This window comes from Candidatus Eisenbacteria bacterium (assembly GCA_035577985.1).
In the GTDB taxonomy this organism is placed as follows: domain Bacteria; phylum Desulfobacterota; class Binatia; order DP-6; family DP-6; genus DATJZY01.
The window spans coordinates 1-57,671 of sequence record DATJZY010000014.1 but is presented as its reverse complement, the minus strand read 5'-3'; the positions used below and the strand labels follow the sequence as shown (position 1 = coordinate 57,671).

Here is a 57,671-nt window from a genome sequence, read left to right as displayed (position 1 = left end):
ACCCGGACGTTCGAACTACGCGCGACCAGCGTGCCACCCGCACCCCATACTCGCCCCCGCCCCAAGACGTAGTCTTGGGGCGGACTACTTGGGCGGCGCGAACTGGACGAAGTAGGGGTAGCGCGTCACCTCGACGTAGCCCATGCGCCGGTAGATCGGCTCGCCCATGACCGAGGCCTGCAGCGCGACGAAGCGGGCGCCCATGTCGAAGGCGACGTTGCCGACGGCGCGCGTGCACAGCTCGGCGAGCCCCTTGCCGCGCGCGGCGGGCGTGGTGCCGACCCAGTACACGCCGCCGATCCCGTGCGTGAGGATGACCATGGCGGCCGATGCCGGAACGCCGTCCACGCAGCCGAGGATCGACACGATGTGCGGTGCCCGCACGACGCCCAGCTGCCCGAGCAGCTTCTCGGCACAGCCCGGCGGCATGCCGTAGGTCGCGTAGGCCTCGCCGTTGACGCGCGCGAAGGCGAGCGCGTCGTCGGCCGTCTCCACGCGGCGCAGCGCGACGCCGGGCGGCGCTACGGCGTCGGCGAGCCGGCGCTCGAGCACCATGCCGGGGCTGTCGCCCATCTGCATCATGCCCGCGGCCTCGCAGGCGGCGCGCAGGTCGGCGTCGCGCTCGCCGTGGAGCAGGATCGTGAAGCCGCGCCGATGGGTCGCGAAGAACCGTCGCGCCCGTTCGAGCACCGCGGCCGGCGTCACCGATCGATCGGTGCGGGCGACGCCGTTGGCCAGCACGGGGAGCGCGTCGCCGCCGATCCAGTAGGTGAGGCCGGGCTCGTCGAGCACGATCCCGCCCGCGCGTCGCGACAGCTCGCGGTACGACTCGACGTGGTTCAGGTCCGAGAGCTCGACGTGGGTCCCGTCCGCCGTCACTTGACCTCGAACGTCGTCGTGCCCACGGGGATGCTGTCGACCAGGATCTCGACGGTCCACGTACCGGGCGCGAGACCCTGCAGGGTCGAGTAGTGGAACTCGGTCGCCGCCGGGCCCGTGGTCTTGGTGCTCTGGTTGGCGATCAGGATCACGGAGTTCGCGGGATCGTGCCAGCGCGCCTGGAAGTTCACGAACTCGGCGGTGCCCTCGGTGCGCACGGCGACGTGGACGGTGTCCATCGGTGCGAAGGTGGTCGTCTTGGTGGTGATGTTCTTGTCCGGTCCGATCGCCGAGCCGATGTCGATGCCGACGACCTTGACCGACGGCTCCTTCGGCGCGGGGATCGTCGTCCCGGTGTAGGTCGCCAGCTCCTGCGCTTCCTTGGACGGCGGCTTCTTTGCCGGCGGTCCGGGCAAGGGCTCCGATCCTCCGCACGCGGCGAGGTACCCTGCGACGGCGAGCGTGAGCAGCGTCCGGCGAAGAAGGTGCGGCATCGGGTGCGGGGTACATCACGATGGTGCGTTCGGCAACCGGCGGGCGCGGTTGTGCGCGGGCCGTGCTGCGCGGCCCCCCGGTTGCCGAACGCACCATCGTGCTGGACCGAAGGCGGAGGGTGAGGCACGCTGACGGTGTGTTCGCGTCCGTCGACCCGGTGAGCGGTGAGACGATCGAGACGTTCGCCGAGACCACGCGGCAGCAGGTCGGCGACGCGCTCGCGCGCGCCGGGCGTGCGCGCGCCGCGTGGGGCGAAATGTCCTTCGAAGCGCGCGGCGCGTGTCTTGCGGCGGCGGCGCGGGTGCTGCGCGAGCGGGCGGGGGCGTACGCCCGCACGATGGCGCGCGAGATGGGAAAGCCGGTCGCGCAGGGCGAGGCGGAGATCGAGAAGTGCGCGTGGGCCTGCGAGTACTTCGCCGCCGAGGCCGCGGGCATGCTCGCGGCGCAGCCACGGCCGAGCGATGCGCCGCGCAGCTACGTCCGCTTCGACCCGCTCGGCACGGTGCTCGCGGTGATGCCGTGGAACTATCCGTTCTGGCAGGTCTTTCGGTGCGCGGCGCCGACCCTCATGGCGGGCAACACGATGGTGCTGAAGCACGCCGCCAACGTCTCGCGCTGCGCGCTCGAGATGGGTGCGGCGCTGGAGGCGGCGGGACTGCCGGCGGGCGCGTTCGAGGTCGTCCTGCTGGAGCCGTCGCGACTGGACGACGTGATCGCGGACGATCGCATCCACGCCGTCACGCTCACGGGAAGCACCGGCGCCGGACGCGCCGTGGCGGCCGCCGCGGGTCGTGCGCTCAAGAAGAGCGTCCTCGAGCTGGGCGGCAGCGACGCCTTCCTCGTCCTCGACGACGCCGACCTCGACGCCGCCGCACGCGTGGCGGCCGAGGCGCGGCTCGTGAACGCGGGCCAGAGCTGCATCGCTGCCAAGCGGTTCATCGTGGTCGAGGCGGTGGCGGACGGGTTCGTCGCGCGCTTCGTGGAGCACATGCGCGGCGCGCGCGTCGGCAATCCGCTCGATCGCGCGACCACCGTGGGTCCGCTCGCGCGCAAGGACCTGCGCGACGAGCTCCACCGGCAGGTCGCCTCGTCACTCGCGCTCGGCGCGCGCGCGCTGCTGGGCGGCAGCATTCCGGATGGACCCGGCGCGTTCTACCCGCCGACCGTCCTCGCGGGCGTCGCGCCGGGCCAGCCGGCATTCGACGAGGAGACGTTCGGGCCCGTCGCCGCCGTCGTGCGGGTACGGGACGAGGCCGAGGCGGTGCGCCTCGCGAACCGGTCGCCGTACGGCCTCGCCGCGTCCGTCTGGACGCGCGACCCCCCGCGCGCCGATCGCCTCGCCGCGGCGCTCGAGGTGGGGAGCGTGTTCGTGAACGGACAGGTCCGCTCCGATCCGCGCCTGCCGTTCGGAGGCATCAAGGCGTCCGGGTATGGACGCGAGCTGTCGGAATACGGCATACGGGAGTTTGTCAACGTAAAGACCGTGGTCGTTCGTTGACGCTGGGAGGCGAGATGTCGCGAGGCTGGTGGGTGTGGGGGATGGGGTTCGGGCTCGTGCTCGCGACGTCGGTCGCGCGCGGGACGGTCATCGTCCCGATGTCCGACGAGGACCTGGTCGCGACCTCCGACCTCGTCGTGGTCGGCACGGTCGAGCGTGTCGCGTCCGTGCTCCTGGGTACGAACCGCGTGATGACGCGCGTCACGATCGCGGTCGAGCAAGCCGTGAAGGGCGATCCCGGCGGTCCCAGCGTGGTCGTGACGGACGCGGGCGGCGACGTCGCCGGCATCCGCAGCGTCGTGTTCGGAGCGCCGAGCTACGCGCAGGGCGAGCGCGCGCTCGTCTTCCTGCGGGCGCGTCGCGACGGCAGCCTCACCACGAACTCGCTCGCGCTCGGGAAGTACGCGATCCTCGCCGCGCGCGACGGCGTTCCCATCGCGCGGCGCGCCGGGCCCACGGTCGATGCGCGCCCGCTCGCGACGCTGGTCGCACGGGTGGGCGAGCTCGCGCGCGCCGGCACCGGTGCGCGCACGGACGGACGGAGCGGCATCGGCATCGAGCCGCCGACCTTCCTGTCGGAGGCCTTCACGCTCTCGACCGACGACGCCGGCATCGGGGCGCGCTGGTTCGAGGCGGACTGCGGGCTGCCGATCACGTTCGACCGCGCCGGCGCCGACCCGGCGTTCGACGACGGCGTGAGCGCGAGCGCGCTCGCGGCCGGCACGGCGGCGTGGACCGGCGCGCCGGACGCGTCGATCACGCTGCTGGCGGGCAGCGTCGTTCCCGCCGCGCCGTCGGGCGTCGGCGGCACGCTCGACGGCGACAACGTCGTCATGTTCGGCGACCCGTTCGGCGACGTGCCGAACCTCGCCAATTGCACCGGCGTGCTCGCCATCGGCGGCGTCTTCTCGGCGAGCTCCACGGAGATCTCCGAGCTCCAGCGCATCGTCAACGGTACGATCTTCGGGAAGGCGTTCGAGGGGGACGTGGTGTTGAATCCCGAGGTCGGCATGTGCCTCGCCGATGCGGTGGGGCTCGCCGAGGTGGTGGGCCACGAGCTCGGCCACGCGATCGGATTCGGCCACTCGTCCGAGAACCCCGCCGAGACGGATCCGGTGAAGCTCGACGCGCTCATGTACTTCTCGGCCCACGACGACGGGCGCGGCGCGCGCCTCGGGCAGGACGACATCGACGCCGCGGACTTCGCGTATCCCGCGAGCCTTCTCCCCGCGACGCCGGTCGCCGAAGCCGCGTGCGAGGTGGCGCTCGGTCTCCTCACGGTCGACTGCACGGGGTCGATCTCGACCGTCCCGTTCCGCAAGATGCGCAAGGCCGTGCAGGCGGCGCGCCAGGCCGCGGGCGCCGGAGCGCCCGGGAAGCAGAAGAAGCTTCTCCGCAAGACGCTGCGCCTCCTCGGCGCGACCGACAAGGCCGTGGGTCGCCTCGTCACCGGAACGTGCGCCCAGGGGATGCACGACCACATCGCGCGCTATCGCCAGCAGGTGGGCGCCCTTCTCGCGACCCTCTAGCGGCTTGCAGTTCCCGGGCGCGGGTCGTAGCTTCGCCCGTCATGGGCAAGACGGACGCCATTCGCGACAAGGTCGCCATCGTCGGCATGGGCTGCTGCAAGTTCGGCGAGAACTGGGACAAGGACCCGCAGGACATGATCGTCGAGGCGGCGTACGAGGCCTACCAGGACGCCGGCATCGACAACCCGCAGAAGCAGATCGAGGCCGTGTTCTGCGGCGCGCAATATCCCTCCAAGGGCTCGGCCGAGGTGGCCGACGCCTTGAAGCTCTTCGATCGGCCGGTCACGATGGTCGTCAACTACTGCGCGACGGGCACCGACGCATTCCGCTGCGCCGTCTTCTCGGTCGCGTGCGGCATGTACGACACCGTGCTCGTCGTCGGGTTCGACAAGCCGAAGGACCGCGGCGTCTCGGGCCCGAGCGTCGCCGTGACGGGCGTGCGCGGCCTGCCCGCGACGCCGGCCGGCTGGTTCTCCCTCTGCGCCGCGCAGTACTTCGAGACCTACGGCGCGTCGCGCGAGGACCTGGCGCGCATCGCCGTCAAGAACCACCACAACGGCACGCTCGCGCCCAAGTCCATGCTGAAGCGCGAGATCACGGTCGAGGACGTGCTGGCCGCGCGCGTCATCTCGTGGCCGTTCGGCCTCTACGACTGCGCCGCGCAGTCCGACGGCGCCGCCGCCGCCGTCATCACGCGGCGCGAGCTCGCCAAGGGCTACCGCGACGACTACATCCTCGTGCGGGCGATCGGCATCGCCCTCGCGCCGAATCCGCAGGAGGACCCGAGCTTCGACTTCCTGCGCTGGAAGGCGACGGAGATGGCCGCGCGGCAGGTCTATGCCCAAGCCGGCATCACGAACCCGCGCAAGGAGATCGACCTCGCGCAGGTCCACGACTGCTTCACGCTGACCGAGCTGCTCGCCTACGAGGACCTCGGCTTCTGCGAGAAGGGCTCGGCGAAGGAGCACGTGAAGAGCGGCGTCTTCGAGCTGGGCGGCGAGCTGCCGGTCAACACCGACGGCGGCCTCAAGACCTTCGGCCACCCGACCGGCGCCACCGGCGTCCGAATGATCTACGAGAACTACAAGCAGCTCCAGGGCAAGGCGGAGAAGCGCCAGGTGAAGCGCGCGAACGTGGCGCTGTCGCACAACATCGGCGGCGCGCCGCAGGCGTGCGGCATCTGCATCGTCGCGACGCCGTGACGCCGAGGCCGTGAGCCCGCCCGAGCGGCTCGCGGCCGATGCCGTCGTCGTCGGAAGCGGCGCCGGCGGCGGTCCCGCGGCCGCCGTGCTCGCGGAGTCCGGCCGGCGCGTGATCGTGGTCGAGGCCGGCCCGCGGCTCGAAGCCGGCGACTTCACCGGCGACGAGGGCGAGATGACGGCGCGCCTGTGGAAGGTGGCGTCGACCGCCGACACGACCATGAACCTCTATGCCGGCGCATGCGTCGGCGGCTCGACGGTCATCAACGACGCGCTCTGCTTCCGGCCGGCACCGGAGGTGCTCGCCGAGTGGCGCGACGCCCACGGCCTCGCCGGGCTCACCGACGCCGCGTGGGCGCCGTTCGTCGAGCGCGCGTGGACCGACGTTCACGCCGAGGCGACCGGGCCGGATCATCTGAACCGCAACGCCCGCCTGCTGGCCCTGGGCGCCAGACGGCTCGGCTGGTCGGCGTCGGCGACGCCGCGGAGCGTGCGCGACTGCGCGAACCTGGGCCTGTGCAACTACGGGTGCCCCAGCAACGCCAAGCAGTCGACGCTGGTCACGTACGTGCCGCGGGCCGAGCGCGCGGGTGCGCGCACGCTCGCCGGCACGCGCGCGCTGCGCGTTCGCATCGAGGCGGGCGTCGCACGCGGCGTCGACGCCGCCCGCGCGGACGGCACGCAGGTCGCGATCGACGCGCCGCTCGTCTGCGTCGCCGCGGGCGTGCTCGAAACGCCGGCGTTGCTCCTGCGCAGCGGCGTCGGCGGGCGCGCGGGGCAGGGGCTGCAGTTCCATTCCAGCGTCCACGTGACGGCGCGTTTCGCCGAGCCGGTGCACGGCTACTACGGGCCGACGATGGCGTGGGCCGTCGACGAGCTGTCCGACGTGCACGGGCACCGCGGGCCCGGTGCCATGATCGAGAGCGTCACGGTGCACCCGATCGTCGCGGCATCGGCGCTGCCCGGGTTCGGCGCAGCCCACGCCGAGACCATGGCGGCGCTGCCGAATCTCGCCCGTGCGCTCGTCGTGATCCACGATCGCACGCGCGGCACGATCGGCGCGGAGGGTGCCGTGCGATACGAGCTCGCGCCCGAGGACCTGGAGCGCCTGTGGGCGGGCATGGTCGGCGCCGCGAGCTGCTACCTCAACGCCGGCGCCGAGGAGGTGCTGCTGCCCATCAACGGGACGGAGCCGATCCGTCGCGAGGCGGACCTGGCGGCGATGAAGACGCGGCCGCTTCGGCCGAGCGATCTCGCCCTCCTGTACGCCGTGCACCTCTTCGGCGGGGCGGCGATGGCGGGGTCGCCCGCGCAGGGCGCGTGCGATGCGTCCGGCGCGGTGTTCGGCGTGCGCGGGCTCTACGTCGCCTGCGCCTCGAGCCTGCCGTCGGCGACCGGCGTCAATCCGCAGATCACGGTGATCGCGAACGCGCTCCGCATCGCCGAGGGGATCGTGCGAGGGCCGGCGTGAGCGCGCTCCCGGCCGAGCTCCGCATGGCTGCGGCGTCGCTCGATCGCCGGACGTTCCTTCGTCTCGCCGGCGTCGCGGCGGCGACCGGCATCGTGCCGACCGGATGTGGCGGGGTCCCCGACGGCCTCGCGCCGCCACCCGAGGTGACGCTCGCGGTGCTCTCGCCCCGCACCTACGCCGTGTTCACGGCGGCGGCGATGCGCATCGTCGGGCCGCGCGGCGCCGAGCTCATCGCCGCTCGACGCGTCGACGTCGGGCGGCTCGCCGACGCATGGCTGGTGGCCGCGCCGAGCGTCGCGGGCCCGCTCGCGCAGGCGCTGCTCGTGCTCGAGTTCGGCGTCTGGCCCCTGGTCGCGAAGGTGCGGCCGTTCACGTCGCTCCCCCCCGACGCGCAGGACGGCGTGCTCGCGGAGTGCATGACCTCTCGGCTCGAGCTGAAGCGCTCGGTGTTCCGCGGCATCCGGTCGCTGGCCCTGCTCACGTTCTACGGCTCGCCGGCGACGCGACCGCTGACGGCCTACCCCGGCCCCTTCGGCACGGGGAGCGTGACCATCGCCGACGCGATGCGCGACTAGGAAGCCGACCCGAGACTCCGTCTTGGGTCGGTATCCTAGACCTCGCGATCGATCACCATCGCGATCGCCTCGCCGCCGCCGAGGCAGAGGGTGGCGAGACCCCGGCGGAGATCACGCTGCTCCAGGGCGTGGAGCAGCGTCACCAGCACGCGGGCACCGCTGGCGCCGATCGGATGGCCGAGGGCGATCGCGCCGCCGTGCACGTTGACGCGCGCCTGGTCGAGGCCGAGCGCGCGCATACAGGCGATGGCGACGACCGCGAACGCCTCGTTGATCTCGTACAGATCGATGTCCGTCGTGGACAGGCCGGCGCGCTCCAGCACCTGCCGCACGGCGTCGACGGGTGCGATCGGGAACTCGGCCGGTGCGCGTCCGGCGCTCGCCGTCGCGACGATGCGGGCCCGCGGCGCGAGGCCGTGCCGTTTGCACGCCGCCTCGCTCGCGACCAGCGCCGCCGCGGCGCCGTCCGCAATGGTGGATGCGTTCGCGGCGGTGATCGTGCCGCCGGCCTCGAAGGCGGGCTTCAAGCTCCCGATGCGATCGAAGTCGACACGCGCCGGCTCCTCGTCGGTGTCGACTCGCGTGGACCCGCGCCGTCCCGGAATCTCGACCGCGACGATCTCGTCGCGAAAGCGGCCCTCGGCGATCGCGGCCTGCGCCCGGCGGTAGCTCTCGGTCGCGTACGCGTCCTGGGCGGCGCGCGACACGTCGTGGCTCTTGGCGCAGCGCTCGGCCGCGCTGCCCATGTGGAAGTCGTCGTACGGGTCCCACAGGCCGTCGTGGATCATCGCGTCGACGACGCGCCCGTGGCCGAGCCGATACCCCGCGCGCGCCTGCGGCAGGAGGTAGGGCGCGTTGCTCATGCTCTCCATGCCGCCGGCGACGACGACCTCGGCTTCGCCCAGCCGGATCGCCTGGGCGGCGAGGCCGATCGCCACCAGGCCCGAGCCGCACACCTTGTTCACGGTGAGCGCGCCGTGCGAGGTCGGAATGCCCGCGCCGATCCCCGCCTGCCGCGCCGGGGCCTGCCCGAGCCCGGCCCCGATGACGTTGCCCATGATCACCTGCTCGACCGCGTCCGCGGGGATGCGGCTCCGCTCGACCGCGGCGCGCACCGCCGCGGCGCCGAGCGCCGGTGCGGCGAGCGCGGAGAGCGTTCCGGCGAAGCTCCCGATCGGCGTGCGGGCGGTCGCGACGACGAACGCATGCGACATGGCCCGGATTAGGCCGCAGCGCCGCGGCGCTCGCAACTCGGGCGCCCGGGTGGCGTAGTGGACGCATGGGACGGCTCTTCGCGGGAATCGGGGCCACCGCCGGCGGCTGGGTCGGCTGGATCATCGGCGCCAAGGTCGGCTTCATGACCGCCTACATGGTGAGCATCCTCGGTACCGCCGCCGGCGTGTACTACGGCCGCCGCTTCGCCGACTCGATCCTCGACTGAGCGTCGCCCCGTCGTCGTGTTGGAGGGTGTCGCCGGCCGTGGCATGAGGGCACGACGCCGCCATGGCGAACGAGGTACGCACACCGGAGGTCGTGGGCAGCTACTCCGCGGAGCGGCTGTTCTCGAAGCTCGGTCGCTTCGCCCGCGTCGCGGGGCGCTTCGTCGTCGAGCGCGCGCTGCGGCTCTACTACGCCGCCCAGCATCCGGGGACGCCGGAGTGGGCGAAGCGCGTCATCTACGCGGCGCTCGCGTACTTCGTCATCCCGATCGACGTCATCCCCGATTTCGTGCCTGCGATCGGCTACACCGACGATCTCGGGACGATGCTGGTGGCGCTCCTCATCGTGAGCGTCTACGTGACGCCCGACGTGAAGGCCAAGGCGCGCGCGAAGGTGCACGACTGGTTCGGCTCGTGAGCGACCCGCGCGTCATCCTGCACGCCGACATGGACGCGTTCTACGCGTCCGTCGAGCAGCGCGACCGTCCCGAGCTGCGCGGGCGTCCGGTCATCGTCGGCGGCACCTCCGGGCGCGGCGTCGTCATGGCCGCGTCGTACGAGGCGCGTCGCTACGGCGTCCACTCGGCCATGCCGACGGCCCAGGCGCGGAAGCTCTGCCCGGAGGGCGTGTTCGTACGCGGCGACATGGCGAAGTACCGCCGCGTCGGCGCCGAGATCCGCACCATCTTCGAGACCGTCAGCCCCGAGGTGGAGCCGCTCTCGATCGACGAGGCCTTCATCGACGTGTCCGCGTCGGAGCGGCTCTTCGGCGAGCCGCTGGCCATCGGCCGCCTCGTGAAGGACCGCGTGCGGGCGGCGACGGAGCTCACCGTCTCGGTCGGCATCGGGCCGGCGAAGATGATCGCGAAGATCGCGAGCGACGTCTCGAAGCCGGACGGGCTCTACGAGGTGCGGCCCGACCAGGTGCGCGCCTTCCTCGATCCGCTGCCCGTCGGGCGACTGTGGGGCGTCGGGCCGGTCACGCGCGCCGTACTCGAGCGCCGCGGCATTCGCACGATCGGCGATCTCGCGGCCCTGGACGATGCGGCCCTGCGCCGCGTGGCGGGCCCCGCCGCGGAGCATCTGCGGCAGCTCGCGCGGGGCGAGGACCCGCGCGCGGTCGAGCCCGATCGCGAGGCCAAGTCGTACGGCGAGGAGAACACGTTCGGCGCGGACGTGCGCGACGACGACGTCGTCCGCCCGACCATCATCGCGCATGCGGAGGCGGTCGCGCGGCGCCTGCGTCACGACGGCGTGCGCGGGCGCGTCGTCGTACTGAAGATGAAGCTCGCCGAGCGCATCGGGCCCGGCAAGTTCCGCCTGCTCACGCGGCGCACGACGCTCGGCGCGCCGACCGACGACGGCAAGGTCCTGTCGGACGCGGCGCTCACGCTGTGGGACGCGCATCGGCCGCGCGGCGCGATCCGCCTGGTCGGCGTCGCGGCGAGCGGGATCGTCGCGAGCGGCGCCCGACAGCTCGGGCTCTTCGCCCCCGGCGTCGATCGCCGCGCGGCGCTCAACACGGCGCTCGACCGGCTGGTCGCGCGGTTCGGGGACGACGCGGTCGCGCGCGGCGGCGCACACGTCGAAAAGGACCTGACCGGGAGCCTCAAGCGGGGTATGTGAGGCCATGATCCGAACGTTCGGCCCCGTCGCCGCGGTGGTCGCGCTGGTCGCCGTCGTGCTCCTTGCGGGGTGCGCGCGGCGAGCGCCGAAGCCGGCTCCGCGTCCCGCGCCCAGCACGCCTGCGGCGCGCCCACCGGCGCCGCCGGTGGATGCCGCCGTGTCCGACATCGCGACCGGCGGCACGTGGGAGGAGGGCGGCCGCTCGGGCATCTTCCGCGTCGTCGTACGGAGCGGCGGGCGCCGGAACATGCGCAGCGAGGTCGTGCTCGAGTGGCTGCAGTGGGAGGAGCAGGGCGAGCAGCCGACGCCGGCCAAGAGCGTCACGATCGAGGAGCTGGGGCGCGGTGGCATCGTCGTCACGAACAGCCGCGTCGAGAGCGAGGAGGGGCGGACCGTCGTGAAGCTCGGCCTCGCGAACCCGTACACGGGCGCGGCCGGCGAAGCCCGGGTCTGGCCAGGCGCCATCGGGAAGTACCGCGTGAAGATCAAGTGGGCGGAGCAGGAGCAGTAGCCGCGCCGCTCGTCATCCGGCGGGCCGCCGGGTATTCTCCGACCCCATGCCGGGCGTGACGCGCGTCGTGCTCGCGGCCTGGGCCGCGGCCGTCTACGCGGTCTACTGGCTCGGCTACCTGCGAGGACAACCGTGATCGACGTCGCGCTGCTCGCGGTGATCCTCACCGCGAGCGCCGCGGCCGGGCTCGTCGCACTGCGCACGGCGGATGCGCTGCCGGCGGAGGAGAGCGATCATCTGCTGGCCGGGCTCGCGGCGGGCCTCGGCCTCGCGAGCATGGTCGCCCTGGGCCTGGCGGCGCTCCAGATGCTGCGGCCGCTCCCGCTCACCGTCGCCGGAGCGGCCGCGCTCGTGGCGGGCGGCAGGACGCTCGTGCGCGCACTCGGGGCCGTGCGGCTTCCACGCGGCGGCCTCGCGTGGGTGCTCGTCGCCATCTGCGGGCTCGTCCTGCTCGCCGAAGCGCCGACGTGGTTCGCGCCGCCCGTCGGTGGCGATCAGACGAAGTATCACCTCGCCTTCCCGCGGCTGTACGCGGAGGCGGGCGGGCTCGTCGCGACCCCGTGGTCGTTCTGGGGCCAGCAGCAATGGCTGCAGAACTTCCTGTTCGCGATCGCCTACGCGGTGCGCGGCGAGGACCTGGCCCGCCTCGTGAACGCCGTCGCGGGCGTCATGGCGGCGCTCGGTCTCGCGACGCTCGCACGCCGTCACCTCGGCGGGGGGCTCGGCGTCCTCGCCGGTGCGCTCTTCTTCACCATGCCGATGACGTGGTCGCAGATGACGCGTTCGGGCGCCGACATGAGCGTCGTCCTGTACGCGGCGCTCGCGACCAGCGCGTGGCTCGACTGGGCGGCGAGCGGGCGCGCCGGCGATCTGCGGCGCACGGCGGTGTTCGCCGGCTTCGGCGGCGCGTCGAAGGTGATGGGGCTTCTCGTGCCGACGCTGGTCGGCATCGGCGTCCTCGTCGTGCTCGTGCGCCGGCGCCGGCCGCTCGGCCGTCGCATCGCGGACGCGCTCGCCTACGGCGTCATCGCGCTCGTGCTGCTCGCGCCGTGCTACGTGCGCAACGCGATCGACACCGGCAATCCCCTCTATCCGTTCGGCCAGGGCGCGTTTCCGGGACGCCACTGGAGCGCCGAGGCCGCCGCCTACCTCGACACGTACTACGACCAGTACCGCACCCGGGAAGCCGGCGATCGCGGTGGGAAGCCGTACGTGGGCCTGGAGGTGCTGCGCTTCCCGTGGGATCTCACGATGCATCCCGAGTCGTTCGAGAACGGCAAGCGGCAGGGCCAGGACGTGAGCCCGTTCCCGCTCGCGTTCGCGCCAGCGGTGCTCCTGCTCGTGCGGTCGCGATGGCAGGCGCCGGCGATCGGGGCGATCGGCGTCGCCTACGGCGCGATCATCGCCGCAGGCGCGTGGGCGCATCCCCGCTACGTCCTGCCCGGGACGGCGCTCGTGATGACGGCGGCGGTCGCCGGGGCGGAGGCGCTCGTGGGCCGCCGGCTGCTCGGGTGGATCGTGCTCGGTACGGTGCTCGGCGACGTCGCGCTCACCTCGCGCATGCTGCGACCGATGTGGCCCGATCAGGTGCGGGTCGCGTTCGGCCGCATGTCGCCGGACGCGTTTCTCGCCGCCTATTCCGATCGCTACCTCTTCTGGCGCGAGGCGAATCGCGCCGTGCCGCCGGCCGGGAAGGTGGTGGTGCTGGAGAAGATCCCGCATCCGTACTACATCGACCGCCCCTTCGTGCTGCTCTCGTACCTGGAGCAGGGCATGGTCGACTTCCGCACCGTGACGACGCCCGACGCACTGCTCGACACCCTGCGCGCCCTCGGCGCCACGCACGTCGCCGTCGACGTGAAGGGGCTCGACGCGGCGGCCGATCCCTTCGAGCAGCGCGTGACGACGCTGTGGCGTGCCACGACGGATCGGCTGGGCGCGCCGGTGCTCGCCGCCGGCGGCTATGCGCTCTACGTCGCGCCGGGAGCCCCGCGTGGCTGAGAAGGCGACGCCCGGTCCCCCGCGCTTCGTGCGGGACGCGCTTCGCGTGCTCGGCGGTCAGGTCGCCATGACCGCCATCGGCATGTTGACCGGCGTCATCACGGCGCGCTGGCTCGGACCGCAGAACCGCGGGCTCTTCCAGCTCCTGACCCTGCTCCCGACCACGCTCTCGAACTTCGTGAAGCTCGGCATCCCGCAGGCGAGCGTCTACTTCATGCGCCGCAAGGGCGCGTCGGCGTCGGCCGTCGCGTCGAACTCGCTGTGGTTCGCCTTCACGATGGGCACCGCGATCGCCGTCGTGGCGTGGATCTGGCGCGACTGGATGCTCGCCAAGATCCTGAAGGAGTGCCCGGCGTCGCTCGTGCTCCCGACGCTCGCGCTCGTGCCGTTCGCGCTCCTGCAGTTCTACCTCCTGGGCGTCGCCCAGGCACAGGAGCGGTTCCACGAGTACAACATCCGCCAGATCGTGCCGAACCTGCTCTCGCTGGTCGGCATGTTCGTCGTGCTGGTCGTGATGAAGCGGGGGCTCGTGGCGGCCGTTCTCGCACAGGCCGCCATCGTCGTCTTCACGTCGATCTGGCTGACGGTGCGCGTGCATCGCGAGGCGCCGCTCCAGGTGCGGATGGACACGCGCCTCCTGCGCGACATGCTGGGCTTCGGCTCCAAGTCCTACGTCCAGACCCTCGCCGCGACGCTGCACTTGCGGATCGACCAGTACCTGCTCGCCTATCTCCGGAGCCCCGCCGACGTCGCCTTCTACATGATCGGGGTCAACATCGTGAGCCTGCTCCTGAAGATCCCCGACGCGACCGGCACGGTGCTGTTCCCGCGTCTGGCCGGCTCCGAGCAGCGCGAGGCCGAGCTGGCGACGACGCGGGTCTGCCGGAACACCCTCTTCTTGACGGCGCTCGGCGCGCTCGGGCTCGCGATCGCGGGACCGATCGGCATCCCGCTCCTCTACGGCCACAAGTTCGACCGTGCGATCCGCCCGATGCTGATCCTCTTGCCGGGCGCGCTCCTGATGGCGCTCTACCAGATCCTCTCGCGCCAGTTCACGAGCCGCGCCAAGCAGGAGGTGAACATCTTCGCGGCCGTGACGGCCCTCGTGCTGAACGTCGGTCTCAACTTCCTCCTCGACCCCCGCTTCGGCCCGGAGGGCGCCGCGCTCGCCAACGGGATCTCGTACGGCACCGCGTCGCTCATCCTGCTCTACGCGTTCGTGCGGGAGTCGGGGCTCGGGCTCCGCGAGACGCTGCTCGTCCGGCGAACCGACTTGGGCGATCTCGCACGGGCCGCGCGGCGCATGGCGCGCCGCATGCCCGGTCTCGCCGCCCTCAGGTCGTAGGCGCCGGACGGGCGCGGATGCCGGCGACGCGACCGAGGTTGCGGCCGAGACGTCCGGCGATGCGGGAGACGTCGAGCAGGCCAGGACGCGGATCGTCGAGCGTGAGCGTGTCCATCCACTCGCGGAACGTGAGCGCGCGCCAGAGCTCCTTCGCGATCTCGCCTGCGGGCGTCCGCTCCGCGGGCGGCAGGCCGAGCCACTCCTTCAACCAGAGGAGGTCGAGCCGCCAGTTCCGGCACGCGATGCCGACGCGGAAGTCGGGCGGGAAGTCGCGCTTGCCCTCGACCAGCACCTGGTAGAGCCAGTACGGATAGTCGGCGCCCGCCGCGACGGTGAGCGGCAGCGCCGCCCAGAAGCGCGCGTTGAAGTCGTGGAAGATCCACTCGCCCGTCTGCGCGTTCAGGCGGAACTCCAGCATGAGGACGCCGGTGTAGCCGAGCGCGCGGACGTACTTGCGCGTGTCCTCGAGCATCCCCGGGTGGACCGGCGCGCTCACCCGGTAGGGCGCCGACGAGTACGTCCGTCCCTCGTGCAGCCGCAGGTGCTGGAAGGCGTGGACGACCTCGCCGTCGGCGCACAGCACGTCGATGCCGCCGCCGTCGCCCTCGAAGTACTCCTCGATGAGGACGTCGTCGGCGCGCCCTTCGAGGATGCGCAGGAACTCGCGCAACCCCGCCTCGTCGCGCGCGACGCGGGTGCGCCGGCGGTCGCCGAGGTCCTCCGCGCGGAACGACGAGCGCGCTTTCACCACCACGGGCAGCCGGAAGTCGCGCAGCACCGCCGCGGGATCGGCGGGCACGCGCAGGATCGCGTAGCGCGGGCAGCGCACGCCGAGCGCCTTGCAGACCTCGTAGCTCTTCAGCTTGTCGTAGCCGATCTCGAACGCCTTCTCGCTCAAGAGGTAGAACTTCGCGTGCGGCTCGAGGTCGGCGCGATGCTCCTGGAGCGGGATGATGGTCGGGTCGTTGGTGGGGATCACGAGGTCGAAGGACTCCCGCCGGCAGAGCGCGATCAGCGCCTTCTTCCACGCGTCGTCCTCGGGCGAGTAGGGCGGCAGCTCGTGCACGGCGGCGACGTATCGCGAGCGCAGGGCCACGGCATCGCGCGGGCACCACGCGACGTGGACCTCGATGTCCTTGCGGCCGAGCGAGCGGATGACCGTGAGGAAGCTCGAATCGCTCTTGCCGAGGACGAGCACCTTGCGCGTGGCGCTCTCGGGGCTCACGGGCGGGATCCGGTCGGGGAGTCGAGGATCTCGTCGAACACGCGTTCGACGGCGCGCGCATGGGCGTGGATGTCGAAGACCGCGGCGACGCGGGCGCGCGCGGCACGCGCCATGGCGGCGCGTCGTGCGGGATCGCGAAGGAGGGTCGCGATGGCGGCGGCGAGCGCGCCCGCGTCGCGCGGCGGAACCAGCAGGCCCGTCTCGCCGTCGGCGACGATCTCGGTGGGTCCGCCCTCCCGCGGCGCGATCACCGGACGCCCGACGGCCATCGCTTCCAGCAGCACGCGGCCGAAGGGCTCGCGGTTGGAGGCGTGGATCACGACGTCCATGGCGTCCATGCAGGCCGCGACGTCGCGCCGCGCGCCGGTGAGGATCACGTGCCCGGCGAGGTCGGGCTCGGCGATGCGCGCCCGCAGGCGCGCCGCGTACTCGGCGCCGAACTTGTGCACGCCGCCCACGACCAGGCAGCGCAGCTCCGGCATGTCGCGGCGTGCGCGCGCGACCGCCTCGGCGACCAGGAGCTGCCCCTTCCATTCCTGGATGTGGCCGACGATGCCGACCAGCGGCGCGCCGTCCGGAATGCCGAACTCGCGGCGCACGGCCGCGCCGCCGCCGGACGCGAAACGCGTCGGGTCGATCCCGTCGTAGATGGTGACGAAGCGGCGCGCGTGCACGCGGCGCGCGCGGTAGTGCGCCGCGATCTCGTCGGTCATGGTGATCGCGACCGCGATCCAGCGCGACAGGAAGCGATCCACCGGCCCGATGCGGCGAAACCCCTTGAAGTGGCACACGACGGGCACGCCCGTGCGGGCTGCCGCGACCACCGTCGCGAGGTTCGAGTTGAGGCCGCTCGCGAGGTAGACGAGCGCCGGGCGCTCGCGACGGAAGAGGGCATGGAGCTCGCGCGCCCGCGGCACGACGACCGTGAAGACCTGCACGCCGCGGCGGAGCGTGCGCAGGAGCGAGGTGGCGAGCGTCACCGGCCCCGCGTCGCTCCGCGGGTCGAGGACGTGGATCGTCGTGTCCGGGAGCGAGAGGCCGGGCTTCGACTCTGCCAGCACGAGCGCGGGCTCGTAGCGCCGCCGGTCGAGGTAGGGCAGCAGCTCGAGGATGCCCGTCAGCGAGCCGCCGACCACGCCACCCAGGCTGCCTTCGACGAACAGCACGTGGCGGGGCGCCGTCGCGGGCGCCGGCGGCGCGTCGTCTCTCGCGGGCTGCATGCCGGGGGCGAAATGTATGTCCCGGCCTCGGGCGGGGTCAAACATCGACGCGCGTCGCGACGAGCAGACCCTCGCGGGAGTCGACACGCATCACGAAGTCGAACGTGTCGAGCCGCAGGCAATGCTCGACGTCGGCGCGGGGGAAGTCCTCGGAATCCTCCTCGAATCGGGCGCCGGCGCCGCCGTGCACGAGGTCGCGCAGGAGCGCCGTCTCGTCGAGCGGCCGGCCGGTGAGGCGCGCCTCGATGAGGTCGGCGCAGGCATCGTCCTCGGCCGCCGGGCGCTCGGCGCGCATGCCCATGGCGACGAGGGAGAGGAGCTCCGGCGCCGCCCGACGGACGTAACGGACGATGGCGGCGGCGCACACGAAGCTGCCGAGCAGGATCGTCTCGGCGTTCCGCGCCGCGACGACGCCCTGCGTGCCGGCGCTCGTTCGCTGGATCAGGCGGCGGCCGGCGAGGTCGGCGCGCGCGATGGCGCTCGTCGAGTTGCCGAAGTCGAAGCCGTCGACGCGCCGTCCGTGCACCTCGCCCATGAGACGAGCCTCGGGCCAGCGCCGCCGGAGCGCGAAGGCGTCTTCCACCCCGCCCACCAGCACGACCTCCGTTGCGCCGCGATCGAACGCATGGGCCGCCGTGCTGAAGGCACGGAAGACGTCAATGATGACGGTGAGCCCGCGCGCTCTCCGGGCGCCGTCGAGCAGCTGCAGCCTTTGAATCCGCATGCATCAAGAGCAGCGTGTCGGCCCGCAGACCCTGACGGATGGTCTCGACCGAGATGACGTCGCGCGGCGGGATGTTGCCCAGGTTCACGTTCGGCCCGAAGTGCTTCACGAGCCACACCTGCTGGTGCTTCTGCGGAGCCTCGAACATCACGCGGCCGGGATTGATCTGCGCTTCGATCTCCTGGATGAGGCCGGCCTTCACCTCGCCGGTGCCCTGGTAGATGCCGACCGTGCCGGACTCGCGCCCCTCGCAGATCACCTTCCACGCGCCGGCCGCGAGCTCCTCCTTGATGTCCTTCACCCAGCGCGCGGGCGCGACGACGTTCGTGCGATCCTTGCGCCCGACTTCGGAGAACACGGTGAAGTGCCGCGACAGGCGCTCGATGTACTTGAGCTTCTCGGTGCGCGAGATCTCGATGACGCCGTCGGACACCTCGACGTGCTCGAAGCCGTGGTCCTTCAGGAACGCGATGTACTCCGGGAGCTGCTTCTTCACGACCGCGAGCTCGAACAGGCTCCCGCCGCAGCACACGTCGATGTCGTGGCGGCGATAGGTCTCGAGCTTGGCGTCGAGGTTCTGGACGATGACCGACGTCGCCCAGCCGAACTTCACGATGTCGACGAAGTCGGCCGCAACCTCGAGCATGCTCTCGATCTCGGCCGTCGACAGGCCCTTGTCGAGCACCTGGGTCAGGCCGGTCTTGCGGGGCTTGCGCTTGCGGTCGGTGATGCCGAACAGCGGGGCCCGTCCGTTTCTCAGCACGGCTCGAAAAATTCCTCTGATCCGGTCCGGTAGTCAAGCATCTCCGCACATCCTGCGCCGAATTGTGGGGTGCGATTACTCATGGTACCTGGAAGTCGCTTCGCGGTGTGCGTTGGGGCGTGCCCAGAGGTAGAGGTCGATGATGCGGTTGCTCGTAGTGGCGGTGGGGGTGCTCCTGGGGACGGGACTCGCGCGTGCCCAGACGCGGATCGTGCTCGACGAGATCCTCGGCAGCTGGCTCGGCGACGACGAGATGCAGTACGTCGAGCTGCGCATGCTCGACGCGGGGCAGAACGCCGTCGCGAACGTCGGTGCGCTCGTCTTCGACGACGCGACGGGCTCGAGTGAGGGGCGTCGCACCGCCATCCTCACGCAGAACGTCGCGCGCGGGGTCGTGAACGCCAAGATCCTGGTGGCATCGGCGAAGGCGGGCGACGCCGCCGGGGTGGAGCCGGACTTCGTGCTGCCGGCCGGGTTCCTGCGCCCGCGCAACGGGCGGGTGTGCTACGCGGTCGTCACGAGCAGCGGGTTCGCACCCGTCGATTGCATCGCGTACGGGACGTTCACGGGCGACAATTTCGCCTTCGGCGTGCCGACGCGCGTGACGCCCGACAATCGCGTGCTGCGGCGGACTCAGCTCACCGGGAAGAACCGGGCGGACTGGACCGGCGCCCTCGATCCGGTGCTCGAGAGCAACGCCGGCAAGACCGGCCCCCTGCCGCCGACCCTGTGCGGCGACGAGATCATCTCGCAGGGCGAGGAGTGCGACGGTAGCGCGCTCGGCGGGGCCACGTGCGCGTCGCTCGGCTTCGTCAAGGGCAAGCTCGCCTGCGTGCAGTGCCACTACGACACGAGCGCGTGCACGCTGTGCGGCAACGATGCGATCAACGGCAAGGAGGAGTGCGACGGTGGCGATCTCGGCGACCGCACGTGCGAGTCGATCGGCTATGCCGGGGGCGAGCTCGCCTGCACCGAGACCTGCTCGCTGACGCTCGCGGGCTGCGACCCCGCGTTCTTCGTGCCCGGCGGCGGCCCCCGCAAGACCGACTGCCTGGGCGAGTGGCGGCTCGCCAGCACGACCGGTGGGCCGAACGAATCGGGCGTGCTCCCGCCGCGGCAGAAGTGCCGCGACGGCGACCCGGGCTGCGACGGCGACGGCGCGCGCAACGGCACCTGCGTCTTCACGGTCGCGGCGTGCTTCAACCGGGCCGACGCCCGCTTCGCGAAGTGCAGCCCCGCCGCGGTCGGGAGCTGGAGCCTCGCGGGCAAGGTCGATCCGGCCGACGCCGGGGTCACGGCGCTGCTCGCGTCCGTCGCCGCGCTCGCGCCGTCGACCGTCGCCGGTGCCGCCGTCACCTTCTCTCCGCCGCTCACGGCGCTCGGCGCGTGCGCTGCCGACGTGACGATCGCGGTGCCGGTGCGAAGGCGGCTCACGCTGCGGGCGCGCACGATGGGTACGGGCAGCGGACTGCGCGACGCCGACACCCTCAAGCTCGCCTGCGTCCCCTGAGCGATCCGCTCGGACAAGCCTCGCAACGAGAGAGGGATTGACCCGACGCTCGGCTTCGCCTAATTTTCGCCTCGTGATCAAGGGACGGGGCACCGACGCGGCGCCGCCCAACCGCTACGACGAGCTGCACGTCGAGCTGGAGCCCGATCCCGACACCGGCCGCACCCTGCCGGAGAAGGTCGCGACGCACTACTACCGCGACGCGAGCCGCACCGTCCTGGCGGAGAATCACAGTCCAGACGTGCCGTTCCGATGGAGCCTCAATCCGTATCGCGGTTGCGAGCACGGCTGTGGCTACTGCTACGCCCGCCCGTCGCACGAGCAGCTCGGCTTCAACGCCGGGATCGACTTCGAGACCCGCATCATGGTGAAGCCCGACGCGCCCGAGCTGCTGCGGAAGACGTTTCTGGCACCGCGTTGGGAGCCCGAGCTCGTATCGCTCTCGGGCAACACCGACTGCTATCAGCCGGTCGAGCGCACGCTCGGGATCACGCGCCGTTGCCTCGAGGTGTTCGCGGAGTTCCGCAACCCGGTCGGCGTGGTCACGAAGTCGGCCCTCGTCGCGCGCGACGCGGACCTGCTCGGCCAGCTCGCGCGCCACGGGGCGGCGCACGTGTTCTGCTCGATCACGACGCTCGACGCCGAGCTCGCCGGTCGGCTGGAGCCGCGCGCCGCGCGGCCGCATCGCCGGCTCGACGCCATCGCGAGCCTCACGGCGGCGGGCGTCCCGACGGCCGTCCTGATCGGGCCCGTGATTCCCGGGCTCAACGACGAGGAGATCCCGCGCATCCTCGAAGCCGCCGCCAAGGCCGGCGCGCGCAGCGCCTCGTGGGTGCTGCTGCGGCTGCCGACGCCCCTCGACGCGATCTTCGAGGGCTGGCTCGGCGATCACTTCCCCGAGAAGAAGAGCCGCGTCCTGCATCGCATCCGCGACACGCGCGGCGGCGCCATCAGCAGCGCGCAGTTCGGTCGGCGCATGCGGGGGCAAGGACCCTACGCCGAGCAGATCGCGCAGCTCTTCCGGGTGGGTGCCCGCCGTCACGGCCTCGACGAGCCGCTGCCGCCGCTGCGGACCGACGCCTTCCGCCGCCCGCCGCAGGCGGGCGAGCAGCAGCGGCTCTTCTAGAACCCCGACCCGAGCCACGGCTCGGGTCGGAAGAGGACGCGAGGGTGGAGCCTTCGGTGGCTCGCGCGGGCGGGGTGCCGCGGCCGGCGGAGCCGGCGCGGCATGCTGGGTACGCGCGGCGATGCCGCTCGACCGGCGCCCTCACCCACGCACGCAGTCGCAGTCATGCGGAGCTCCCGCCCGCCCCGCAGCGTGGCGCATGCGGACCAGGCCGCGCGCGGCACTCAAGTGCCCGGTTTACCGAGGGGCCCCGCTTCGCCTACCATCTGGCACGCCGGTTGCCCTAGGAGACGCTCAAGACGGACATGGCGCTCATCGGATTCATCGTCGCCCTGTGCCTCTTCAAGCACTTCATGCGGCAGTATCGGGGATACGCGCGGCGGATCGGGCAGGACGACAGCCCGTGGGGGTGCGGCGCCTCGTCCAAGCACCACACCAAGTGGGAGCGCGACTGGACGCGCGACTGGGAGCGGCACAAGCGCCGGGCCGAGCGCGAAGCACGACGCTGGGCTCGCCGCTACGGCTATCCGACCCCGGAGACGGCGCAGACCGCGCCGCCACCGCCGCCGCCCCCGAAGACCGAGCTCACCGACGAGGAGATCCTGCGTCGCGCGCGCGTCCGCGCCGGGCACGAGGTGGCCTTCTACGCGCACCTGCAGAGCTACCTCGCCGTCATCGCGTTCCTGGCGCTGATCAACGTCTTCACCAGCTGGTATCCGTGGTTCCTGTGGCCCGCGCTCGGGTGGGGCATCGGGCTCGTCGCGCACTACATGGCGGTCTTCGGATCGCGGCGCCTGAAGGAGCGGTATTTCGATCCCGCCGTCGCGCGTGAGGTGCAGCGCGAGAAGGCGGTGTTCCAGACCGAGAAGCAGGCCGACCTCTCGGAGCTCACGTCGACGATCGCGCACGAGATCCGCAACCCCATCGCGGCCGCGAAGTCGCTCGTCCAGCAGATGGGTGAGGATCCCGGATCGGTCGAGCACGTCGAGTACGCGAAGGTCGCCATCGACGAGCTCGATCGCGTCGAGCGGCGCATCTCGCACCTCCTCAAGTACGCCAAGGAGGAGGACTACGCGTTCCAGCACGTGAACCTCGCCACGATCGTCGATGCGTCGCTGACCCAGATGAAGAGCAAGCTCGAAGGCGCGAAGGTCGCCGCCGTGCGCCACTACATCACGGGTCCGACCGTCAACGCCGATCCGGAGAAGCTGAAGTCGGTCTTCGTCAACATCATCGACAACGCCATCGACTCGTTCGCGAACGTGGCCGAGGGACGCCGGATCGAGTGCTCACTCGAGAACGGCGGCCGGAACGCGACGGTGCGCATCCGCGACAACGGGGCGGGCATCTCGAAGGAGCGGCTCGATCGCATCTTCAACCCCTTCTTCACGACCAAGGACCACGGCACCGGGCTCGGCATGGCCATCGCGAAGAAGATCGTCGAGGCGCACACGGGCACGATCGAGGTCGAGAGCGCGGTCGGGCGCGGCACCGAGTTCCAGGTGACGCTGCCGCTGCCGACGAAGTGACGCGATGGCGGGACGCATCCTCATCGTCGACGACGAGAAGGCCATCCTGGTGGCGCTCCGGGGCCTGTTCACCAAGGAAGGCTACGAGGTGGAGACGGCGTCCTCGGGCGAGGAGGCGGTCCGCAAGATCGAGGCCGGCAGCTTCCACGTCGTCGTGACCGACCTCAGCATGGAAGGCATCAGCGGCATGCAGGTGCTCGAGCGCGCGCGGGCCGTCGATCCCGACCTCGCGGTCGTCATGATCACGGCGCACGGGTCGGAGAAGGCGGCCGTGCAGGCGATGAAGCTCGGCGCCGCCGACTACCTGCCGAAGCCGTTCGACAACGACGAGCTGCGCGTCGTCGTCCGCCGCGCCATGGAGGGCGCGCTCTTGAAGCGCGACCACCGCCGGCTCGTCGAGCAGGTGGCCGGCGCGTACGGCTTCGAGCAGCTGATCGGCGCGAGCCCGGCCATGCGGCGCGTGTTCGAGACCATCGCGCGCGTCGCCGACACGGACGTCACGGTGCTCGTGCGCGGCGAGAGCGGGACGGGCAAGGAGCTGGTGGCGAACGCGCTCCACTACCGCAGCCCGCGTCGCGCCCGGCCGCTCGTGAAGATGAACTGCGCGGCCCTCTCGCGCGAGCTGGTCGAGAGCGAGCTCTTCGGGCACGAGAAGGGCGCGTTCACGGGCGCGGTCGCGCGCCGCGAGGGCAAGTTCGAAGCAGCCGACGGCGGCACGCTCTTCCTGGACGAGTGCGGCGACATGCCGCTCGAGACGCAGGCGAAGCTCCTGCGCGCGATCCAGGAGAAGGAGTTCGAGCGCGTCGGCGGGAACCAGCCCATCAAGGTCGACGTGCGACTGATCGCGGCGACGAACCAGGACCTCGAGGCGGCGGTCAAGGCCGGCCGCTTCCGCGAGGACCTCTACTACCGGCTGCGCGTGATCGAGCTCGTGATCCCGCCGCTCGCCGAACGGCGCGAGGACATCCCGCTGCTGGTCGATCGCTTCCTCGCCGACGCCGCGGCACGCTTCGGGCGTCCCGTGAAGCCGCTCACCGCCGACGCGCTCCGGGCCTGCGTGGCGCACCAGTGGAAGGGCAACGTGCGGGAGCTGAAGTCGGCGATCGAGCAGGCGCTGCTGCTCGCGCCCGGCGACGAGATCGCCACGACGGATCTCTTCACGGTTCCCGAAGGGGCGGCGCCGCCGGCCGTCCCGCCGAGCAACGGCGACGGGCGATCGTTCCGCGACGCGAAGGAGCGGGTGGTCGCGGCGTTCGAGCGCGACTTCATCCTGCAGGCGCTCCGCCGACACGGGGGCAACATCACCAAGGCGGCCGAGGACGTCGGGATGTACCGGCAGAATTTCCAGCAGAAGATGCGCGAGCTCGGCATCACCGCCGAGGACGCCGGCAAGTAGGCCGGCAACGACGCGCCGGCCGCGTGCCGGCGCAGGAGGATGGCATGCGATTCTTCGCACGGTTGTCGAATCTCGTCCGTGGTGTGCTCGGCCGGTGGATCGGCGAGCGCGAGCACCGCAATCCCGGCGCGGTCTACGAAGCCGCGATCGCCGAGCGCGTCGTGCAGTACGGGAAGCTGCGCGAAGCCGCCGCCGGCGTCATCTACATGCGCCAGAAGCTCGAGCGCGAGCTCGGCCAGCGTACCGACGAGCTCGGCCGCGTCCGGCGCCAGCTCGACGTCGCGGTCGAGCGCGACGACGACACGGCGGCGCTCGCGCTGATCGCGCGTCGCGACGCGCTCTCGAACGACGTGACACGCCTCGGCGACGAGCTGCGCGACCTCACGAGCGAGGCCGACGCCGCCAAGAAGAACCTCGTCGGCTTCCAGCAGGAGATCCAGCGCCTGCGCGACGAACGGACGCGCATGCTCGCACGCCTCGCCAACGCCAAGGCGCGCCTGCGTCTCCACGAGACGCTCTCCGGGCTCTCGCCTGAGGCCGACATCCGGGCGCTCGAGGAGGTCCGGGACCACGTGAACCGCATCGTCACCGAGGCGAACCTCGTGCGTGACGGGGGCGATCCTCTGCTCGAGAAGCGCCTCGGCACGATCCGCGACGCCGAGGCCGAGCGGACGGCGCGCGCGCAGCTCGAGGAGCTGAAGCGCGCCAAGCGGCCGAACCTGGTGCCGATGGTGATCCCGACGCCGGCACCCGCCGCGGCGGCGACGGCCGCGCGCTGAGGCGGTCGCATGGCCGACGCCCTCCGCTTCGGCTTTCTGGCCGGCTACGCCGTCGCGCTCGTCGTGCTCGTCGTGCGCGTGCTGCCGTTGGCGGCGCGCATTCCCGGATCGGCGCAGCGGGCGACCGGTGCGCGGCGATGGCTGCCGGCGGTGCTGCTGCCGGTGGCCTTCCTCGTGCCGGCCGCGATCATGCTCGCCCGCGTGGGCGAGCTCGACCGCGCGTGGCCCGTCGTGCGGCTCGCGGGCCTCGCGCTCGGTCTGTACGCGGCGGTCATGATGCTCCGGGCGGCGGCGACGCTGGGACGACAGCTCGTCCCGCAGGCCGTCGTGTTCCCCGACCACGCGCTCGCGACGTCGGGTCCGTATGCGCTCGTGCGCCACCCGGCGTATTCGGGCGATCTCGCGCTCTGGCTCGGCGCCGCGCTCGCGACGCTCGACGTCGTGCTGCTCGCGCTGTGGCCGCTATATCTCGTCGCGACGACCGCCGAGGCGCGCGTCGAGGAGCGGCTGCTCGAGGCCCGGTTCGGTCCGGCGTACGCCGACTACGCGCAGCGGACGGGGCGCTTCGTTCCGCGGCTGATCGGTCGGTTGACAGCTCGACGGGTCGCCTCGTAACACCGACCCATGCGACGCTTCGCCATGCTGCCGCTGGCGCTCACGCTCGGGATGGTCGTCGCCCAGGCCGCGCCGGGCGGTGCGACGCAGCTCATGGGGGGCGGGCCCAAGGCGGGCGATTGCCTGGCGACCCTCGACGTCACGGGCGCGTCGGCGGCGCCGCGCGCGCGAGTCGTCTCGTGTCACGACGGCGATCGCGTCTGCGACCGCGACCATCTCGTCAACGGCAAGTGCGAGTACTGGGTGCGCGTGTGCCTCGACGGCAGCGAAGCGTGTGCGGCGGGCGGCGTCACGAGCGCGGCGGTCACCGGTGCGGGCGGCGACGCCGACCTGGAGATGCTCTCGCGCACGCTCGACCTGGTCGACAAGCCCGCGACGACCGCCGACGCCTGCGGGGCCATGACGACGCTGACGGTGCCCCTCGGCACGCGCGCGAACGGCAGCGCCCGCGCGGGGCGCAAGCGGTTCGCGCTCGCGACCACGGCAGGGGACGGCACCGGCGACGCCGACGGCGTGACGTTCCTCTGCAAGCCCCCCGTGAAGGAGAAGCGTCGCGGTGGGATCAGCTTCGCGACGATCCAGAAGCGCGTGTTCGACAAGAGCTGCGCCTTCTCGGGCTGCCACGGCGTCGAGAACCCGCAGGCGGGGCTCGTGCTCGCCGGCGACGGCGTCTACCAGAGCCTCGTCGGACAGATCGCGACCACCTCGGTCGCGCAGTTCGCCGGCAAGAAGCGCGTGGTCCCCGGTGCGCCGGAGACGAGCTTCCTCATGGACAAGCTCGAGGGGAAGCTCGCGCCCGGCGAGGGCGTGCAGATGCCCCAGGGGCGGAAGCCACTTCCCGACGACCAGGTCGAGATGATCCGCAAGTGGATCCTCGCCGGCGCGCCGCGCGAGCGCGTCATCAGCGGTAGCCTCTCGGGCGAGGTCGACCGGCAGCCGCGCATCCCGGCGCCGGCCGTGCCCGCGGGCGGCTTCCAGGCTCACATGGACCCGTTCATGCTGGGCGACCTGCCGGAGACCGAGGGGTGCCAGATGGTGCGCCTCGGCAACGAGAGCGAATTCGACGTGGGGCAGTGGGAGCTCTTCATGCACGAGGGCAGCCACCACTTCATCCTGCGTGCGAACCGCTGCCTCGATCGGGACGACAACGGCATCTCCGACTGCGACGAGCCGGGCTTCGACGCCCGCTTCCCGACCGGCTTCGTCCCCTGCGAGCAGTTCGGGTACGACTGGGCGTTCGTCGTCGGCGGGCAGACGCCGCACTACCTGGTCGACTACCAGACGGCGGAGACCGGCGTCGCGCTGCACATGCACAAGAACCAGCCGCTGCTCTTGAACTCGCACTACACGAACCCGTTCGCCGACACGATGGCGGAGGTGTGGGTGAACGTGACGCCGGTCGATTCGTCGCTCGTGACGCACCGGGCGCGCATCCTGTTCGAGGAGATCGCGAACGTCTTCATCAAGGTCCCACCGGGGCAGGTGAGCGACGCGGCGAGCTACCTCTCGTGCGCGTTCTACGCCAACCCGGCGACCGGCGCTCCCGATCCGTTCTGCAGCCTCGCGGGCGAGGCCGACCCGGTGGGCGACAGCTTCGCGCTGATGGGCGTCACGTCCCACATGCACAAGCGCGCCACGAACTTCGTGACCGACCTCTTCGGCCTCGACGGCAAGCGCATCGAGCAGCCCGACGACATGACCGACGCGACCGACGGGTCGAAGCATCTCGCCGTCAGCACCGAGTACTCCGACCCGGTGAGCCGCGCCTTCTGGCCGCCGATCATCGTCCAGAAGGGCGAGAAGCTCGTCTACACCTGCACGCACGACAACGGCGTCACGACCCCGGTGCGCCTCGGCTGCGAAGAGGTGCCGGGCGTGCCGCCCGGGAAGTCGATCGTGGAGCAGGTGCTCGCGGGCGGCGACACATACGGCGGGGCGTCGAAGTGGTGCCGCACCGACGCCGACTGCGCCGGCTTCGGCACCGGCCGCTGCGTGCCGGCGAACCTCGTCTTCGGCGAGCTCGCGGACGACGACATGTGCATCCTGCCGGGCCTGTACTACCGGTGCCCGACGGACGGCACGCCGTGCGTCGGCGGTAGCGCCGAGTAGGCGGACGTTGGTGCCGCGAGGTCGGGGACGGGGCTTCGGCTTCGGCTCCGCCGCGCGACAAACATATACGGCGTCATGGCCCTTCATTTCGTCGCGCCGCTTCGCAGGCGCCTCCGCCCCGTCCCCGACCTCGCGCGACCTACGCCGCCCTCCGCGCCCATCCGGCGCGTGCTGGCGTCGGCGCGACGGAGCGGGCTAAAAGTCGGGCATGTTCTTGACGCCGGCCAATGCCAGCGAGGTGCGCGAGCGTTTCGGGACGCCCTGCTACGTCTACGACCGGGCTTCGCTCGAGGCGGCTGCGAAGCGGGCGCTCGCCTTCCCGAACGCGTTCGGGCTCACGGTCCGCTACGCCATGAAGGCGAACCCGAACGCCGCCATCCTGCGGCTCTTCCTCGACCTCGGGCTCCACGTCGACGCGTCGAGCGATTTCGAGGTCGAGCGCGCGCTGCGCATCGGGGCGCCGCCGGCCCGCATCCAGCTCACCTCGCAGATGCCGTCGCGGAACCTGCGCGATCTGGTCGGACGCGGCGTGCTCTACACCGCCTGCTCGCTGCACCAGCTCGACGAATACGGGAGCGCCTTTCCCCGCACCGACGTCTGCGTGCGCATGAACCCGGGGCTCGGCAGTGGATCCACGAACCGCACCAACACGGGCGGGCCCGGCTCCAGCTTCGGCATCTGGCACGAGCATCTGGGCGAGGTGACGGCGCTCGCATCGAAGCACGGCCTCCGCATCCGGCGCCTGCACTCGCATATCGGCTCGGGATCGGATCCGGCGGTCTGGCAGCGCGTCTCGCGCATGACGCTCGAGCTGGCGGCGAGGCTTCCCGACGTGACGACGGTGAACCTCGGCGGCGGCTTCAAGGTGGCGCGGGTCCCGGGCGAGCAGGGGACCGACCTCCAGGAGTGCGGCGCGCCGATAAAGGACGAGTTCGTCCGTTTCCGCGAGCGGTACGGGCGTGCGTTGCACCTCGAGATCGAGCCGGGGACGTACCTGGTCGCGAACGCGGGGGCCGTCGTCGCCACCTGCATCGACGTGGTCGACACCGGCACGGACGGCTACACGTTCGCGAAGCTCGACACCGGCATGACGGAGGTGACGCGCCCGTCGCTCTACGGGGCGCAGCACCCGATCGACGTGTTCGCCGAGGCACCCGCGACCGACGTCGTCTTCTGCGGCCCATGCTGCGAGTCGGGCGACATCCTGACACCGGCGCCCGGCGATCCCGAGGGGCTGGCGCCGCGCCGGGTTCCACGGCCGTCGATCGGCGACCTGGTCGTGGTGGGCGGCGCGGGCGCGTACTGCGCCGGCATGTCGACGATCAACTACAACACCTACCCGCAGGCGCCCGAGGTGATGCTCGAGACGGGCGGGAAGCTGCGCCTCCTCCGCAAGCGGCAGACGCTCGACCAGATCCTGCAGAACGAGGTCTGAACGGCTCAGGCCGGCGTCGCGCGCTCGATGATGCGCGCGAAATCGGTGTCGCGCGGGAGGGTGCCGAAGGCCTTGCCGTGGTCGCCCGCGAGGCGCGACGCGCAGAAGGCGTCGGCCGCCGCCGGGTCGCCGTGCCGGACCAGGAGCGCGCCCTGCAGCGCCAGCGCGAGCCGCTCCACCACGCGGCGGGCGCGGCGCTCGATGTCGGTGAAGTCCCCGAGCTCGGCGCGCACGCCGTCGACGAAGGCGTCGAGCCGGGGGTCGCGCCCGCGCGAACGGTCGAGCTCGGCGAAGAACGCCTCGACCGACTCGGGCTCGCGGCCCATCGCGCGGAGGGCGTCGAGGCAGATGACGTTGCCCGAGCCCTCCCAGATGCCGTTGAGCGGCGACTCGCGGAACAGGCGAGGCATGATCGACTCCTCGACGTATCCGCCGCCGCCGAGGCACTCGAGCGCTTCGACGACCAGCGGCGGTTGCCGCTTGCACACCCAGTACTTCACGACCGCCGTCGCGAGGCGGGCGAACGCCTGCTCCTCGGCGGGCACCCCGTCGTCGTAGGCGCGCGCGAGCCGCATCATGGCGACGGTCGCGGCCTCGCTCTCGATCGCGAGGTCGGCGAGGACGTTCTGCATGAGGGCGTGCTCGACCAGGCGCTTGCCGAACGCGCTGCGATGGCGCGTGTGGTGCAGGGCCTGCACCAGCGCCGAGCGCATGCCGCCGGAGGCGCCGATCACGCAGTCGAGCCGCGTGTGGTTCACCATCTCGATGATGGTGGGCACGCCGCGTCCCTCCTCGCCGACCATGCGCGCCCAGGCGCCGTGGAACTCGACCTCGCTCGAGGCGTTGGAGCGGTTGCCGAGCTTGTCCTTCAAGCGCTGGATGTGGAAACGGTTGCGCGTTCCGTCGGGCAGCCAGCGCGGCAAGAGGAAACACGAGAGGCCGCGGTCGGTGTGGGCGAGGACGAGGAACACGTCGCACATCGGCGCCGAGCAGAACCACTTGTGGCCGGTGATCGCGTACTCGCCGCCGGGCCCCGGACGGCCGAGCGCGACGGCGCGGGTCGTGTTCGCGCGCACGTCGGAGCCGCCCTGCTTCTCGGTCATCGCCATGCCGCAGAGCGCACCGGACTTCTCGGTGGCCGGCCTGCAGCTCGGATCGTAGGACGTCGACGTGACGCGCGGCTCCCATTCGGCCGCCACCTCGGGCTGCATGCGGAGCGCCGGCACGGCGGAGTACGTCATCGAGATCGGGCAGCCGTGGCCGGCCTCGACTTCGGACATGAGGTAGAACAGGGCCGCGCGCGCCGCGTGCGCGCCGCGGCGCGGGTCGCGCCACGGGAGCGCGTGCAGCTCGTGGGCGACCGACGTGCGCATGAGGTCGTGCCAGGCCGGATGGAACTCGACCTCGTCGATCCGATGCCCGAAGCGATCGTGGGTGCGCAGCACGGGCGGGTAGGCGTTCGCGAGCCGTCCCCACTCGAGCGGCGCACCGCCGAGAAACGTGCCGAGCCGGACGAGCCGGTCGCGGGCCCACGCGGCGCCCTCACGCTCGACCGCCTCGCCGAGCACCCGGTCGGTGGAGAAGAGATCGTAGCCCTCGAGGAGCGGCGGCTGGTTCGTGACCTCGTGCGTCGTGTGCCCCGTCGTGTCCGCCATCGTGCTCCTCGCTCAGTGATCCTTGCCGTGGTCCCCGTGCGCGTGGCCGTGCTGGACCTCCTGCGCCGTGGCCGCGCGCACGCCGACGATCGCGACGTCGAACGTGAGCGGCATGCCCGCGAGCGGGTGGTTGCCGTCGAGCGTCACCCGGTCGCCTTCGACCCCGACGATCGTGAAGATCTGCGCGCCGTCGGGCCCGTCGGCGCGCACTTGCATTCCGACTTCGGGCGTCTCGCCGCCGAACTGCGAGGGCTTCGCGGCCTGGACGAGATCGGGATCGCGCTCGCCGTAGCCCTCCGAGGCTTCGATCCGGATGCGGAACGAATCGCCGACGCCGCGCCCGGTCATCGCGGCCTCGAGCCCGGGGACGATCTGCCCCGTGCCGTGAATGTAGGAGAGGGGCTCGGCGCCCTTCGAGGTGTCGATGACTTCGCCCTCGTCGTTCGTGAGCGTGTAGTCGATCGAGACGACGGTATGACGTGCGACCTGCATGATTGGAGTGGCCCCTCCTGGCCGGCTTATCGAGGGTCGGATGGGTGAATGCAACTTTCTCCTTCCCGCCGGCGCACGAGCAATGGCATAGTCCCGTCGAGGTTCTGCATGACGAACGTCGCTCGCATTCGTGTCACGCCTGCGCGGGTGCGCGCTGCGCACCCGCTTTCAACAGTCCTCGCGGCCCTGCTGGTGCCACTGGGCGCGTACGCCGTCTGCCCGCCGTCGTGCGCGATCCCCGGCGGCGCCAATCCGGCGCTCGACTGCCAGGCCGAGTTCACGAGCGAGGGGATCCGTCTCAACTATCCCGCATTCGATCCGGCGCGCCCGAAGGCCGGCAAGGAGGTACGCTGCTTCGACGGCGACGTCGCGTGCGACCGCGACGGCGTCGCCAACGACCAGTGCGTGTTCGACGTCGACGTCTGTCTGCGGAACGCCGATCCCGCGCTGCCGAGCTGCACCCCCGCCGATGTGACGGCCGTCGCGGTGAGCGGGACCACCAAGGACGCGGAGCTGGCCGCGCTGCAGAGCGCGCTCTCGGCGCTCGTGCCGGCGACGGCGAACGTGTGCACGACGGGCCGCACGCTCACGGTCCCGCTCAAGGGCCCCGACGGGCTCGGCCGCTTCAAGCGAGCCAAGAAGAAGGTGAAGCTGAAGGCGACGACGGCGGCCGGGGTCGACGCGGATACCTTGAAGCTCACCTGCATCCCGCGCGGCTGGCCGAGCCACGGCTACGATCACCGCAACACGCGCGCGACGCCGCTCGAGACCGTCCTCAACCCCGGCAACGCGAGCACGCTCGTGCAGAAGTGGGCGCTCGATCTGCAGACCGAGATCGGCGCCTCGACCAACGCCGTGACGTCGACGCCGACCGTCGGCTTCGGCCTCGTCTACGTGGGCTCCTGGAACGGGTTCGTGGTGGCCGCCAAGCAGACGAACGGCGGCCTCAAGTGGAAGTACGACACGCAGTCGCAGTCGATCGGACTCGCGCCGGGGATCACGGGCTCCGTGACGCTCACGGCGGACGGCCGCGTCCTGGTCGGCGACGCGGCGGCGGTCGTACACTGCCTCGACGGGAAGACGGGCAAGCTCCTGTGGAAGACACCGATCGGCGACGCCTCTGTCGACCAAATCTGGGCCTCGCCCACCGTCGTGGGCAGCCGCGTCTTCATCGGCATCGCGTCGCACTCCGACGTCCCGTGCACGCAGGGCCGCCTGGTGGCGCTCGATCTCGACACCGGCAGCGTCCAGTGGGTCCACGCGATGATCCCCGACAAGATCTGCGACTCCGACACCGCGATCGCCTGCACCACGGACGCCGAGTGCCCGGACGGCGGCGCCTGCATCCAGGCCCGCGGTGCCGGCGTCACCGCGACCGTCTCGACCGACGCGACCGGCGACTTCGTCTACGCGAACACCGTCGGCTGCTTCACCTTCCCGTCGATCGGCGACGAGGATTCGATCCTGAAGCTCGACGCCGCGACCGGCAACGTCGTGTGGAAGACACGGGTCAATCCGCCCGAGCAGTTCAACGCCTGTGCCAACGACACGTCGGTCGATTGTCGCGGCTCGGCCGACTGCGCCTTCGTCGGCGGTGGCGCGTGCAATCCGAAGTCGGTGTACCACGACTTCGGGTTCTTGAACGGTCCGATCGTGGTCGAGGCCGACGACGGCCTCGGCGGAACGCGCGAGCTGGTCGTCTCCGGCAGCAAGAACGGATCGCTGTACGCGCGCGACCCCGCGTCCGGAGGGGCGATCTGGACGCGCGCCGTCGTGCCGATCCCGGTCACGCCGGCGTTCGCGGGCTTCGGGCTCTTCAACGGCGCCGTCGGCTTCGCGGGCGACCGCTTCTTCGCGGCGCTCTACGATCACTCGCCGTCGCTCAACCCGGCGCCGAAGCACCTGATGGCGTTCAGCGCCGTCGACGGGTCGACGGCGTGGGAGGACGAGATCGGGCCGTCGTGGGGCAGCGTCGGCATCGGCGGCGGGCTCGTCGTCGCGGGGTCGCTGGCGGGGACCGACGTCTACGTCTACGACGCGACCACCGGCACGCGGCTGAAGACGTTCACCCTGCCGGGTTCGGTCGCGGCCGGCCCGACGATCGTCGACGGGACGCTCTACGTCGGCTACGGGCTCGGTGCCGCAGGAGGCGTTCGCGCCTACGGCCTGCCGTAGAACCGAGCCAAGACGACGTCTTGGCTCGGGGGAAGGACGCGAGGGTGGGGCGTTGGTGGAACGATCGCGACACTCTCGCGTCCCACCTCGAGCCACGACGTAGTCGTGGCTCGAAATCGAGTGTAGAAGCGCCGCATGCACGTCGAGCCGTTCCGCATCAGCGTATCCGACGGGGTGCTCGCAGATCTCCGCGAGCGCCTCGCGCGCACGCGCTTTCCCGACGAGATCGCGGACTCCGCCTGGACCTACGGGACCAACCTCGCCTACGCCAAGGAGCTGGTCGCGTACTGGCGGGATCGCTACGACTGGCGGCGGCACGAGGCTGCCCTCAACGCGTTTCCGCAGTTCCGCGCCCGCGTCGGCGACCTCGGCATCCACTTCATCCACGTGAAGGGGAAGGGGCCGAAGCCGTTCCCGCTGGTCGTGACGCACGGCTGGCCGGGGTCGGTCGCGGAGTTCGTGAAGATCATCGGGCCGCTCACCGACCCGGCGGCCCACGGCGGCGATCCGGCCGACGCTTTCGACGTCGTGTGCCCGTCGATGCCGGGCTACGGCTTCTCGGATCACGCGCGCGCGCCCGGCATGGACGCCGAGCGGATCGCCGCGCTCTGGGCGGAGCTCATGCCCGGGCTCGGCTACACGCGCTTCGGTGCGCAGGGCGGCGACTGGGGCTCGATGGTGAGCACGTACCTCGGCGCGAACCACGCGAACGTCGTCGCCGGCGTCCACCTGAACATGGTCGTGGCGTTCCCGCCCGACCCGGCGAATCCGCTCGACGGCCTCACCCAGGACGAGGTCGTCGACATGATGCCGATGCAGCATTTTCTGGAGGAGGAAACGGGCTACCAGCGCATCCAGGGCACGAAGCCGCAGACGCTGGGCTACGCCCTCAACGACTCGCCCGCGGGGCTCGCCGCCTGGATCGTCGAGAAGTTCCGCACCTGGAGCGACTGCGACGGCGACGTCGAGCGGCGCTTCACCAAGGACGAGCTGCTGACGAACATCATGCTCTACTGGGTCCCGGAGACCGCGACCAGCTCGGCGCGGCTCTACTACGAGATGGTCCACGCCGGGAAATTCCCGCCGCAGGGCTTTCGCGTGAACGTCCCGGTCGGCTGCGCGATCTTCCCGAAGGAGCTCTTCCGGCCGCCGCGCTCGTGGGTGGAGAAGCTCTACGACGTCGCGCGCTGGACGCGCTTCCCGGCGGGCGGGCACTTCGCCGCCATGGAGGAGCCGGCGGCGCTGGTCGACGACGTGCGCGCGTTCTTCCGGGCGGTGCGGTAGCTGCTCAGCTCTTGAAGGGCTGGTTGCCGTAGCGGTCCAGGTGGACGACCTCGCCGACGGGACGGCGGGTGGTCGGGCCGTACTTGCCGAGCGGCCAGCCGAGGGGGACGACGGCGCAGGGCGTGACGCTCCACGGGAGGCCCAGCGCGCGGCGCGCGAGGAACGTGCTCCACAGCGGCATCGTGATGAGCGCGGCGCCGAGGCCGGCGGCGCGCGCGGCGAGCAGCAGGTTCTGCACCGACGGGTAGATCGACCCGTAGTAGCTGGTGGCGATGACCGGCGGCCACGCGGCGCGGAAGCCGCGCAGGCACGCGACCACCAGCACGGGAATCTCGGCGAAGTGCTCGGTCTGCCACCGTACGGCGTCGAGGATGCGAAGCATCTTCGGCTGGTCGCGCGACATGCGCCGGCCGATCCCCCCGTAGATGCGGAACATGCCGGCGTTGAGGCGCCCGAGCTTCTCCTTCACGGCGCGGTCCTTCACGACCACGAACTCCCAGTTCTGCTGGTTCGATCCCGACGGCGCCTTCAGCGCGAGCTCGATCAGCCGCAGCACGAGCGCGTCGTCGACCGGATCGGGCTTCAGGCGGCGGATCGCACGCTGGGTCCGCATCGCCTCCTCGAGGGGCATGGTGAGCTCCATGGCGCGGATCAAAGCACGGTCGTGGTCGGGCGGCCAAGCTTGACAGGTCCCGGCCGCGTAGCAGACTGTGGCGCGCGAGAATCGGCATGCCGCGATCCGGTCAGGTGTCCACCGTGGGTGAGATCTGGGCCTTCCTGCGCGAGCGCAAGAAGTGGTGGCTCGGGCCCATCATCGTCGTGCTCGCCCTGTTCGGTGGGTTCCTCGTGCTCGCGCAGAGCTCGGCAGTCGCGCCGTTCATCTACACGATCTTCTGATGCCCGCGCCCTCGCGGTCGGCGCTGCGGAGGTTCGGCCTCTCCGTCGGCGGCGTGTTCCTGTTGCTCGGCAGCGTCAGTTGGTGGCGCGGCCACGTGATCGCCCCGCGCGTCATGTGGGCGCTCGGCGGTCCGCTGGTCGTGGGCGGGCTGGTCGCGCCCGCGCTCCTCGCTCCGGTCGAGCGCGCCTGGATGGCCATGGCCGAGGTCCTGGGGCGGGTGAACACGCGCATCATCCTCACCGCGCTGTTCTATCTCGTGATCACGCCGGTCGGGTGGATCCGGCGGCTCTCGGGCGATCCCCTCGATCGCACCATGCGCGATGGTCGCGCGTCGAACTGGGTCAAGCGCCAGCGCGGACCGGTCGATCCGGCGCGCTACCGGCAGCAGTTCTGATGGCGACGATCCTCGGTCTCTCCGCGTTCTACCACGACTCGGCGGCGTGCCTCGTGCGCGACGGCGAGATCGTCGCGGCGGCGCAGGAGGAGCGCTTCACCCGCAAGAAGCACGACGCGTCGTTTCCCCGCCACGCCGTCGCCTACGTGCTGCGCGAAGCCGGGATCACGATCCGCGACGTCGACTACGTCGGCTTCTACGACAAGCCCCTCCTCAAGTTCGAACGGCTGCTGGAGCAGTACCTCGGCGTGGCGCCGCGCGGGCTGCGGTCCTTCCTCGCCGCGATGCCGGTGTGGCTGAAGGAGAAGCTCTTCACACGCGGCCTCCTCGCGCGCGAGCTCGACGGCTTCGCGGGCGAGTTCCTGTTCACGGAGCATCACGAGTCGCACGCCGCGAGCGCGTTCTACCCGTCGCCGTTCGTCGAGGCGGCGGTGCTCACGATCGACGGCGTGGGTGAGTGGGCGACGTCGTCGTACGGCGTCGGCCGCGGCAAGGACCTCGAGCTGTGGGCGGAGCTCCACTATCCGCATTCGCTCGGGCTCCTCTACTCGGCGTTCACCTACTACACCGGGTTCAAGGTCAACTCCGGCGAGTACAAGGTGATGGGCCTCGCGCCCTACGGGACGCCGAAGTACGTCGACCGGATCTTCGAGCGCATCGTCGAGCTGAAAGACGACGGCTCGCTCAAGCTCGACATGCGCCACTTCGGCTACCTCGACGGCCTCACCATGACGCGTCCCGCGTTCGACGAGGTGTTCGACGGACCGCCGCGCAGGCCCGAGGCGCCGCTCACCCAGCGGGAGATGGACATCGCAGCGTCGATCCAGGTCGTGACCGAAGAGATCATGCTGCGCATGGCGCGGCACGTGCACCGCGAGACGGGGATGGAGAACCTCTGCCTCGCGGGCGGCGTTGCGCTCAACTGCGTCGGCAACGGCCGGCTGCTGCGCGAAGGGCCCTTCCGGCGCCTGTGGATCCAGCCCGCCGCCGGCGACGCGGGCGGCGCCGTGGGCGTCGCGCTCGCCATCCACCACAAGGTGCTCGGCAACGATCGCCGGCTCTACTCCGAGGGCGACGCGATGCGCGGCGCGTACCTGGGTCCGGCCGACGGCGACGCCGACGTCGAGCGCGTCCTGCGGGAGCTCGGCGCGGTGTACGAGCGCTGCGACTCGGAGGCGGCGCTCGTCGACCGCACGGCGCGCCTGCTCGCCGACGAGAAGGTCGTCGGCTGGCACCAGGGCCGCATGGAGTTCGGTCCGCGCGCGCTCGGCGCCCGCAGCATCCTGGGCGATGCGCGCTCGCCGAAGATGCAGTCGGTGATGAACCTCAAGATCAAGCACCGCGAGAGCTTCCGGCCGTTCGCGCCGTCGGTGCTGCGCGAGCACGTGCGCGAGTGGTTCGAGCTCGACGTCGATTCGCCGTACATGCTGCTGGTTGCCGCCGTGAGGCCCGAGCACCGGATCGCGATGACGCCCGAGCAGGAGCGCCTGTTCGGCATCGAGCGCCTGAACGTGCCGCGCTCGTCGATCCCGGCGGTGACCCACGTCGACTACTCGGCGCGCATCCAGACCGTGCACCGCGAGACGAATCCGCGCTACCACGCGCTGCTCTCGCGCTTCCACGAGCTCACGGGATGCCCGGTCGTCGTCAACACGAGCTTCAACGTCCGCGGCGAGCCCATCGTGTGCACGCCGCGCGACTCGTGGCGGTGCTTCATGCGCACCGAGATGGACGCGCTCGTCATCGGCTCGTTCGTCCTCCTGAAGGAGCGGCAGCCGCCCCTCTCGGACGACGTCGACTGGCGCCGTGAGTTCGAGCTCGACTGACGTGGGCCGAACGCTCGCGACGGCGTACGATCGCGGCCGCAACAACTTCGACGCGCTCCGCTTCGCGCTCGCGACCTTGGTCCTGTGGTCGCACGCGTACTCGCTCGACGCCGAGCTCGATCCGCTCCTCGCCTTCTCCGGGCGGCAGATGAGCGGGGGCGCCGTCGGCGTCGAGGGCTTCTTCATCGTGTCGGGCTTCCTGGTGACGCAGAGCTGGCTCGGAACGGCCGGCCTCGCCCGCTTCGCCGAGAAACGGGCGCGGCGCGTGCTGCCGGGGCTCCTCGTGGCGATGGCCGTCGGCGTCTTCGCGATCGGCCCCTTCGTCACGACGCAGCCGCTCGGCACGTACCTCACGTCGGCGCGGACGTGGCTCCACTTCCCCGGGCTCTTCGCGCACGCGTGGAGTGCCGTCCCCGGCGTGTTCCCACGCAACACGTTCAAGAACCAGCTGAACGGCTCGCTCTGGTCGCTGCGCTACGAGATCGCCTGCTACGTCATGACCGGCATCGTGGGCATGCTCGGCCGGCGGATCTGGCGGCCGGCCGTGATCGCGATCGCCGCCGGGTCGGTCGCCGGAAACGCCCTGCTGCACGCCTCCGGCGTCGCCGCGCCCACCTGGGCGAGCTGGGGCGCGAAGCTCCTCGCCTGCTACGCGACCGGCATGGCGCTCTACGAATTCCGCGACCACGTTCCCTATCGCGGCGCGCTCGCGGCGGCCGCGGCCGTGGCGCTCCTCGTCGCCGCGCGCGCGGGCGGACTCGTCTGGATCTTCCCGGTCGCCGGTGCCTACCTGCTCCTCTACCTCGCCTGCGCGTCGTGGCTTCCGCTCGCGCGCTTCGGGCGCTTCGGCGACTTCTCGTACGGCCTCTACCTGTACGCGTATCCCGTGCAGCAGGTGATCCTGCACGTCTTCGGGCCGAAGCTCCCCGAGCGGCCCTTCTTCGTTGCCGCGTTTCTCGTCACACTGCCGTTCGCGATCGCCTCGTGGCATCTCGTCGAGGCGCCGATGCTCGACCGCTCGCGCCGTCATGTGACGACCCGAGGGATTGTCGCTCCGCGCCCGGAGGTCTAGGCTTCGCAGCCGTGACGCTGCCCGCCCGCAAGGAACCCGCGGCATCGAAGCGACTCACCGTCAAGCAGTACCTCGCGCTCACCACGCGGGGCGTGCTGGCAGAGGAGGATCGCGTCGAGCTGCTGGAAGGGGTGGTGGTGGCGATGGCTCCCCGGACGGCGCGGCACGATGCTGCGGTGAATCACGTCTTCCGCGCCCTGCTGCGAGCCGTGGGCTCGCGGGCGACCCTCCGCTGCCAGTCCTCGCTCGTCTTGCCACCGGCGTCCGTACCCGAGCCCGACGTCGTCATGGCGGTGGGCGACGATCACGCCTACGACCACGCGCATCCCACCGACGCACTCCTCGTCGTCGAGGTCGCGGAATCGTCGCTACCCCAGGATCGCCTGACCAAGGCGGCCATCTACGCGGCGCGCGGCGTCCAGGACTACTGGATCGTCAACCTGCGGGACGACACGGTCGAGATCCGGCGGCGGCCCGATCGGCGAGGACGCCGCTACCGCCGCGTGACGACGGCGCGCCGCGGAGACACGATCGATCTCGCGGCGTTCACCGACGTGCGGATCGAGGTGGACTCGCTGCTGCCCGATCGGTAGAGAGCGCAGGCAGATGACGCCCGAGGTCGGTCAGACCGCGCCCGACTTCATCCTTCCCGACACGACCGGCGCGCCGCGTGCGCTCTCCGCGCTCACGGCGACGCGCGACCTCGTCCTCATCTTCTACCGTGGGCACTGGTGACCGTTCTGTCTTCGCCAGTTGGCGGAGTACGAGGCGCAACGCGACACGCTCCGCGCGCTGGGCGCGGACCTCGTCGCCGTGTCCGTTGACGACGCGGGCCGTTCCGAGCCCGTGCGCCGCGAACTGGGCCTCGGCTTTCCGATCCTCTGTGACCAGCGCCGTGAGGTCGTCCGTGCGTGGGACATCTACAACCCGAAAGAGCACGGCGGCATCGCGGTGCCGTCCGTGTTCGTGATCGGACGCGATCGTACGGTGCGCTACCGGTCGATCGATCGAACCGCGGGCCGCGTCAGCGCCGCCGGCGTGTTGGCATTCCTGCGCACGGGAATCGAGCCGCGCCGGGGCCTCGTCCGAGCGCGGCTTCGTGACTTCATCAAGGCTTTAGGAAACACGGTGGCCCGCGGAGGACGGACGCCGACGACATAGCGTCCGTTGGCAGGGCAATTGCTGCAAAAGCGCCGAGATCCACCGATGCGTATCGCCGTTCGCACCCGCGCGCTGATTCTGGCACTCCTGGCGCTCGCGTGGGCGCCCGATGGGGACGCCGCGTCCGCGGCGGTCGACCTCACGGCCTCGTACGAAGGTCAGGTCACGGTCGCGCACTCGCAAGAAACTGCAGACGTGGCGGGTGCGCTCCAGGCGTTCGGCTCGACCGTCACCGGCACGCTGGCGCTGGGTGCGATGAGCATGAGCGCGTCGACGATCTACACGATGCAGGGTCGCGTCCGCAGGCGCCGCGTGCGCCTCGTGGGCGCGAGCACCGACGGGACGCGCCTCGTGTGGCTCGGCAAGGTGACGGCCGACGGGCTCCGCGGTCGGGCGCTGCTCGCGCGACCCGGGATGAAGGTCCGTGGACGGATGCGACTCACGCGCCGCACGACCGACTCCTCGGGCGGTGGAGGCCCGCCGGCGTGCGACAACTCGTACTTCACCGACGAGGTGATGCCGAAGGTGCTGGTGCCCGTCTGCCAGGCCTGCCACAGCGCGACCGGGCAGGCGGCGATGACGACCTTCCGCGTGACGCCGGGCGATCCGCTCGCGACGCAGGCCAGCGTGGCGCTTCACATCAACGTCGCCAATCCGGACGCGTCGCGCATTCTCCGCAAGCCCCTGAACCTCATCCCCCACGGCGGCGGCCAACGCCTCGTGGCCGGGAGCCCCGAGGAGCAGATCCTGCGGCACTGGGTCGACCTCGTCGTGCAGGGCGTATGCGGCGGCCCGCCGGGCGGCGGGCCGGGAAGCGGCTCGCCCGAGCAGCAGCTCTACGCCGACAACTGCGCGTCGTGCCACGGCGACGACGCACGCGGGCTCCAGGGTCGCCCCGACATCCGCTGCGCGGTGAAGATCCACGACCCGGTACGCCTCGGCAAGGGCACGGGCCCCGACGCGATGCCGAAGTTCGACAACCTGACCGACGCCGACATCACGACGCTGGCGGGCTACCTCGCGGGCCTCTGCGACGCGAGCGGCCGCACGGGCGTGGATCTCTACACGAGCAACTGCTCGACGTGCCACGGCGCCGACGCGCGCGGCGTCGGCGACAACCCGAACGTGCGCTGCTCGTCGGACGTCAACGACGCCGTTCGCAGCGGCAAGGGCAGCGACATGCCGGCGTACTCGTCCGCCGAGCTGTCGAATGCGGACGTCGCGAGCATCGAGGCGTATCTCGCCGGGCTGTGCACCGCGAGCGGAATCGATCGGCCGGCCGATCTCTACGAGTCGAACTGCGGCTCGTGTCACGGCACCGACGCGCGCGGCGTCCAGGGCCGGCCCGACGTGCGCTGCGCGGTGAAGATCCACGACCCGGTGCGCCTCGGACAGGGCACCGGTCCGGACGCGATGCCGGCGTTCGCCAATCTCAGCGACGCCGACATCGCGACGCTCGCCGGGTACCTGACGGGACTCTGCGACGCGAGCGGTCGCACGGGCGTGGATCTCTACACGAGCAACTGCGGGGCCTGTCACGCGGCCGACGGCCGCGGCGCCAACGGCGATCCGAACGTGCGCTGCGCCGTCGACATCGCCGACGCGGTTCGCCGCGGCCGGAACGCCGGCGCCATGCCGGCCTTCACGGCGATCGAGCTGTCCAACGCCGACGTGACGGGCGTGCAGACGTACCTGGACGGGCTCTGCGCCGCGAGCGGGCCCGATCGGCCGGCCGACCTCTACGTCTCGAACTGCGCCTCGTGCCACGGTCCCACGGGCGGCGGTGGCCGCGACTCGAGCGGTGTCCACGGCCCCGAGATCCAGTGCCAGAGCGCCGGCGACATGTCCGACGCGATCCGGTCCGGTCCGGACGAGATGCCCAGCTACCCGAGGTTCTCCGCGGCCGACATCACCGCCGTCACCGACTACCTGCACGGCTACTGCGTCGGCGGCGGCGGTGGCGGGGACTGACCGCGCCTACTTCTTGGCCGCGCCGCGCGGGCGCAGGTCCAGGTCGGGCGGCGGCGTGTCGGGCAGCTTCCAGTAGATGTAGGGCTTCTCCTTCAGCTCGTGGTACGCGTTCGCGGCGTCGATGGCGGCGTGGAACGCCTTCTCGAAGGCCGGGAAGTCCTTGTCCGCGATCGTCGCTTCGAGCGGCTTCCAGTTCTCTTCCATGTACTGGTTGAGGGCGGCCTCGTGCTTGGGACGCATGAAGGCGCCCAGCTCGAAGAGGCCGATGATCTCCTTGTACTGGAACTTGGCCATGGGCCAGTTCTGGAGCTTGGCGGCGTAGAAGAGCTTCCAGGTGCGCGCGCCGATCTCGGGCATGATGCGCGCGAGACCGGGTTGGATCGTCGCCATGTCCTCGAGCGTCATGTTGTTCTTGCCGCTCGAGAACGTGAGCGCCTTGATCTTGGCTTCGAGCTCCTTGTCGTCCATGAATCGTCTCCATGAAGGCGCGGGTGCCGAAGGCACCCGCTGATGAGGGTGTGTGCGATCGGCGGGATGAATAGCGAAGTCGGTCCCCGGGCGCCAATCCGCGTCAGCTACCCCAGGGGTAGCCGTCGAACGGCAGGTCCGGGCACTTGGCCTCGTACGACGCGCGCGTCATCGCGTCCGTCCAGTCGACGAGGTCGTGGTAGATCATGCATCGATCGCGCGGCGTCGGGAGCCGCGGATCGGACTCGACCAGGGCGAGGACGCTCTCGCGCGTGACCGTGTCGGGCGACGTTCGCACACCGCCTCCGGCCGTCGTGTCGAGAACCATGAAGCGCGGCGGAGCGCTCCACGCGGGCCATTCGGGCAGGGCGCCGTCGCGACCGCGCCCGGGGTCGCCGGTCGCCGCAAACGCCGTCCAGTACGACGTCATCGCCGTGGAGAGCTCCTTCCGCCCCGGCTCGTTCGCCTCGGTGAACAGCGCTCGGCCGTCGCGGCCGAAGTCGAAGTGGTCGAACACGAACGGGATCTCGAATCCGTGGCACGCGCCCAGCATGCGCGGCAGATCGGTGCCGAGGGGCGTCGACTCCTCGTCCCAGTCGAAGCGGTAGACGTAGACGTTTGCCGCGCCCGACGCCCGCATCGCGGTCGCGAGCTGGTCGGCGCCGTTCGCCTTCCACATCTTCGACATGATCTCGGCCGTGACGTCGTAGCGCTCCGGATCGCGCAGGCGGGGCAGGATCCAGAGCCACCACCGCACCCAGCGCGGATCGCCGAACATGAAGAGCTTGTTCTCGTCGCGGTTGGTCCCGATCATGACCGGCACGCGATTCCATCCGTCCGCCCGCCGCAGGCGTTCCACCGGCCCGTCGCTCGGCAGCACGGTCCCGTCGGCGAAGACGAGCGGCATGCGGATCATGCCGATGCCGGGGAGCGGCTGATACGCCTCGAGGAGCTTCAGGGCGTCCTCGGCGCGCAGGTAGCCCGCGATCTCGGCGGGCGCGGTCGTCGCGAGGCGCGCCTTCGCGTCGGCACGATCGGTGGCGCGGCCGTCGCGCACCCACAGGCGCGCCAGCGCTTCGTTCGAGCTGTTGTTCGCGACCGGCGACGGCCCGTCGGCGGACGCCTCGGCGAGGACGGGGTCCGCCATGCGCACGCCGGCGCTCTCGACGATCGCCCGCTGGAAGAGCCCGCGCGCCTGCGGCGAGAGGAGCAGGCTCAGCACGTTCATGCCGCCGGCCGACTCGCCGAAGATGGTGACGCGCGACGGATCGCCGCCGAACGCGGCGACGTTGTCGCGCACCCATTCGAGGGCGCGGACGAGGTCGAGCGTGCCGAAGTTGCCCGAGCGCTCGACGTCGCTGGTGGCGCTCGCGCGGATCGCCTCGTGCCGGAACCAGCCGAACGGTCCCAGCCGGTAGTTCATCGACACGACCACCACGTCGCGCAGCGTCGCAAGGTTGCCGCCGTCGTAGAAGCTCCCGGCGCCGATCGAATTGCCGCCGCCGTGGATCCATACCATGACCGGGAGGCGCGAGGCGGGCGTCGCGGTCCTGGGCGCCCAGACGTTCAGGTACAGGCAATCCTCGCTGCCGACCGCCGTGTTCACTTTGGCGGTCGTGACGCCGCCGAACGGGCTCGCGTACTGCACGCACGCCGAGCCGGGTGCGATCGCCTCCCGCACGCCCGTCCACGCCGCGGGCGCCGCCGGCGCGCGCCAGCGGTGCTCGCCGGCCGGCGGGGCGGCGAACGGAATGCCCATCCAGACGAAGCTCCCGTAGCGTCCGACGAAGCCCACCACCTCGCCGCTCGTGGTCGGACGTCGCGAGGCGGGATCCGCGACCCGAACCTCTTCCGTCCGTCCCCCCCGGCATCCGCCGAGGAGCGAGATGGCCAGTGCCAGAGCCGTCGCTCGCCGCATCCGCGCATGATGCGGCGGCGATCCCTACTCGCGCAACAGGACGTCGAGGGCGAAGCGGAGCCGTCCGAGGACGCGCCCCAGCGCGTTCTCGTGGATGTTCCGGCGCAGCGCGACCAGGACCTTCCGCTCCACGCGATAGCGCAGCGGCCCCTTCGCCTTCACGGGCACCGGTGCGCCCGTCGCGGCTTCGAGCTGGGCCACGATCTTCTCGCGCGCGTAGCCGAGCGTCTCGAGGTCGGCGGGGTCGAGCTCGTCGAGCACGCCGGCGACGAGCCCCAGCACCTCGGGGTTGGACGCGATCTCCGCCGCCCACTTGCTGACCGACGAGGTCACCGGTCGCGCGTGCCGCGCGACGCCGGTCGGATCGCCGAGCCCTTTCCACTCCTCGCCGCTCTCGCCGTAGCTGATCGCCTTCTCCTCGAACGGGATCCCCAGGTGCTCGCAGACGCGCCGGAAGTGCGTCTCCGGATCCTTCACGAGTTCCTCGTACTTGACCCACACGTGCGGCACCGGACGGTCGCGCACGAAGCTCGCGAGCGCGGGCACGTAGCGCTGCAGGATCGGATTGTGCGTGATCGCGACGCGATAGTCGCCGTCGAAGAAGGACTCGGCGTAGGACGAGAGCACGGCGAGCGGGTGGCGCGTCAGCACGACGTAGCGGGCGCCCGGATAGAGCTTCGTCAGGAACGGCAGGACGAGCGCGTAGGCGGGCGTCTTGTCGAGGAAGAAGCGCTTCTCCGCCGGCGCCAGCTCGAGGAGCTGGCCGTAGACCGAGTCGGTGTAGGCGCGCAGCGCGTCGAGATAGCCGGCCTCGCCGCGCGGAAGCTCGGCGACGATCTCGCGGATCGCCTGCTCGACGTTGTTGGGATCGTAGGGCGCCTTCTGGACCTTCCCGAAGTAGCCGAGGTGGGCGAGCGGCGTGACGACGTGCGGCTCGGCGCGGCCGTAGACGAGCGAGTGGGCCGAGAGCATGCGCGCCAGCAGCGTCGTTCCCGAGCGCGGGGCGCCGATCAGGAAGACGAGGCGATCCTGCATCCGAGCGGCCATCATCCGGGCCCGCGGCCCAGGTGTCCAACAACCTCGGGTTTCGAAGCTCCCGGAAGCATGCCAGAGTGGTGCGCACCGGAAGCGCGATGCAGACCGAACGGCCGACCGCGAAAGAGGTGAGGGGGCAGCTCGATCGCGGCATGGAGGCTCAGCTCCGCAACTTCCGTCACGCGCTGAACGAGGGCATGCCGCGCCTCGGCTGGAAGATCGGCATCAACGATCCGCGCATGCTCGAGCGCCTCGGCCTCGCCGAGCCGGCGATCGGCTGGCTCGCGGGCGATCGCGCGATGCGCTCCGGCGATCGCTACGTGCTCCGTCGCGGCACGCGCGTCTTCGTCGAGGCCGAGATCGCGCTCCACGTCGGCGGCGGGGCGGTGTCGCTCCAGGCACCCGCGCTCGAGCTCGTGAATTTCAGTCTGCCCGCCAACTCGCTCGAGGGGGCGCTCGAGCACAACATCTACCACGAGGCCGTCGTGCTCGGCGCCGAGGTGCCGCCGGTGTCGCTCGACGGCAGCTCCTGGCCGCACCTCTACCGCAACGGCACCGAGGTCTCGCGTCGCGAGCCGAAGCTCCTGGCGATGGATCCGGGCGCGGTCCTGCGCCACGTCTCGGGGCTCCTCGCCCGCTACGGGGAGTGGCTCGAGGCGGGCGACTGGATCATCGCGGGATCGCTCATCCAGCCCCTGTCCGTCCGGGCGGGAGACAAGATCGAGGCCGACTTCGGCCCGCTCGGGAAGGTCGCGGTCGAGGTCGCCGAGTAGCAGGACCGATCGGTCGTTCGATTGACACCCCTTCCGAGCGCGTGTTAGCCGACCCGCTTTCGACGCACTTCCACACCGCATCGGAGGACAGATGGGCAAGCTTCTCGAAGGCAAGGTCGCCGTGGTCACCGGGTCGGGCCGGGGCATCGGGCGCGGCATCGCGCTCGCGCTCGCGACCGAGGGTGCCAAGGTGGTCGTGAACGACGTCGGCTGCGCGACCGACGGGCGCGGCACCGACGCCGATCCGGCGGCGGGGGTCTGCAAGGAGATCGCCGCGCTCGGCAGCGAGGCGATTCCCAACTACGACAGCGTCGCCGAGTTCGACAGCGCGGGGAACATCATCAAGGCGGCGGTCGACAAGTGGGGACGCATCGACATCCTGGTCAACAACGCCGGCATCCTGCGCGACAAGCAGCTCGTCAACATGGCGCCCGAAGATTTCGACGCGGTCCTGAAAGTCCACCTCTACGGCGGCTTCAACTGCTGCCGGCACGCGCTGCCGCACATGCGCGAGAAGGGCTACGGCCGCATCATCAACATCGTCTCGAGCGCCGGCCTGCGCGGAAACTTCGGGCAGGCGAACTACGGCGCCGCCAAGGCCGGGCTCATGGGGCTCACCTTCGTCATCGCCGTCGAGCACATGAAGGGCAACGCCGAGGGCAAGTACTCGATCACGGCCAACGCGCTCGCGCCCGCCGGCATGACCCGCATGGTGGGCCAGATCCCCGGCATGGAAGGCCGTCCGGTGCCGCCGGAGATGAACCCCGATCTGAACGGGCCCATCGTCGCCTACGTCGCGTCCGAGGAGGCGAAGCACGTCAACGGCCAGATCTTCGGTCGCCGCGGCTACGCCTACACCCTCTTCCAGACGCCGAAGCCGCTCGCCGCCATGTTCAAGGAAGGCGGCTGGTCGGCCGGGGAGATCGCGAAGAACTTCGACGCGGCGTTCTTCGAGCACCTCTCGGTACCCGGCATTCCGGTCACGCCCGCGATGAAGGCGGCCGCCGCGGCGGCCGCGCAGAAGAAGGGGTAGGGGAGATCCATCGGGGCCGTCCTGCGACGTAGGAGGGACCATGACACCCAAGGGCTTTTCGCACGTCGGCCTTTCGACGCTCGACCTCGACGCGACGCGCGCCTTCTACGAGGGCGTGCTCGGCTTCCGGGCGGTGCGCTGCGACATCATGGAGTTCGAGGAGGGCGGCCGTATCCGTCACGTCTTCTTCGACTGCGGGAACGGCCAGATGATGGCCTTCATGGAGCCGAAGGGCGTTCCCGGCGTCCCCGCCGAGTACGACGCCGGCATCAACCGCGGCCTCGGCGTGCCCGACGCGTTCTACCACTTCGCGTTCGACGTCGAGTCGCACGCCGCCCTGGTCGCGAAGCGCAACGCGCTGCTCGCCAAGGGCGTCAGGGTGACGCCGATCGTCGACCACGAGGGGTGGATGGAGTCCATCTACTTCAAGGACCCGAACGGCCTCATGCTGGAGTTCGCGTGGCAGAGCCGCGCCCTCACCGACGACGACGCGGTGATGGCGCTCCGGGCCCGCCATTCGCTCCGAGCGCGCTCACCGGTGACCGACTTCCGCCGCGACTAGCAACGGGGTCGTTGCGGCGGCCGTTGCGCCGGCGACCGTGCGATGCCGCGGCGCGGCCGCTCCGTCCGGGTACGGCGCGTGCATCGGGGAGCGCATGCTCCCGACGCTCGAGACACAGGTCGGCGACGTGCACGTCGTCGTCTCGCTGTACGGCATCGCCGTCATGCTCGCCGTCGCCGCCGGCATGATCCTCGCCACGCGGCAGGCGCGACGGCCCGACGTCGTCCTGGTCGCGGCGCCCCTCGTCGTCGCGGGCGCGTGGTGGGGCGCCGGGGCATACTATCGCGCCGTGCACGGCGGCGCGGGCCTCGCGTCGATGGGCGGCATCGGCGGCGGCATCGTGATGGTCGCGGCTGCGAGCCGGCTCGCGGGTGTGCGTTGCCTCGATCTGCTCGACGCATTCGCCCCCGGCGCGCTGCTCGGCTTCGGCGTCGGTCGCATCGGCTGCTTCCTCGCCGGGTGCTGTTTCGGGCGGCCCACGGAGCTGCCGTGGGGCATCGTGCTGCCGGATCTCGGTCCTCCGCCCCGCCATCCCGTGCAGCTCTACGCCGCGGGCGCCGACTTCGCCCTCGCCGCCTGGCTGGTGCGGAGCCCTGGTCCGCCGGGGGCGACGGCGTGCCGCGCGATGATCGGCTACGGCGTCGTTCGCGTGGCGCTCGAGACGATGCGCGATCCCGCTGCGACCGATCTCCTCTGCGCGTGGGGCATCACCGTTCCGCAGGCCTGCGCGATCGCGCTGGTCCTGGCCGGTCTGGCGCTGTCGACGCAGCGCCCGCGGGTCAAATCCCCTTGACAATCCGAGCTGGTCTGTAAGCACGTAGAGCGCACGGAGGTGGTGCCCATGTTCGGTCGCTCGCTGTCCGCTGCCGGGCTCGTCGTCCTGCTCGCCGTCGCGCCGGCGAGCGCGCGCTTCCACTTCGCGGAGATCCACGAGGCCATGTCGGGCGTCGGGAGCGATCCGACCGTGCAGTTCGTCGAGATCCGCATGCTGGCGATCCTCCAGGACCTGGTGGCGCACAGCCGTCTCACCGCCTTCAACTGCGACGGCACGTCGGCCACGATCCTTCTCGAGGTGCCGGCCAACGTCGGCATGGCCGGCGAGGACGTGCGCTGGGTGATGGCGAGCCCGAGCGCGGTCGGCTTCAACACGGTCTTCGGCATCAACCCCGACTTCACCTTTTCGGGGAGCATCGATCCGACCTGCGGCAACATCTGCTGGGGCGCCCCCGGCAACAGTGTCCCCGAGAACCCGCCGACGTGGAACGCGGCGGACGTGAACAACTACGTCGACTGCCTGGCCTACGGCGGCTACACGGGCCCGACGCGGCTCGGCCAGCCGGTCGTCGCGGGACCGCTGGGCAACGGCACGCAGAGCCAGACGCGCACGACGGGTAGCCAGACCTTCAACCTCACGTGTCCGTCACCGCAGAACAACGCCGGCAACGTGGGAAGTCTCACGGGCTGCACCACCACGACCACGACGACCATCGTCACCACCACGTCCACCTCCACGTCGACGACGTCGACCTCCACGTCGACCACCACCACGACCTCGCTCGTCCCGTCGCAGCTCATCGACGGCAGCAAGATCTCGCTGAAGGACGATCCGGCGAACGCCGCGAAGCGGAAGGCGACCGTGCAGTCGAAGGACCTCGACGTCACGCTCGGAGACGGCAACGGGTCGGGCGACGATCCGCGCACGGTCGGCGCGACGGTGCGCATCGTCTCGACGGCCGGCGACGGCTTCGACGACACCTACACCCTCGCGCCCGGCCCGTCGTTCTGGTCGCTCGTCGGCCACGAGGGCGAGAACAAGGGCTACAAGTACAAGGACAACCTGCTGGTGAACGGTCCGGTGAAGGCGTTCCAGGTGAAGCCGAACAAGATCCTCAAGATCACCGCCAAGGGCAGCCAGCTCGGCCACACGCTCGCGGCGAACCCCGATCCGGTCGACGTCGTCGTCACCATGGGAACGCAGCACTACTGCATGCGGTTCGCGGGTACGGTCACGTTCAAGACACCGAAGTCGTTCAGTGCGAAGCTGGCGCCGGCGCCGGGCGCGTGCGCGCCCTGAGCCGCGTCAGCTCCCGACGTTCCACAGGGCGACGCGGCCCACCGCGTCGCCCGTCGCGACCTGGGCGCCCGCCCATGCGAGCGCGTGGATCTGCGCCTGGCTCCAGTCGAGCGTGCGAAGGATCGCGCCCCGTCCCGGATCGACGAGCACGACGCGACCGCTCGGCAGGCCGACCGCGACGCGACCGTTCGGGCCTGCGGCGAGCCGCGCCGGCGTATAGCCGACCTCGAGCGCAGCGAGCGTCCGGCCGTCGGCCGGGTCGAGGCTGCGCACGAAGCCGTCGGCCGTGAGCGTGACGAGCCCCGTCGTCTCGAAGCCGAGCGACGTCACCGCCCGGGTGCTCGGGTGCCACGGAGGCTCCCCCGCGCCCTGGCGCGCATCGAAGAGCGTGATCGCGCCGCTCTCGTCGCCGACGGCGACGTGCGTGCCGGTGGCGTCGATCGCGACCGCCGACGCCTCGGCCGTAGCGTGATAGCGCGTGAGTTCGTGCCCGTCGTCCGCGTCGATCACGTGCGCGGCGACGTCGTGGAACGCGGTCACGACGATCCGCCGTCCGCCCGGCCACCAGGCGGCGTCGCGCACGACGTCGTTCGCGCCCGAGAGCACGCGCACGAGCTTTCCGCTCGGCAGGGCGTAGCGCAGCAGGCGTCCCTCGAGCACCACCAGGGCCTCGGTGCCGTCGGGCCGCCACGCGATGCGGTTCACGATCTCGGGGTGCGGCGTCTCGCCGGGCGGCACGGCGATCGGCGGCGCGGGATCGAGCGCGCCCGCGAGCGTGCCCTCCGGAAGACGCCACACGCTGACCCCGGCTCCCGCGACCGCGACGAGCAGCGTCGCGCCGTCGGGCGAGGCGGCGAGCGCGGAGATCGGCTGGCTGAAGGTGATGAGGCAGCGCGGCTGCGACGGTCCCGCGGGCTCGAGCGGGGCGCAGGCCGACTGCGCGACGGCGGCCGCGCCGCCGGCGCCCGGCGCGATCGGGAGCGCGAAGTCCATCGCGATGCTCTCGCCGCCGAGCGCGATCGCCACCTTGGCGTCGATGCGCGGCGCGGCGATCGGCTTCGCGCGTCCGACCAGGGCTTCGCCCTCGGGCGCGAGCGGTACGATCTCCGAGCCGGCGATCGTGATCGTGCCGCGTGCGCCGTCGACGGCGAGCGGGCGGCGATAGAAGTCCGTCACGTACACTTCGAGGCGACCGTTCGCTTCGGCGCGCGCCTCGAGATGTCGCCCGCCCACCATCGCGACCACGCCGCCGTGGTGTGGCGTGTGGTCGTGCATGAGGACCGTCTTCGCCTCCTCGCGACGCAGCGACACGAGCGCCGGCTGCGCGAAGGCCCGTCGCGCATACTCGAACGTGATCGGGGCGTTCGGCCCGAGCCCGTCGACGAGGGCCGGATCGGCGACCGTGAGCCGCAGCGTGACGCCGGTCGACATGCCCGGCACGTCCGCACGCCGCACGACGATGGCATGCCGATCGGCGTCGATGCTCACCACCTCGCCCGTGCCGGTCGAGGTCGTCGTGCCGCACGCGAGCGCGGCGACGAGCAGGCTGTAGAGGATCCGGCGCGTGGGTCGGCGTTAGCGGGAAGGGTGCGGGAGGTCCAGCGACGACGCCGGATGGCGCCGGCGAACCGATCGGCCGAGGCATCTGCGTGGTACCGCGGCCAAGCGGGCATGCGGTGCACACGATCGGCCACTGGCCGTCCACGACGGGCGAGGCGGCGGGTTACCGGGATCCCGTCCGCATGGTAGATCCTTTCGGGAGTCCGATGACGCGCCGGCTTCCCGTCCTGCTCGTTCTCGTCGCGCTCGTTGCCGGAGGCGTCGCCGAAGGCCGGGACCGGCGGACGATCACCGTGAAGGTTCCCCGAGTTTCGCTCCCACCGGGGAGCGATCTGGAGACGTGCTATTTCGTGAAGGTTCCGGCCACCGCTCCATTCGCGCTCGGCTCGTGGCGTGTCGCGCACGCCGGGACGAAGAGTCGCACGGGAGCACGCCACTTTCTCGTGTACCTGTATACGGGCGAGCGGCTCGCCGAGTTCCCCGAGAAGACGTTGCTGCAGAGCCGCGGCTGCATCGATCTGGGGCCCGTCGATCGCGACCGGCGGGTGCTGGTGGCGACCGCCGGCTCGAATCAGAAGCTCGTGCGAACGCTGCCGAAGGGGGTCGCCGCCGAGCTCGCACCGGTGGCCGATGCACCCGGCGGCGCGCCGGCGGCGATCGGGCTGCTCATCGACACGAACTGGGGCAACGCCGACACCAAGACGCACGTCGTGTCGACGCGCCTGGTGCTGCGCGCGGCCAAGCCGAAGCAGGTGCGCCGCACGGCCCGGCCGCTCTCCGACCGGACCGCCGAGGCGGGGATCCTCGTTCCTCCGTTCAGCGAGGGAGCGACCGAGAATCTCGTCGACGCTCGCTGGACGGCACCGGCCGATACGTGCGTGCTCGGGCTCTCGAGCCAGATGCACCGCCGCGGACGCTGTGCCGGCGTCGATCTCCTCGGTACCGACGGTCAGACGAAGAACCCGACAGGGAGCCCCGAGAACCTGTGCGCGCCCGGACGCCGCCAGCTCTTCGTCGGCCTCGACTTCACCGACCCGGGTGCGCTCGGCTTCTCGTCGGCACTTGCCGTGGGCGCCGGCGAGGCGCTGCGCTACGGCTGCTGGCTCGACAACGGTGCCCGGTCGTCGCCGGTTCGGCTCGGATGCGAGGAGACACCGGGCGTCGTCCCCGGGGGCGTCGGCCATCCGGCGGCACCGTGCTCGCTCGCGATGCCGCACAGCCCCGACTGTCCCGGCCAGGCGGCGTGCGTGCCGGCCAACGACGTCGCCGGCGACAGCGTGGACGACGAGGTATGCGGGATCACGGCGCTCGTCTACGACGCGGCCCCCGGGGGCGATTGCGACGTGTCGGGGTTGCCATGATCGTTCGCGCCGTCCTCGCGTTCGCCTTCCTGGTCGCCGTCACGGCTGACGCGCACATGGTCACCATCTTTCCGAGCACGTGCGCCGTGACGATGGGACTCTCCGCTCCGGCCGGCGGCGTGGTCGCCGACGTGGCGGCGCCAGCGGCGGGCGACCTCCTGCGCGTCATGTACGATCCGTCGACGAGCCCGACGTTGAGCCGCGTGCAGGTATGCCCCGCGGATCCGATCGATCCAGCGAACCGTTGCGGGGCGATCCGCCCGCGCCCGTTCACCGCGGGCCCGCACACCGGGTCGATCGCGTTCCCCGCGTTCGTCGGGATCCAGCTCCTCTCGAGCGGGGAGCTGCGGCGCGCGGATCTCCCGATGGCGATCACGCTCGACGGCACGTCGGACTCGGTTGCCATGGACTTCACGTCCGGCTTCGCGATGGCCGGTGGTACCCTGGTGGTCGGGGCGCCGATCGACGCGTCGGGTGCATTCGCGCTCGTCGGGGTGGGGCGATCGGCCGCGCTGTCGCCGCCGCTCGCCGACGTCGACCTGCTGCTCACGCTGTCCTGCACGCTGGCGCCGGTGCCCGATCTCGACCAGTTCGCGCTCGCGCCTCGTCTGTCACGCGTGGCGGGCCTGGCGACGTCCCACGCGCGAACGCTGACGATGGTGCTGGAAGCCAATTCGATCCTTCCCGCGTCCTTCGACACCACGCCGACGACGCTCCGTCTGGGGCCCGCGCCGGCGATGGAGCTGCGGCTCGACGGCGGGCTGGCGGCGGCGGGCCGGAAGGGATTCGCCGCGACGGCGTTCGACGGCAGCCGTGTGTCGGTGATGCCGCTGCGACGGCCCGGACGCCTCGCGTACCGGATCCGCCTGCGCGGGCCGGGCATCGCCGATCTGACGGCTGCGCCGGAGGGTTCGCTCGTCGTCGAGAGCGGTGGGCTGATCGCCCGCACGGCGGTCGCCATGCGCCCCAATCGCGCAAGGACCCGCGTCAGAGTGCGGTTGGCGCGATCGCGTGGGCAGGGCTAGGGTACGAGGAGACGTCACGATGCGAGGCACGAAGTGGAGCATGGGGGTCGCGATCGCCGTCGCGAGCGTTCTGATCGGCGCCGCCCCGCAGCGCGCGAGCGCGCAGCCCGTGAACCACGGTCGGCTCGTCATCCGACCGGGCAAGGGCCGCGTCGATCCGAACACCGGCAGCGCGATGTTGTCGGTCCGCCGCTGGGACTTCACCCTCTCGCCCACGACGGACGGCATCAGCCCCGCAACCGAGCCCGTCATCATCGCGATCGCCGAGGAGACGTTCCGGATCCCGGCCGGGATGCTGAAGGAGTCGAAGAGCGGCAAGCGGTTCTCCTACAAGAGCAGGACCGACCGGGGCGTTCGTTCGTTCCGTCTGATCCTCAATCAGGATGGGACCTATCGCGTTCGCTTCGCGCTCGCCGGTGTCGACTTCTCCCGGCTACTCCTCCTGGACCGCCCCGTCATCGAGTGCATGCCGTTCGCCGTGATCGTCGGCAACGACGACGGCTTCTCGGGCGTGAAGGTCGAGCTGCTCAAGCCCGCGCCGTCGGCGAGGCTCACCATTCCGGGCTTTTGCACCGACGTTCCGGGCTGGCCCTGGGTCTAACCTGACGATCTGATCCGGCTGCGCCCGGCCCTGGATATCCCCGAAAATCCCTTGACGGCTTCGCGCGGGGCGCGATACGTCAGACGCCAAGGCTCGCCACATGCCGGGTGCCCGGCGTGGGCGGCGTGCCGCGCACATTGGAGGGGGATCCCATGACGAAGAACGCGCACCGAATCCGGGCTGGCTGGCTCATTGCGATCGCGATCCTGTTCGCGAGCGTTCAGGGGGCTTCGGCCGACCCGGCGAAGTGCGAGCGCGGCATCACCAAGTCGTCCGCGAAGTACGTCCAGGGGCGCAGCAAGGCCCTCCAGAAGTGCGAGGACCAGAAGACCAAGGGTGCGCTCCCGCCGACCCAGGACTGCACCATGGAGTCCAAGACGATGCTGCTGCTCGGCAAGCTCGTGACGAAGCTGGACACGGGCATCGCCAAGGTGTGCGGCGGCGCCGACAAGATCTGCGGCGCGGGCGGCGACGACGATCCGCTGTCGTCGATCGGGTGGGCCAGCGTTCCGTTCTGTCCCGACATCGAGAGCTTCGGCTGCAACAACGCGATCAACAACTGCGACGACATCAGCACCTGTCTCGAGTGCAGCGCCAACGGCCTCGTCGATCAGGCCATTGCGCTCTACTACGGCGCCCTCAACACCGCCGAGTTCGGCACCAACAGCACGGTCAACAAGTGCCAGCAGGCGATCGGCAAGGCCACGGCGAAGTTCCTGCAGGCCAAATCGAAGGCCCTGCAGAAGTGCTGGGACGCCCGCATCAAAGGCATCCACTCGAATCCGTGCCCGAGCCCGGGCGACGGCAAGGCCGCGATCCTCATCTCGACCGCCGAGTCGAAGAAGCAGGACTCCATCTGCAAGGCGTGCGGCGGCCCCGACAAGATGTGTGACGGCAACGGCGATCTCACGCCCGGCGCCATCGGCTTCGTCCCGGTGTGCCCGGCGCTGACGCCGCCCGGCAGCTCGAGCTGCTCGGCCACGATCTCGAGCACGAACGACATCGTCGAGTGCGTCGATTGCATCACCGAGTTCAAGGTCGACTGCATCGACGCCCTCGCGGTGCCGGAGTTCGTGAGCCCGCTGCCGCCCGAGTGCCAGGCCAACACGACCACCACGACCACGTCGACCAGCACGTCGAGCACGACCTCGACGAGCACCTCGTCGACGACGACCACGTCGACCTCGACGTCGTCCACGACGACCACGTCGACCAGCACGTCGTCGACGACGACGACGAGCACGTCGCTGCCCTCGACCACCAGCACGTCGACCACGACGTCGACGTCGACCAGCACGACGACCAGCACCACGACCTCGACGACCACGTCGACCGTGACGACCACGTCGACCACGACCAGCACGACGACCAGCACCTCGACGTCATCGACCACCACCACCAGCACCACGACGTCGACCACCACGACCACGGGCGGCGCGACGCCGTCGTTCCTCGACTTCACGACGACGGCGGGGGTGGGGAACTGTGGCCAGACGTTCCGCGACGTGGCCGCCTCAGGCCCCGTCCTGAAGAACCTCGGCTGCAGCGGTCTGGACATCGGCGGCGGCTCGGCCACCGTGGCCGAGGGGCCGACGCCGGACGGCGCCACGAGCCGCTTCACGACCAGCTGCACGGGCTCGAGCTGCACCATCGGCGCGACGCTGGCCAACGGGGTCGGCTTCAAGTGCACCAACACCGGGTGCGTGTTCGGCACGCCGTTGCCGATTCCGAACGCCGGAACGACGACCTGCGTCCAGAACGTCTTCGCGGCGCCGGCGAGCGGCACCCTCGACACGTCGACCGGTGCCGCGTCGCTCACCCTGCCTCTCAGCTCGGTGACGGTCGTCACGGGCAACGCCGCGCAGCCGTGCCCGCTCTGTCGCATCGGGACGATCGCCGGCGCTCCGTGTGCCGGCACCCCCGGCTCGCCGTGCACCGGCGTCTGCGAAGGTAGCCCGAACCAGGGCGATCCATGCACCAGCACGAACTCCTCCGGTCTCACGAACGACTGCCCGGCACCGGCGTCGAGCGCGCTCGGGAACCGTTGCTACAAGGGCAGCAACAACAACGGCGCCTGCACGTCGAACGCGCAGTGCCCCGGCGGCGGCGTCTGCGCGATCTTCGTCGGCAACATCCCCGTGAACCTCTCGCCGCTCACGACCGGCCTCACCAACATGTCGAACGCGAGCGGTCTCTTCTGCACGCAGGCGCGCTGCGTCGGCGGCACGAACTACGGCAACACGTGCACCGTCGATACCGACTGCCCCGGCACGACCGCGGTTCCGCGGTGCATCGCGCAGGGCGCTGGCCAGGCCGGCGCGTTCCTCACCAACGTCTGCCTCGACGGCCCGAACAGCGGGCTGCCGTGCACCGTCGCGACGCAGACCGCCGACTGCGGTGCCACCTTCACCTGCCGGTTGGGCAACGTGAACAACATGTGTGCGTCCGGCAGCCGGGTCGGCAAGGGCTGCACGGCGGCCACGGGAGCCACGGGATGCGGCAGCAACGCAACGTGCTCCGGCGGTCCCGGAATGCAGGGCACGTGCCCCGCGGGTGACATCTGCTCGGCGGCCAGCGGCGGCACCTGTGGCGGTCCCACCGGGAGCTGCGTGCGCGCCGGTACGCTGGCACGTCACATCCGCGAGCAAGGAACCCCATCGGGGAGCCTCATGCCACTCAATTCGTCGCACGCGGCAACCCTCGCCACCGTGTTCTGCATCCCGGCGGCGAACACCGATCCGAACGGCACCGGCCAGGGCTTCCTCATCAACGGCGCCGCGAACCTCCCGGGTCCGGGCGCGACCACGCTCCCGGGCACGATGGTGCTGCGCCCGTAGGCCGCCCTTCATCACGATCGTCACGAGCCCCTGGGCCGACCCGGCCCAGGGGCTCTTTCGTCTCGGCGTTGTTTGACCCCCCACGGCGGAGCCGGTAAGAGTCGCGCCCTCTAGCTTCGGCCAGGTAGCTCAGTTGGTAGAGCACGTGACTGAAAATCACGGTGTCGACGGTTCAATCCCGCCCCTGGCCACTTGTTAGATCGCGGACTTGCGCACCACTGACGACGCGTCAGCGCACGTTCGCACGTTGGTTGTCCGAAGGATTGTCCGAATTGACGGCTAGCGGGGCAACTCGCGGGCCGGCATCGCGACGCTCGGCGACGTAGCGCGACGTCGCCTCCGCGGCTGCCTCGAGGTCAGCCTCGGACGTGATGTCATAGCGGTCGAAGACGCTCCGCGTCCGGTGGCCGCTCACGCGCATCGCGACTAGCTCAGGGACCCCGGCTCGCACCATGTTGCGCACGGCGGAGCGACGGAGGTCGTGGAACAGGACGCCG

General features: G+C 71.2%; 52 protein-coding genes, 1 tRNA gene and 1 pseudogene. 39 read left to right on the top strand and 15 right to left on the bottom strand.

Annotation, left to right across the window (positions count from 1 at the left end):
• Positions 1-84: 84 nt before the first annotated feature.
• A complete protein-coding gene (locus VMS22_01715; protein ID HXJ32731.1) occupies positions 85-879 on the bottom strand; it encodes a hypothetical protein in 795 nt (264 codons plus the stop codon).
• Entirely contained in the window at positions 876-1,373 is a 498-nt protein-coding gene (locus tag VMS22_01710; GenBank protein ID HXJ32730.1) for a hypothetical protein, read from the bottom strand. The genes VMS22_01715 and VMS22_01710 overlap by 4 nt, the downstream gene beginning before the upstream one ends.
• Positions 1,374-1,510: 137 nt before the next feature.
• On the opposite strand from VMS22_01710, the gene VMS22_01705 reads away from it, so the two are divergent.
• The 5 genes from VMS22_01705 to VMS22_01685 are packed head-to-tail and all read left to right on the top strand — an operon-like array spanning position 1,511 to position 7,646.
• The gene (locus VMS22_01705; GenBank protein ID HXJ32729.1) at positions 1,511-2,872 is read left to right on the top strand and encodes an aldehyde dehydrogenase family protein; all 1,362 of its coding nucleotides are present in this window, start codon (positions 1,511-1,513) and stop codon (positions 2,870-2,872) included.
• 14 nt (positions 2,873-2,886) lie between these two features.
• Entirely contained in the window at positions 2,887-4,401 is a 1,515-nt protein-coding gene (locus tag VMS22_01700) for a hypothetical protein (protein ID HXJ32728.1), read from the top strand.
• Positions 4,402-4,442: 41 nt separating this feature from the next.
• Positions 4,443-5,603: an acetyl-CoA acetyltransferase gene (locus tag VMS22_01695; protein ID HXJ32727.1), complete on the top strand. Its 1,161-nt coding sequence runs from the start codon at positions 4,443-4,445 to the stop codon at positions 5,601-5,603.
• Between the two features lie 10 nt (positions 5,604-5,613).
• Complete coding sequence (locus VMS22_01690) at positions 5,614-7,071, top strand: GMC family oxidoreductase (GenBank protein ID HXJ32726.1); 1,458 nt, start codon at positions 5,614-5,616, stop codon at positions 7,069-7,071.
• Positions 7,068-7,646, top strand: coding sequence for a hypothetical protein (locus VMS22_01685; GenBank protein HXJ32725.1), 579 nt, complete (start codon positions 7,068-7,070; stop codon positions 7,644-7,646). The genes VMS22_01690 and VMS22_01685 overlap by 4 nt, the downstream gene beginning before the upstream one ends.
• A 35-nt stretch (positions 7,647-7,681) precedes the next feature.
• On the opposite strand, the gene VMS22_01680 is transcribed toward VMS22_01685, so the two are convergent.
• Positions 7,682-8,860 (bottom strand): thiolase family protein, encoded by a 1,179-nt coding sequence (locus VMS22_01680; protein HXJ32724.1) that lies wholly within the window; start codon positions 8,858-8,860, stop codon positions 7,682-7,684.
• Between the two features lie 65 nt (positions 8,861-8,925).
• On the opposite strand from VMS22_01680, the gene VMS22_01675 reads away from it, so the two are divergent.
• From VMS22_01675 to VMS22_01650, 6 genes are all read left to right on the top strand, one after another.
• Positions 8,926-9,087 (top strand): hypothetical protein, encoded by a 162-nt coding sequence (locus VMS22_01675; GenBank protein ID HXJ32723.1) that lies wholly within the window; start codon positions 8,926-8,928, stop codon positions 9,085-9,087.
• A 62-nt stretch (positions 9,088-9,149) separates the two neighbouring features.
• Complete coding sequence (locus VMS22_01670; GenBank protein HXJ32722.1) at positions 9,150-9,503, top strand: YkvA family protein; 354 nt, start codon at positions 9,150-9,152, stop codon at positions 9,501-9,503.
• On the top strand, positions 9,500-10,711 hold the full coding sequence (dinB, locus tag VMS22_01665; protein ID HXJ32721.1) for a DNA polymerase IV: 1,212 nt from the start codon (positions 9,500-9,502) through the stop codon (positions 10,709-10,711). Before VMS22_01670 ends, dinB begins: the two co-directional genes overlap by 4 nt.
• A 4-nt stretch (positions 10,712-10,715) precedes the next feature.
• Positions 10,716-11,222: a hypothetical protein gene (locus tag VMS22_01660; protein ID HXJ32720.1), complete on the top strand. Its 507-nt coding sequence runs from the start codon at positions 10,716-10,718 to the stop codon at positions 11,220-11,222.
• 132 nt (positions 11,223-11,354) lie between these two features.
• Entirely contained in the window at positions 11,355-13,223 is a 1,869-nt protein-coding gene (locus tag VMS22_01655; GenBank protein ID HXJ32719.1) for a glycosyltransferase family 39 protein, read from the top strand.
• Positions 13,216-14,568: an oligosaccharide flippase family protein gene (locus tag VMS22_01650; GenBank protein ID HXJ32718.1), complete on the top strand. Its 1,353-nt coding sequence runs from the start codon at positions 13,216-13,218 to the stop codon at positions 14,566-14,568. The genes VMS22_01655 and VMS22_01650 overlap by 8 nt, the downstream gene beginning before the upstream one ends.
• Here the strand turns inward: VMS22_01650 and VMS22_01645 are convergent.
• The 4 genes from VMS22_01645 to VMS22_01630 are packed head-to-tail and all read right to left on the bottom strand — an operon-like array spanning position 14,558 to position 18,500.
• A complete protein-coding gene (locus VMS22_01645) occupies positions 14,558-15,793 on the bottom strand; it encodes an ATP-grasp domain-containing protein (GenBank protein ID HXJ32717.1) in 1,236 nt (411 codons plus the stop codon). The two genes, VMS22_01650 and VMS22_01645, sit on opposite strands and share 11 nt — an antisense overlap.
• A complete protein-coding gene (locus tag VMS22_01640; GenBank protein ID HXJ32716.1) occupies positions 15,790-17,013 on the bottom strand; it encodes a glycosyltransferase family 4 protein in 1,224 nt (407 codons plus the stop codon). The genes VMS22_01645 and VMS22_01640 overlap by 4 nt, the downstream gene beginning before the upstream one ends.
• Before the next feature lie 37 nt (positions 17,014-17,050).
• Positions 17,051-17,737, bottom strand: a complete 687-nt coding sequence (locus VMS22_01635) for a 2-phosphosulfolactate phosphatase (protein HXJ32715.1) — start codon at positions 17,735-17,737, stop codon at positions 17,051-17,053.
• Positions 17,670-18,500 carry a phosphosulfolactate synthase gene (locus VMS22_01630; protein ID HXJ32714.1) on the bottom strand — a complete coding sequence of 277 codons (831 nt, stop codon included), beginning with the start codon at positions 18,498-18,500 and terminating at the stop codon, positions 17,670-17,672. Before VMS22_01630 ends, VMS22_01635 begins: the two co-directional genes overlap by 68 nt.
• Before the next feature lie 142 nt (positions 18,501-18,642).
• On the opposite strand from VMS22_01630, the gene VMS22_01625 reads away from it, so the two are divergent.
• The 8 genes from VMS22_01625 to VMS22_01590 all read left to right on the top strand — a co-directional run bounded on the left by VMS22_01625 (position 18,643) and on the right by VMS22_01590 (position 28,999).
• Complete coding sequence (locus tag VMS22_01625) at positions 18,643-20,010, top strand: hypothetical protein (GenBank protein HXJ32713.1); 1,368 nt, start codon at positions 18,643-18,645, stop codon at positions 20,008-20,010.
• Positions 20,011-20,083: 73 nt separating this feature from the next.
• Positions 20,084-21,136 carry a PA0069 family radical SAM protein gene (locus VMS22_01620; protein HXJ32712.1) on the top strand — a complete coding sequence of 351 codons (1,053 nt, stop codon included), beginning with the start codon at positions 20,084-20,086 and terminating at the stop codon, positions 21,134-21,136.
• A gap of 305 nt (positions 21,137-21,441) precedes the next feature.
• Positions 21,442-22,665 carry a HAMP domain-containing sensor histidine kinase gene (locus VMS22_01615; GenBank protein ID HXJ32711.1) on the top strand — a complete coding sequence of 408 codons (1,224 nt, stop codon included), beginning with the start codon at positions 21,442-21,444 and terminating at the stop codon, positions 22,663-22,665.
• Between the two features lie 4 nt (positions 22,666-22,669).
• Positions 22,670-24,061 (top strand): sigma-54 dependent transcriptional regulator, encoded by a 1,392-nt coding sequence (locus VMS22_01610; GenBank protein HXJ32710.1) that lies wholly within the window; start codon positions 22,670-22,672, stop codon positions 24,059-24,061.
• 44 nt (positions 24,062-24,105) lie between these two features.
• Positions 24,106-24,840 carry a PspA/IM30 family protein gene (locus tag VMS22_01605; GenBank protein HXJ32709.1) on the top strand — a complete coding sequence of 245 codons (735 nt, stop codon included), beginning with the start codon at positions 24,106-24,108 and terminating at the stop codon, positions 24,838-24,840.
• A gap of 9 nt (positions 24,841-24,849) precedes the next feature.
• Positions 24,850-25,455, top strand: coding sequence for an isoprenylcysteine carboxylmethyltransferase family protein (locus VMS22_01600; GenBank protein ID HXJ32708.1), 606 nt, complete (start codon positions 24,850-24,852; stop codon positions 25,453-25,455).
• 9 nt (positions 25,456-25,464) lie between these two features.
• Positions 25,465-27,564 carry a hypothetical protein gene (locus VMS22_01595; GenBank protein HXJ32707.1) on the top strand — a complete coding sequence of 700 codons (2,100 nt, stop codon included), beginning with the start codon at positions 25,465-25,467 and terminating at the stop codon, positions 27,562-27,564.
• A 208-nt stretch (positions 27,565-27,772) separates the two neighbouring features.
• Positions 27,773-28,999, top strand: a complete 1,227-nt coding sequence (locus tag VMS22_01590) for a diaminopimelate decarboxylase (protein ID HXJ32706.1) — start codon at positions 27,773-27,775, stop codon at positions 28,997-28,999.
• A 5-nt stretch (positions 29,000-29,004) separates the two neighbouring features.
• Here the strand turns inward: VMS22_01590 and VMS22_01585 are convergent, their stop codons facing one another.
• Together VMS22_01585 and VMS22_01580 are read right to left on the bottom strand one after the other, a co-directional pair.
• Positions 29,005-30,654, bottom strand: a complete 1,650-nt coding sequence (locus VMS22_01585) for an isovaleryl-CoA dehydrogenase (GenBank protein ID HXJ32705.1) — start codon at positions 30,652-30,654, stop codon at positions 29,005-29,007.
• Positions 30,655-30,666: 12 nt separating this feature from the next.
• Entirely contained in the window at positions 30,667-31,146 is a 480-nt protein-coding gene (locus VMS22_01580) for a peptidylprolyl isomerase (GenBank protein HXJ32704.1), read from the bottom strand.
• Between the two features lie 108 nt (positions 31,147-31,254).
• Between VMS22_01580 and VMS22_01575 the strand changes: the two genes are divergently transcribed.
• A complete protein-coding gene (locus VMS22_01575) occupies positions 31,255-33,321 on the top strand; it encodes a PQQ-binding-like beta-propeller repeat protein (protein ID HXJ32703.1) in 2,067 nt (688 codons plus the stop codon).
• Between the two features lie 135 nt (positions 33,322-33,456).
• Positions 33,457-34,605, top strand: a complete 1,149-nt coding sequence (locus VMS22_01570; GenBank protein HXJ32702.1) for an epoxide hydrolase — start codon at positions 33,457-33,459, stop codon at positions 34,603-34,605.
• Positions 34,606-34,609: 4 nt separating this feature from the next.
• Here VMS22_01570 and VMS22_01565 read toward each other — a convergent pair whose 3' ends face one another.
• Complete coding sequence (locus VMS22_01565) at positions 34,610-35,236, bottom strand: nitroreductase family protein (protein HXJ32701.1); 627 nt, start codon at positions 35,234-35,236, stop codon at positions 34,610-34,612.
• A gap of 116 nt (positions 35,237-35,352) precedes the next feature.
• Here VMS22_01565 and VMS22_01560 point away from each other — a divergent pair, with 116 nt between their 5' ends.
• From VMS22_01560 to VMS22_01525, 8 genes and pseudogenes are all read left to right on the top strand, one after another.
• Positions 35,353-35,502, top strand: a complete 150-nt coding sequence (locus VMS22_01560) for a DUF5989 family protein (GenBank protein ID HXJ32700.1) — start codon at positions 35,353-35,355, stop codon at positions 35,500-35,502.
• On the top strand, positions 35,502-35,897 hold the full coding sequence (locus VMS22_01555; protein ID HXJ32699.1) for an SxtJ family membrane protein: 396 nt from the start codon (positions 35,502-35,504) through the stop codon (positions 35,895-35,897). Before VMS22_01560 ends, VMS22_01555 begins: the two co-directional genes overlap by 1 nt.
• Entirely contained in the window at positions 35,897-37,723 is a 1,827-nt protein-coding gene (locus tag VMS22_01550; protein ID HXJ32698.1) for a carbamoyltransferase, read from the top strand. The genes VMS22_01555 and VMS22_01550 overlap by 1 nt, the downstream gene beginning before the upstream one ends.
• 1 nt (position 37,724) lies before the next feature.
• Positions 37,725-38,795 carry an acyltransferase gene (locus VMS22_01545; GenBank protein ID HXJ32697.1) on the top strand — a complete coding sequence of 357 codons (1,071 nt, stop codon included), beginning with the start codon at positions 37,725-37,727 and terminating at the stop codon, positions 38,793-38,795.
• An 11-nt stretch (positions 38,796-38,806) separates the two neighbouring features.
• Complete coding sequence (locus tag VMS22_01540; protein ID HXJ32696.1) at positions 38,807-39,388, top strand: Uma2 family endonuclease; 582 nt, start codon at positions 38,807-38,809, stop codon at positions 39,386-39,388.
• Positions 39,389-39,401: 13 nt separating this feature from the next.
• The gene (locus VMS22_01535; protein HXJ32695.1) at positions 39,402-39,530 is read left to right on the top strand and encodes a hypothetical protein; all 129 of its coding nucleotides are present in this window, start codon (positions 39,402-39,404) and stop codon (positions 39,528-39,530) included.
• 12 nt (positions 39,531-39,542) lie between these two features.
• Positions 39,543-39,956, top strand: a pseudogene (locus VMS22_01530) (redoxin domain-containing protein).
• A 45-nt stretch (positions 39,957-40,001) separates the two neighbouring features.
• Positions 40,002-41,927, top strand: coding sequence for a c-type cytochrome (locus VMS22_01525; GenBank protein HXJ32694.1), 1,926 nt, complete (start codon positions 40,002-40,004; stop codon positions 41,925-41,927).
• A 6-nt stretch (positions 41,928-41,933) separates the two neighbouring features.
• Here VMS22_01525 and VMS22_01520 read toward each other — a convergent pair whose 3' ends face one another.
• The 3 genes from VMS22_01520 to VMS22_01510 all read right to left on the bottom strand — a co-directional run bounded on the left by VMS22_01520 (position 41,934) and on the right by VMS22_01510 (position 45,360).
• Positions 41,934-42,395, bottom strand: coding sequence for a hypothetical protein (locus VMS22_01520; GenBank protein ID HXJ32693.1), 462 nt, complete (start codon positions 42,393-42,395; stop codon positions 41,934-41,936).
• 103 nt (positions 42,396-42,498) lie between these two features.
• Complete coding sequence (locus VMS22_01515) at positions 42,499-44,313, bottom strand: carboxylesterase family protein (protein ID HXJ32692.1); 1,815 nt, start codon at positions 44,311-44,313, stop codon at positions 42,499-42,501.
• Between the two features lie 24 nt (positions 44,314-44,337).
• Positions 44,338-45,360: a sulfotransferase gene (locus VMS22_01510; protein HXJ32691.1), complete on the bottom strand. Its 1,023-nt coding sequence runs from the start codon at positions 45,358-45,360 to the stop codon at positions 44,338-44,340.
• A gap of 86 nt (positions 45,361-45,446) precedes the next feature.
• Here VMS22_01510 and VMS22_01505 point away from each other — a divergent pair, with 86 nt between their 5' ends.
• The 5 genes from VMS22_01505 to VMS22_01485 all read left to right on the top strand — a co-directional run bounded on the left by VMS22_01505 (position 45,447) and on the right by VMS22_01485 (position 49,790).
• Positions 45,447-46,121: a hypothetical protein gene (locus tag VMS22_01505; GenBank protein HXJ32690.1), complete on the top strand. Its 675-nt coding sequence runs from the start codon at positions 45,447-45,449 to the stop codon at positions 46,119-46,121.
• 91 nt (positions 46,122-46,212) lie between these two features.
• Positions 46,213-47,154 carry an SDR family NAD(P)-dependent oxidoreductase gene (locus VMS22_01500; protein HXJ32689.1) on the top strand — a complete coding sequence of 314 codons (942 nt, stop codon included), beginning with the start codon at positions 46,213-46,215 and terminating at the stop codon, positions 47,152-47,154.
• 40 nt (positions 47,155-47,194) lie between these two features.
• A complete protein-coding gene (locus VMS22_01495; protein HXJ32688.1) occupies positions 47,195-47,716 on the top strand; it encodes a VOC family protein in 522 nt (173 codons plus the stop codon).
• Positions 47,717-47,810: 94 nt separating this feature from the next.
• Positions 47,811-48,509: a prolipoprotein diacylglyceryl transferase family protein gene (locus VMS22_01490; GenBank protein HXJ32687.1), complete on the top strand. Its 699-nt coding sequence runs from the start codon at positions 47,811-47,813 to the stop codon at positions 48,507-48,509.
• A 48-nt stretch (positions 48,510-48,557) separates the two neighbouring features.
• Positions 48,558-49,790, top strand: a complete 1,233-nt coding sequence (locus VMS22_01485) for a hypothetical protein (protein ID HXJ32686.1) — start codon at positions 48,558-48,560, stop codon at positions 49,788-49,790.
• 6 nt (positions 49,791-49,796) lie between these two features.
• Here VMS22_01485 and VMS22_01480 read toward each other — a convergent pair whose 3' ends face one another.
• A complete protein-coding gene (locus VMS22_01480; GenBank protein HXJ32685.1) occupies positions 49,797-51,278 on the bottom strand; it encodes a hypothetical protein in 1,482 nt (493 codons plus the stop codon).
• Positions 51,279-51,556: 278 nt separating this feature from the next.
• Between VMS22_01480 and VMS22_01475 the strand changes: the two genes are divergently transcribed.
• The 5 genes from VMS22_01475 to VMS22_01455 all read left to right on the top strand — a co-directional run bounded on the left by VMS22_01475 (position 51,557) and on the right by VMS22_01455 (position 57,365).
• Positions 51,557-52,711 carry a hypothetical protein gene (locus VMS22_01475; GenBank protein HXJ32684.1) on the top strand — a complete coding sequence of 385 codons (1,155 nt, stop codon included), beginning with the start codon at positions 51,557-51,559 and terminating at the stop codon, positions 52,709-52,711.
• Positions 52,708-53,736 (top strand): hypothetical protein, encoded by a 1,029-nt coding sequence (locus VMS22_01470; protein HXJ32683.1) that lies wholly within the window; start codon positions 52,708-52,710, stop codon positions 53,734-53,736. The genes VMS22_01475 and VMS22_01470 overlap by 4 nt, the downstream gene beginning before the upstream one ends.
• Before the next feature lie 19 nt (positions 53,737-53,755).
• Positions 53,756-54,337, top strand: a complete 582-nt coding sequence (locus VMS22_01465) for a hypothetical protein (GenBank protein ID HXJ32682.1) — start codon at positions 53,756-53,758, stop codon at positions 54,335-54,337.
• Positions 54,338-54,489: 152 nt separating this feature from the next.
• Positions 54,490-57,174, top strand: a complete 2,685-nt coding sequence (locus VMS22_01460) for a hypothetical protein (GenBank protein ID HXJ32681.1) — start codon at positions 54,490-54,492, stop codon at positions 57,172-57,174.
• 118 nt (positions 57,175-57,292) lie between these two features.
• Positions 57,293-57,365: transfer RNA gene (locus VMS22_01455), tRNA-Phe, on the top strand.
• 38 nt (positions 57,366-57,403) lie between these two features.
• Here VMS22_01455 and VMS22_01450 read toward each other — a convergent pair.
• Positions 57,404-57,671: hypothetical protein (locus VMS22_01450; GenBank protein HXJ32680.1), on the bottom strand; the 268-nt coding region annotated here is incomplete at its 5' end.

Coding starts and splice junctions, on each gene's coding strand:
- VMS22_01515 (HXJ32692.1), bottom strand. CDS start 44,313: ATGCGGCGAGCGACGGCTCTGGCACTGGCCATCTCGCTCCTCGGCGGA.
- VMS22_01610 (HXJ32710.1), top strand. CDS start 22,670: ATGGCGGGACGCATCCTCATCGTCGACGACGAGAAGGCCATCCTGGTG.
- VMS22_01490 (HXJ32687.1), top strand. CDS start 47,811: ATGCTCCCGACGCTCGAGACACAGGTCGGCGACGTGCACGTCGTCGTC.
- VMS22_01675 (HXJ32723.1), top strand. CDS start 8,926: ATGGGACGGCTCTTCGCGGGAATCGGGGCCACCGCCGGCGGCTGGGTC.
- VMS22_01525 (HXJ32694.1), top strand. CDS start 40,002: ATGCGTATCGCCGTTCGCACCCGCGCGCTGATTCTGGCACTCCTGGCG.
- VMS22_01535 (HXJ32695.1), top strand. CDS start 39,402: ATGACGCCCGAGGTCGGTCAGACCGCGCCCGACTTCATCCTTCCCGAC.
- VMS22_01590 (HXJ32706.1), top strand. CDS start 27,773: ATGTTCTTGACGCCGGCCAATGCCAGCGAGGTGCGCGAGCGTTTCGGG.
- VMS22_01615 (HXJ32711.1), top strand. CDS start 21,442: ATGGCGCTCATCGGATTCATCGTCGCCCTGTGCCTCTTCAAGCACTTC.
- VMS22_01595 (HXJ32707.1), top strand. CDS start 25,465: ATGCGACGCTTCGCCATGCTGCCGCTGGCGCTCACGCTCGGGATGGTC.
- VMS22_01500 (HXJ32689.1), top strand. CDS start 46,213: ATGGGCAAGCTTCTCGAAGGCAAGGTCGCCGTGGTCACCGGGTCGGGC.
- VMS22_01505 (HXJ32690.1), top strand. CDS start 45,447: ATGCAGACCGAACGGCCGACCGCGAAAGAGGTGAGGGGGCAGCTCGAT.
- VMS22_01460 (HXJ32681.1), top strand. CDS start 54,490: ATGACGAAGAACGCGCACCGAATCCGGGCTGGCTGGCTCATTGCGATC.
- VMS22_01700 (HXJ32728.1), top strand. CDS start 2,887: ATGTCGCGAGGCTGGTGGGTGTGGGGGATGGGGTTCGGGCTCGTGCTC.
- VMS22_01575 (HXJ32703.1), top strand. CDS start 31,255: ATGACGAACGTCGCTCGCATTCGTGTCACGCCTGCGCGGGTGCGCGCT.
- VMS22_01670 (HXJ32722.1), top strand. CDS start 9,150: ATGGCGAACGAGGTACGCACACCGGAGGTCGTGGGCAGCTACTCCGCG.
- VMS22_01625 (HXJ32713.1), top strand. CDS start 18,643: ATGCGGTTGCTCGTAGTGGCGGTGGGGGTGCTCCTGGGGACGGGACTC.
- VMS22_01660 (HXJ32720.1), top strand. CDS start 10,716: ATGATCCGAACGTTCGGCCCCGTCGCCGCGGTGGTCGCGCTGGTCGCC.
- VMS22_01635 (HXJ32715.1), bottom strand. CDS start 17,737: ATGCGGATTCAAAGGCTGCAGCTGCTCGACGGCGCCCGGAGAGCGCGC.
- VMS22_01585 (HXJ32705.1), bottom strand. CDS start 30,654: ATGGCGGACACGACGGGGCACACGACGCACGAGGTCACGAACCAGCCG.
- VMS22_01600 (HXJ32708.1), top strand. CDS start 24,850: ATGGCCGACGCCCTCCGCTTCGGCTTTCTGGCCGGCTACGCCGTCGCG.
- VMS22_01555 (HXJ32699.1), top strand. CDS start 35,502: ATGCCCGCGCCCTCGCGGTCGGCGCTGCGGAGGTTCGGCCTCTCCGTC.
- VMS22_01680 (HXJ32724.1), bottom strand. CDS start 8,860: ATGTCGCATGCGTTCGTCGTCGCGACCGCCCGCACGCCGATCGGGAGC.
- VMS22_01470 (HXJ32683.1), top strand. CDS start 52,708: ATGATCGTTCGCGCCGTCCTCGCGTTCGCCTTCCTGGTCGCCGTCACG.
- VMS22_01565 (HXJ32701.1), bottom strand. CDS start 35,236: ATGCCCCTCGAGGAGGCGATGCGGACCCAGCGTGCGATCCGCCGCCTG.
- VMS22_01570 (HXJ32702.1), top strand. CDS start 33,457: ATGCACGTCGAGCCGTTCCGCATCAGCGTATCCGACGGGGTGCTCGCA.
- VMS22_01465 (HXJ32682.1), top strand. CDS start 53,756: ATGCGAGGCACGAAGTGGAGCATGGGGGTCGCGATCGCCGTCGCGAGC.
- VMS22_01485 (HXJ32686.1), top strand. CDS start 48,558: ATGTTCGGTCGCTCGCTGTCCGCTGCCGGGCTCGTCGTCCTGCTCGCC.
- VMS22_01580 (HXJ32704.1), bottom strand. CDS start 31,146: ATGCAGGTCGCACGTCATACCGTCGTCTCGATCGACTACACGCTCACG.
- VMS22_01495 (HXJ32688.1), top strand. CDS start 47,195: ATGACACCCAAGGGCTTTTCGCACGTCGGCCTTTCGACGCTCGACCTC.
- VMS22_01695 (HXJ32727.1), top strand. CDS start 4,443: ATGGGCAAGACGGACGCCATTCGCGACAAGGTCGCCATCGTCGGCATG.
- VMS22_01710 (HXJ32730.1), bottom strand. CDS start 1,373: ATGCCGCACCTTCTTCGCCGGACGCTGCTCACGCTCGCCGTCGCAGGG.
- VMS22_01640 (HXJ32716.1), bottom strand. CDS start 17,013: ATGCAGCCCGCGAGAGACGACGCGCCGCCGGCGCCCGCGACGGCGCCC.
- VMS22_01510 (HXJ32691.1), bottom strand. CDS start 45,360: ATGGCCGCTCGGATGCAGGATCGCCTCGTCTTCCTGATCGGCGCCCCG.
- VMS22_01475 (HXJ32684.1), top strand. CDS start 51,557: ATGACGCGCCGGCTTCCCGTCCTGCTCGTTCTCGTCGCGCTCGTTGCC.
- VMS22_01520 (HXJ32693.1), bottom strand. CDS start 42,395: ATGGACGACAAGGAGCTCGAAGCCAAGATCAAGGCGCTCACGTTCTCG.
- VMS22_01550 (HXJ32698.1), top strand. CDS start 35,897: ATGGCGACGATCCTCGGTCTCTCCGCGTTCTACCACGACTCGGCGGCG.
- VMS22_01605 (HXJ32709.1), top strand. CDS start 24,106: ATGCGATTCTTCGCACGGTTGTCGAATCTCGTCCGTGGTGTGCTCGGC.